The sequence below is a fragment of the Gimesia benthica genome, assembly GCF_009720525.1.
Lineage (GTDB): Bacteria > Planctomycetota > Planctomycetia > Planctomycetales > Planctomycetaceae > Gimesia > Gimesia benthica.
The window spans coordinates 7,548,500-7,606,170 of sequence record NZ_CP043930.1; the positions used below are offsets into that span (position 1 = coordinate 7,548,500).

Annotated in this window: 35 protein-coding genes, 1 tRNA gene and 1 pseudogene (1 of these 37 cut by a window edge); 13 read left to right on the forward strand and 24 right to left on the reverse strand. The window is 54.5% G+C overall.

Features of this window, described 5'->3' with window-relative positions; translation table 11 throughout:
• From F1728_RS29515 to F1728_RS29530, 4 genes are all read right to left on the reverse strand, one after another.
• Window positions 1–1,223, reverse strand: partial view of a hypothetical protein gene (locus tag F1728_RS29515; RefSeq protein WP_155367004.1) — the beginning only. It extends 2,614 nt beyond the left edge of the window; only the first 1,223 of its 3,837 coding nucleotides appear in the window; it begins with the start codon at window positions 1,221–1,223; the stop codon falls past the left edge of the window.
• A 163-nt stretch (window positions 1,224–1,386) separates the two neighbouring features.
• Entirely contained in the window at window positions 1,387–2,874 is a 1,488-nt protein-coding gene (locus tag F1728_RS29520; protein ID WP_155367005.1) for a protein kinase domain-containing protein, read from the reverse strand.
• Between the two features lie 164 nt (window positions 2,875–3,038).
• Window positions 3,039–3,111 (reverse strand) — tRNA-Lys (locus F1728_RS29525).
• Window positions 3,112–3,386: 275 nt separating this feature from the next.
• Entirely contained in the window at window positions 3,387–4,970 is a 1,584-nt protein-coding gene (locus F1728_RS29530; RefSeq protein WP_155367006.1) for an aldehyde dehydrogenase (NADP(+)), read from the reverse strand.
• A 101-nt stretch (window positions 4,971–5,071) separates the two neighbouring features.
• Between F1728_RS29530 and F1728_RS29535 the strand changes: the two genes are divergently transcribed.
• A complete protein-coding gene (locus F1728_RS29535; RefSeq protein ID WP_155367007.1) occupies window positions 5,072–6,544 on the forward strand; it encodes an NAD(P)/FAD-dependent oxidoreductase in 1,473 nt (490 codons plus the stop codon).
• Between the two features lie 12 nt (window positions 6,545–6,556).
• Here F1728_RS29535 and htpG read toward each other — a convergent pair whose 3' ends face one another.
• Window positions 6,557–8,467: a molecular chaperone HtpG gene (gene htpG / locus F1728_RS29540; protein ID WP_155367008.1), complete on the reverse strand. Its 1,911-nt coding sequence runs from the start codon at window positions 8,465–8,467 to the stop codon at window positions 6,557–6,559.
• Between the two features lie 274 nt (window positions 8,468–8,741).
• Here htpG and F1728_RS29545 point away from each other — a divergent pair, with 274 nt between their 5' ends.
• The gene (locus F1728_RS29545; protein ID WP_155367009.1) at window positions 8,742–9,632 is read left to right on the forward strand and encodes a sugar phosphate isomerase/epimerase family protein; all 891 of its coding nucleotides are present in this window, start codon (window positions 8,742–8,744) and stop codon (window positions 9,630–9,632) included.
• Between the two features lie 38 nt (window positions 9,633–9,670).
• Here F1728_RS29545 and csrA read toward each other — a convergent pair whose 3' ends face one another.
• From csrA to F1728_RS29610, 13 genes are all read right to left on the reverse strand, one after another.
• Window positions 9,671–9,868 carry a carbon storage regulator CsrA gene (gene csrA / locus F1728_RS29550; RefSeq protein WP_145041500.1) on the reverse strand — a complete coding sequence of 66 codons (198 nt, stop codon included), beginning with the start codon at window positions 9,866–9,868 and terminating at the stop codon, window positions 9,671–9,673.
• Between the two features lie 244 nt (window positions 9,869–10,112).
• Window positions 10,113–10,907 (reverse strand): MOSC domain-containing protein, encoded by a 795-nt coding sequence (locus F1728_RS29555; protein ID WP_155367010.1) that lies wholly within the window; start codon window positions 10,905–10,907, stop codon window positions 10,113–10,115.
• Window positions 10,908–10,942: 35 nt separating this feature from the next.
• Window positions 10,943–12,658 carry a hypothetical protein gene (locus F1728_RS29560; RefSeq protein ID WP_155367011.1) on the reverse strand — a complete coding sequence of 572 codons (1,716 nt, stop codon included), beginning with the start codon at window positions 12,656–12,658 and terminating at the stop codon, window positions 10,943–10,945.
• 22 nt (window positions 12,659–12,680) lie between these two features.
• A complete protein-coding gene (locus tag F1728_RS29565) occupies window positions 12,681–15,227 on the reverse strand; it encodes an ABC transporter substrate-binding protein (protein ID WP_155367012.1) in 2,547 nt (848 codons plus the stop codon).
• Window positions 15,224–18,907 (reverse strand): outer membrane protein assembly factor BamB family protein, encoded by a 3,684-nt coding sequence (locus tag F1728_RS29570; protein ID WP_155367013.1) that lies wholly within the window; start codon window positions 18,905–18,907, stop codon window positions 15,224–15,226. The genes F1728_RS29565 and F1728_RS29570 overlap by 4 nt, the downstream gene beginning before the upstream one ends.
• Before the next feature lie 59 nt (window positions 18,908–18,966).
• Window positions 18,967–20,187, reverse strand: a complete 1,221-nt coding sequence (locus F1728_RS29575) for an ExbD/TolR family protein (RefSeq protein ID WP_155367014.1) — start codon at window positions 20,185–20,187, stop codon at window positions 18,967–18,969.
• A 100-nt stretch (window positions 20,188–20,287) separates the two neighbouring features.
• Window positions 20,288–20,764, reverse strand: coding sequence for an ExbD/TolR family protein (locus F1728_RS29580; RefSeq protein WP_155367015.1), 477 nt, complete (start codon window positions 20,762–20,764; stop codon window positions 20,288–20,290).
• A gap of 20 nt (window positions 20,765–20,784) precedes the next feature.
• Window positions 20,785–21,441: a MotA/TolQ/ExbB proton channel family protein gene (locus tag F1728_RS29585; RefSeq protein ID WP_145041493.1), complete on the reverse strand. Its 657-nt coding sequence runs from the start codon at window positions 21,439–21,441 to the stop codon at window positions 20,785–20,787.
• 20 nt (window positions 21,442–21,461) lie between these two features.
• A complete protein-coding gene (locus F1728_RS29590; protein WP_155367016.1) occupies window positions 21,462–22,361 on the reverse strand; it encodes a hypothetical protein in 900 nt (299 codons plus the stop codon).
• Window positions 22,362–22,396: 35 nt separating this feature from the next.
• A complete protein-coding gene (locus F1728_RS29595; RefSeq protein ID WP_155367017.1) occupies window positions 22,397–24,175 on the reverse strand; it encodes a HEAT repeat domain-containing protein in 1,779 nt (592 codons plus the stop codon).
• A 146-nt stretch (window positions 24,176–24,321) separates the two neighbouring features.
• Window positions 24,322–24,588: a MazG nucleotide pyrophosphohydrolase domain-containing protein gene (locus F1728_RS29600; RefSeq protein ID WP_155367525.1), complete on the reverse strand. Its 267-nt coding sequence runs from the start codon at window positions 24,586–24,588 to the stop codon at window positions 24,322–24,324.
• Between the two features lie 164 nt (window positions 24,589–24,752).
• A complete protein-coding gene (locus F1728_RS29605) occupies window positions 24,753–27,704 on the reverse strand; it encodes a tetratricopeptide repeat protein (protein WP_155367018.1) in 2,952 nt (983 codons plus the stop codon).
• Window positions 27,705–27,743: 39 nt separating this feature from the next.
• Complete coding sequence (locus F1728_RS29610; RefSeq protein WP_155367019.1) at window positions 27,744–32,315, reverse strand: DEAD/DEAH box helicase; 4,572 nt, start codon at window positions 32,313–32,315, stop codon at window positions 27,744–27,746.
• A gap of 449 nt (window positions 32,316–32,764) precedes the next feature.
• Here F1728_RS29610 and F1728_RS29615 point away from each other — a divergent pair, with 449 nt between their 5' ends.
• The 9 genes and pseudogenes from F1728_RS29615 (at window position 32,765) to F1728_RS29655 (ending at window position 47,255) form a co-directional block, all read left to right on the forward strand.
• Entirely contained in the window at window positions 32,765–35,086 is a 2,322-nt protein-coding gene (locus F1728_RS29615) for an NfeD family protein (RefSeq protein ID WP_155367020.1), read from the forward strand.
• Between the two features lie 310 nt (window positions 35,087–35,396).
• Entirely contained in the window at window positions 35,397–35,666 is a 270-nt protein-coding gene (gene rpsO, locus F1728_RS29620) for a 30S ribosomal protein S15 (protein WP_145041487.1), read from the forward strand.
• Window positions 35,667–35,721: 55 nt separating this feature from the next.
• Entirely contained in the window at window positions 35,722–37,857 is a 2,136-nt protein-coding gene (pnp, locus tag F1728_RS29625) for a polyribonucleotide nucleotidyltransferase (RefSeq protein ID WP_155367021.1), read from the forward strand.
• 260 nt (window positions 37,858–38,117) lie between these two features.
• On the forward strand, window positions 38,118–38,852 hold the full coding sequence (locus tag F1728_RS29630) for a sensor histidine kinase (protein ID WP_149342186.1): 735 nt from the start codon (window positions 38,118–38,120) through the stop codon (window positions 38,850–38,852).
• A gap of 161 nt (window positions 38,853–39,013) precedes the next feature.
• Complete coding sequence (locus tag F1728_RS29635; protein ID WP_155367022.1) at window positions 39,014–40,450, forward strand: sigma-54-dependent transcriptional regulator; 1,437 nt, start codon at window positions 39,014–39,016, stop codon at window positions 40,448–40,450.
• Window positions 40,451–40,740: 290 nt separating this feature from the next.
• Window positions 40,741–41,469, forward strand: coding sequence for a TetR/AcrR family transcriptional regulator (locus F1728_RS29640; protein WP_145440885.1), 729 nt, complete (start codon window positions 40,741–40,743; stop codon window positions 41,467–41,469).
• A gap of 76 nt (window positions 41,470–41,545) precedes the next feature.
• Window positions 41,546–42,802, forward strand: a complete 1,257-nt coding sequence (locus F1728_RS29645) for an efflux RND transporter periplasmic adaptor subunit (RefSeq protein WP_194242592.1) — start codon at window positions 41,546–41,548, stop codon at window positions 42,800–42,802.
• A gap of 82 nt (window positions 42,803–42,884) precedes the next feature.
• Window positions 42,885–46,051: pseudogene (locus F1728_RS32870) on the forward strand (efflux RND transporter permease subunit).
• Window positions 46,052–46,142: 91 nt separating this feature from the next.
• Window positions 46,143–47,255, forward strand: a complete 1,113-nt coding sequence (locus tag F1728_RS29655; protein WP_155367024.1) for a sialidase family protein — start codon at window positions 46,143–46,145, stop codon at window positions 47,253–47,255.
• Window positions 47,256–47,378: 123 nt separating this feature from the next.
• Here the strand turns inward: F1728_RS29655 and F1728_RS29660 are convergent, their stop codons facing one another.
• Window positions 47,379–48,692 carry a PQQ-binding-like beta-propeller repeat protein gene (locus F1728_RS29660; protein WP_155367025.1) on the reverse strand — a complete coding sequence of 438 codons (1,314 nt, stop codon included), beginning with the start codon at window positions 48,690–48,692 and terminating at the stop codon, window positions 47,379–47,381.
• Window positions 48,693–49,378: 686 nt separating this feature from the next.
• Between F1728_RS29660 and F1728_RS29665 the strand changes: the two genes are divergently transcribed.
• On the forward strand, window positions 49,379–50,380 hold the full coding sequence (locus tag F1728_RS29665; RefSeq protein WP_315853509.1) for a DUF1559 domain-containing protein: 1,002 nt from the start codon (window positions 49,379–49,381) through the stop codon (window positions 50,378–50,380).
• 67 nt (window positions 50,381–50,447) lie between these two features.
• Here the strand turns inward: F1728_RS29665 and F1728_RS29670 are convergent, their stop codons facing one another.
• Both F1728_RS29670 and F1728_RS29675 read right to left on the reverse strand, forming a co-directional pair.
• Window positions 50,448–51,794 (reverse strand): DUF1501 domain-containing protein, encoded by a 1,347-nt coding sequence (locus F1728_RS29670; protein ID WP_155367026.1) that lies wholly within the window; start codon window positions 51,792–51,794, stop codon window positions 50,448–50,450.
• Between the two features lie 230 nt (window positions 51,795–52,024).
• Entirely contained in the window at window positions 52,025–52,312 is a 288-nt protein-coding gene (locus F1728_RS29675) for a LexA family protein (RefSeq protein ID WP_194242593.1), read from the reverse strand.
• A gap of 467 nt (window positions 52,313–52,779) precedes the next feature.
• On the opposite strand from F1728_RS29675, the gene F1728_RS29680 reads away from it, so the two are divergent.
• A complete protein-coding gene (locus tag F1728_RS29680; protein ID WP_155367028.1) occupies window positions 52,780–54,225 on the forward strand; it encodes a DUF1501 domain-containing protein in 1,446 nt (481 codons plus the stop codon).
• 21 nt (window positions 54,226–54,246) lie between these two features.
• On the opposite strand, the gene F1728_RS29685 is transcribed toward F1728_RS29680, so the two are convergent.
• From F1728_RS29685 to F1728_RS29695, 3 genes are read right to left on the reverse strand one after another with little or no spacing between them, the layout of a single operon-like run.
• The gene (locus F1728_RS29685) at window positions 54,247–55,386 is read right to left on the reverse strand and encodes an ABC transporter permease (protein WP_155367029.1); all 1,140 of its coding nucleotides are present in this window, start codon (window positions 55,384–55,386) and stop codon (window positions 54,247–54,249) included.
• On the reverse strand, window positions 55,383–56,114 hold the full coding sequence (locus F1728_RS29690) for an ABC transporter ATP-binding protein (protein WP_155367030.1): 732 nt from the start codon (window positions 56,112–56,114) through the stop codon (window positions 55,383–55,385). The genes F1728_RS29685 and F1728_RS29690 overlap by 4 nt, the downstream gene beginning before the upstream one ends.
• Window positions 56,115–56,116: 2 nt before the next feature.
• The gene (locus F1728_RS29695) at window positions 56,117–57,670 is read right to left on the reverse strand and encodes an HlyD family secretion protein (protein WP_155367031.1); all 1,554 of its coding nucleotides are present in this window, start codon (window positions 57,668–57,670) and stop codon (window positions 56,117–56,119) included.
• Between the last annotated feature and the right edge of the window lies 1 nt (window position 57,671).

Below are 57,671 nucleotides of genomic sequence, written 5' to 3' on the forward strand. Positions count from 1 at the left end.
TCACGTGAGATTCCCATAAAATCTTCAATACAAATCAGATCAATGGGATGATTCGTTTTAAAGATATTGTCATTTCTTTCTATTTGATCAGGGTCTAAATCAACCCATCCACCTAGTAGAGCAAATGGAGCTAGTTTGGATCGGTATTTCTCGTTAGCCCATTCTGGGAAATCTGTAAGTGGGTGTTCTGTGATTAAGCGTTTTAGGACATTTGAGCTACCACAACATGCTCGCGAAAGCGACCTTGCCCTAAGGTTCTCAAAGCCACATTCTGCTAATGTCTTGGCGAGAGACGAAGACTCCTGGCGAGGAAGAAATAGTTCACGAGTACCAGATGATGCACTGCGATTTCTGCAAATTCCAACATGATGTCCACGAGACACGGCTTCTGCAACATCTTCAACAGTTAATGAAAGAGACACGGTTGCGATAAGTGTTAAAGAGGTGCCAATATTTGTTAGGTCTCTCCACGCTTTGAGGCTCTCAACAAAAACCATCCTATTCAACTTAGGATGAGCTTCTGCCTGTTCTTCAACTAACGCAGAAAGGAAGTCTAGGACATCTTTTGAGTTGCCACTTCTAAGAAGTAATGAACTGGGTTCTCCCTCAATCCAGTCTAGTAAGTCCTCACAACACTTAATCCTACTAACGAGTATCACTTGGGGGGAAATTGGAGGCGACGAAATTTGTTTGAGTGCATTCCATTGCGTCTTCGGATCGAAAACTCCATCGGGTCTTCGCCCCACTACAGTTGAAAACCATATATCAACAGCAGGGCAACGTTCTATCCAATGTTCTAAATCATTTGCATCGATCGCTATTACATTTTTCCAATTACTTTGTTCCAGAGCTTCCTTGGCCCATGAATCCTTCGCACGCCATTCTCTGGGAGTTACAAATACAAATGTTGTTTGTTTTTGGATATCTACTGAAGTCGTTTTAGTCCTCTTACTGAAGTCTTCATTAGCTTTAGCTTTTTTCTTTTCTTTTGAAGTTCCAATCTCCCACACACTTATACCCTTGGGTACATATTGGGTGTGTTCTGCTGAGTTAACATTGCCATCAAATCCTGGCCGTTGAATCTGTTCGTAAGCGGGAAAGTTTACCACTGAGTCTGGAGGGACTACCTCCCATACAAGCCGACGAAGCAAATGAGGTAGTTGGTGCCTAGCTTCTATAGTGTCTGCCCAAGAGACAATATCAAGAGCTCGAGTCCAGCTCATAGTCGCGCCTTCCTTGTTGAAAGTTAGTATGTATGCAGATGAAGAAGCTTAAGGAAGTAGTGGATGATATCTCGTCTAAATTTAAATTGTGAAATCTAAAACAATGATACGCAAAACTGTACATACACTCAATGGGTGGGTTCGGTCAGAATATCGCTCAACTCTATCCCGACATCCGCCTGCTCACTTCTTTCGCACTGGGACGTTGGTCCGGCTCCATCGCCAGTAGATCAATCAGCTCGCTGCGGAACTCAGGGGGAATCTTCTCGGTCAGCGATTCGACGAAATCAGGTCTCCATAAAGCAGAGATGATTTCCAGTGCCGACATGTCGCGCATTAGTGATGCACCACACAGCATCTCGACGAAAATTAATCCCAGGGAGAAGATGTCGCTGGCGGCACTCAAGCGAGCGCCGCGGGCCTGTTCGGGAGACATATAAGCCGGGGTGCCAGAGATCCCGTTGGAGTCCGCGGCCGAGACGGTGGCATCATCGACGGGATTGGAATTGAGTACCACGGTTTCCTCTAAATCCAGCTCTGCTGCTTCTGGTTCCGTAGCGACGTCTGTTTTCGTCGTGACCGTAAACTGCGGTCCGGTATCGGAACCGGCTCTGGTGACGACCTCCTGATGTCGAAAAGAACGGGCCAGCCCGAAGTCGACAATCACCGGTTCGTCTCCTCCTCGCAGCAGAATATTCGCCGTCTTCAGGTCTCCGTGCACGATTCCTTTTTCGTGAGCGGCAGCCAGTCCCAATGCAATCTGCCGCGCGATCCTGCGGAATTGACTGAGGTCGAATCCGCTGTCAATCAGATCTGCTAGTGAGCCACCATCAATGTACTCCATGACAATTGTCGGTATGGTGTCAATCGTATCCACAGAATAAATCGTGCAGACATTCGGGTGCTGAATACCGGCTGCCGACCGTGCCTCCCTCAGGAGTTGTTTTTCAGTCTGATCATCCTGTTTCACGATCACTTTGAGCGCGACTTGACGTGCGAGACGTAAGTCTTCGGCTGCAAAAACCTGCCCGAAAGCACCCCGGCCCAACTCGCGTTCAATGCGGTAATGGCCGAGAACCCGGCCCGGCTTCAAAAGCGACACGGTATCCAGCACACCATCGGCACGTTTCCAGTTAGCCGGACAGAGTCCTCCGGACTGTAAGGCGTCTAAGATACGCAGGACGTCTTGAACATTCCGCCCCACACTCAAGTCATAACTCGCAGCAAAACGCAGGATCCCTTCCGGGTCAATCAGAAACAATCCGCGATTGGGCAGACCGTCGACCTCCCGCCAGACACCAAAATACTGGCAGAGCGCGCCTTGGGGATCAGAGGCCAGGGGAAAGCGGAGTCCTTCGACACCTCCATCGTTCGCGGGGGTTTTCAGCCACTGCGCGTGAGTCTCGAGGGAGTCGATGCTCACCCCCAAGAGATCGCAGTTGAGTTGCTCAAACTGCGGTTTCTCAGCGCTGAATCCTGTGAGTTCGGTGGGGCAGACAAAGGAGAAGTCATGTGGATAGAAGATCAGCGCCAGCCAGCGTCCCTGGTAATCTGCGGACTGAATCTGCGCGTGTTGCAGGTCAGGGGTAACTGCGCTCAATTGAAATGGTCGAAGCCGTGAACCAACGACACAGTTTTGTACGGAGTTCATTCAATCTCCCCTGACACTTCAGACTCAAAGACGCGATTCGAACGCAGGCATTCCAGTTTAACAGGAATGCCTTAAACTCTCGTCATAACCAGCGAGGTCAAATGAAACAAGCAGGCCATAAAACAAAAAAGCCTTAAGCTATAAAAGCTTAAGGCTTTAAAAAATGAGGGCGCAGGGATTCGAACCCTGGACCTACGGATTAAAAGTCCGTTGCTCTACCAACTGAGCTACGCCCTCATTTGTTCTCACTGTATTTTGATCGGCCGGAGCATTTATTGCGGCATGGTTGGTGTCCGCTGCTCGACAGGCCGTTTGATGACTGAGTCAGGATAATAGCAACAACCACAATCACTTCACAACGTTACGGGCAAAAAAAATCTCTGTAAATTCATATTTTCTCAACCCTTAGTCGTTCAGACGCCTCTGCTCCCTGACAGGTTCGCTTATTCCTGCCCCTGAACGTTTTTTAAGTGACTGCAGGGCCGCAGTTCACAGCCCTTTTCGTCTCCTGACTACGCTCCGTAATCGCCCTGTGTGTACATTCCATCAATATAACGCCACTGGGCCGGGTTAGAATTCTTTGGTTGTAGAGCCGCCGGCAGACGTCCGGGGCGGACATTATCGTAGCACTGCAGCATCGAGAACCGGTGGATTGCCGCCGGAATTCCCACCGAAGTGAAGACCGGATGTCCCGTCGAAGGGAAAGGGCCGCCATGATTCATCGCCGGGCTGACGGCCACGCCTGTCGGCATCTTGTCGTTCAGCAGTCGGCCCACCTTCTGACGCAGGGCCGGGGCGACCAGATCATACAGCAAGTCATCCTCACCAGTGGTCTGGCTGTAAATGCAGCCGGTCAGGTTCCCCTCCAAACACTCGGCGATCTGGGCCAGTTCCTCATCGCTCTCCGCGACGACAAACAGCGAACTGTTGCCGAACGCCTCGGCCTGTAAAGCTTCGGGATCTTTCAGGAAGGCACTCCCCGAGACCCGCAGCAGTGTGTTCGCACAGGAGAACCCGTCGCCTTCGGTGGAAGTCCCACCGGTGACGAGTGTCGCCCCTGCTTCCTGAATCGCGGTAATACCGGACAGGAAGCCACGCTGTACTCCTTCGCTCAGCAGCACGCCGGCCGGGGCCGCTTCGAACTGCTGTTTGACCTGGTCGATGAAGGTCTCCGCAGCGTCCCCGGCTTTGAGGACCACCAGCCCCGGATTCGTACAGAACTGACCGGTTCCCATCAGGCAGCTCCCCTTGAATTCCTCCGCGATCTCCGCACTTCGCTCGGCCAGAGCTCCCGGCAGAACGAAGACCGGGTTGATACTGGAGAGCTCCAGGTAGACCGGCTTGCCTGCTTTGTCGGCCGCTTCCTTGATTGTCAGTCCCGCACTCCGTCCGCCGGTATAACCGATGGCACCCATCAGCGGGTGAGATACGAGCCGGCAGCCGTCCGAATGGCTCGTTCTGTAGATCAACTGCACGAAACCAGCGGGCATATCGGTCGCTTTCGCGGCTGCGTCGGCGGCTTCACCGAAGATGCGTGTGGTTTCCGGGTGCGACGAATGTCCCTTGGCGATCACCGGGTTCCCCGCGGCAACCGCGGCGGCGAAATCACCCCCAGCGATGCTGTTGAACGCAAACGGGAAGTTGTTCGGACCAAACACGGTCACGGGACCAATCGGACCGAACATTGAACTGATGCCGGTCGCGGTGTCGATGGTCGGCTGTGCCCAGGAACCTTCGCGGGCATGATTGGCGGCCTGACGCAGCTGATTCGTCGTTCGCGGCAGCTCGCCGTCACGCAGCCGCGGTGATTCGGGATAGCCGGTCTCCGCATGAGCGGCGTCCACCAGGGCGTCGGCGCGGGCTTCGATCTCGTTCGCGTACGCTTCCAGGAAGGCGGCAAACCGTTCGCCCGGCCAGCCCCGCATTGCTTTGGACGCCTCAGCGGCCGCGATGATGGCAGATTCGATTTCGTCCCAGGGGCTGACGGGGAACAGCGGGGCCAGCGTTTCGCCGGTCGCGGGGTTCACTCCCTGAAACGTCTGAGTCCCTGATGAGGTCGTCCATTCTCCGTTAATCAGAACCGGTTGTGTTTCCATGATCTATCCTTTTTCAACCTGCTTTTTTGCGGGGCAATCAGTTAGTATGTGAAGCGTGTATTTCGTTTGTCTTTCGATTCGAGCAGAGGCAGTCCGCTCTGATGCAGCAATTTGATGTGGTGATCCTGGGAGCCGGTTTCGGCGGCAGTCTGACGGCACTGTTGCTCGATCGCATCGGCCTCTCCGTCGCCCTGGTCGACCGCGGCACCCATCCCCGTTTCGCGATTGGGGAATCCTCCACGCCCGCCGCCGGCTATCTACTCCAGTCACTGGCTGCACAGTACGATCTTCCACAATTTGAGGCATTTTGCAAGTATGGGAGCTGGCAGCAGTCCCATCCCGACATCGGCTGCGGCGTCAAGCGGGGCTTCAGTTACTTTGCCCACACGCCGCATCAGCCCTTTCAGGCGCAGCCCGCGCACGGCAGCGAACTGCTGGTGACCGCCAATCTCAGTGACACCCTCGCCGATACACATTGGTACCGGGCCGACGTCGATCACTGGTTCGCCCGGCAGGTAGCTGCGTCCGGCATTCTCTATCAAGATCAGACCGAAGTTGAATTACAGCACAACCACCCGGGCTGGCAGATCCAGGGGACCCGATTCGGCGAACGCATTGACCTCCAGGCGAACTTTCTGATCGACGCCACCGGGGCCGCGGGTATCGTTGCCCGCACGCTGGGAATTGAAGCAGAAACCGAATTCAAAACCCACTCGTCCGCGATCTTCGGGCATTTTCGCAATGTCGCTCCCTGGCAGACCATCCTGGACGGGCAGGGCATCTCGCGGGAAGATTATCCGTTCAACTCCGATCACAGCGCCCTGCATCATGTCCTCGATGAAGGCTGGATGTGGCAGCTGCGATTCAATAACGGCATCACCAGCACCGGCTTCGTTCTCGACGGTGAAACAGGGCAGCACAGCTGGGAAACAATGCTGGATCGTTATCCCTCGATTAAAGCACAGTTCGCTGAAGCCGAATGCGTCGCCCCGGTAGACGGACTGCAGACCACCGGCCGCCTGCAGCGGGGCTGGAAAGAGTGTGCCGGGCCGGACTGGGCTCTGTTGCCTCACACCGCCGGTTTCATCGACCCGCTGCACAGCACGGGCATCGCCCATACGCTGTGCGGCATCGAACGGCTCGTTACCATCCTGGAACAGCATACAGGGCAGGGGACGCTGACCGAAGCACTAGCCAACTATTCAGACTCGCTTCAAGTAGAACGCACGCTGATCGATACACTGGTTGCTTGCTGTTATCGCAGTCGGCACGATTTTGAACGATTCCGGCTGAGCACGCTCTTCTATTTCGCCGCTGCAACGAGCTATGAGCACCTCCGCTTTCACGAACAGCAGCGGCCCTGGCTCCTCTGTGCCGACGATGAACGTTTTCGACAGGCGGTCACCGACTGGTATGAGCTCGTTTCCCGCGAAGATCATCGCGCAGACCAAAAAACTGACTGGCTGCAGACAGCGCGTGAACTGCTCGCGCCCTGGGATCGGGTGGGGCTGTTTGAACCAGCGGTGCCCCACATGTATTACTACACCGCGGCCCCGGAAGCGGAACCGCGGTGAGCAATAATACTTCTAGGTAATGATGGGCGAGCGTTTCTGTGCCAGCTCTTCCATCATGCTCTGGATATTGGACGTGATCTCTTCCGGGCTGGTTGCGATCCCCGTCATCAGTGATGCGTTCCAGAACAGCTGCCGGCCGCACTGCTTAATGAATGCATGCTGATCCGCGTTCGACGAGAGCGTGCAGAGCCGCTTGATCAGCTCGGCGTCCGGGTTGATTTCCAGAATCCGCTTGCTGGTCGGGAAGTCCTTGTTATTCATGCTCAGGACTTTCTGCAACTGCGAACTGATGGCCCCTTCCGGCATCACCAGACAGCAGGGACTGTCGGTCAGGCGATCCGATTTGGTCACCGATTCCACGTCGTCCTTAAGTTCTTCCTGGAACAGCGAGAGGACCTTTTCGAATTCAGGTGTGAGAGCTTCCTGTTCTTCCTTCTTCTCGTCCTCTTTTTCTTCGCTGTCCGTTTCGGCTTTCTCGTCGCCCGGCAGTTTTACCTCGGCAGAGTCGATCGAGACGATATCAAAGTCTTCGAACTTCGCCAGGTTGGAGAGGACGATCTCATCCATCGGGTCAGGCAGGTAGAAGACTTCGATCCCCTTCTTGCGGAAGATTTCCAGGTTTGGATTGCGGGAAATCGTATGGAAATCGTTACCACCCAGGTAATAGATCTGCTTCTGGTTTTCGTCGGCCTTTTCGAGATAGGCTTCCAGCGAAACGAGCTCGTTTTCAGAGGTCCCTCGCGATGAGGGGAACCGCAGCAGTTTGGCAAGGGTGTCGCGGTTCTCGAAATCGGTGCCGATGCCTTCCCGCAGGGAACTGCCGAACTGGCGATAGAACTCGAGATACTTTTCTTCGTCGTCCTTGGCCATCGACGCCAGGTGAGAGAGCACTCGTTTGGTGAGTACCTTTTTAATTTTGCGAAATACGGTATTGTCCTGCAGTGATTCGCGTGAAATATTCAACGGCAGGTCGGCTGAGTCGACCAGACCATACAGGAACCGCAGGTATTCGGGGAGCAGGTCCCGGTTATCGTTCTGTACGAGGATCCGTTTCGCACACAGGCTGATGCCGTGCTCGGTCCGGCCAAAGCCCATCAGTTCCAGGTTGGTCTGCGGGCAATAAAGAATGGCGTGGAACTGGAATGGTGAATCGCTGCTGAGATGCAGGTGCCAACGGGCCGATTCTTCCCCGTTGTGAGCCAGGTACTGGTAGAATCCGTCGTACTGCTCCTGTGTGAGCTGTGTTTTCGGCTCGATCCAGATCGGCTTCTGATCGTTGACCAGTTCGTCTCCCAGCTTGATCGGGTAGGGAACGAAGGTCGAATATTTATTGAGGATGTATTTGAGCCGCGTGTCCTGGGTGTATTCATCCAGATCTTTGCGGAGATGCAGGCGAATCGAGGTTCCCCGGCCGATGTCTTCCTGCGGTTCGATGGTGAAGTCGCCGGAACCGTCCGATTCCCATTTCCAGCCTTTTTCTTCCCGGCAGCTGCGTGTCAGGACTTCGACCTTGTCGGCCAGCATGAAGGCGGAGTAGAAGCCCACGCCGAATTTACCGATCAGCGAAACTTCTTCTTTTTCATTCCCCTGGGCGTTTTTCAGAAAGTCGAGCGAACCACTGTGAGCGATGGTTCCGATATTCTCGATCAACTCATCGTGAGTCATCCCGACGCCGTTGTCACAGATGGCCAGTACGCGGTTTTCCTTGTCCGGCTCGAGACGAATCTCAAGAGGCTGCTCATCTTTGAGGGATTCATCCGTCAACGAAAGGAACCGGTACTTGTCCAGGGCATCCGAGGCGTTTGAGATCAGCTCCCGGATGGCGATTTCCCGATTCTGGTACAGGGAGTGGGAAAGCAGATCGAGAAGTTTTTTGATTTCTGCCTGAAACGTGAATTTTTCTGGTGCGGTTTTTTCGTTCATGATCTTTCTCTGAATCGAAAACAGACAAATAGAGTAACGAATCAATCAACATTGATGTCCCGCTGGTCAACGGACGACAGCCGGACAGATCGTGCTCCGTTTATAAAGAGAACGGAATGACTTGTAAAGTTGCCCCAATCGGCTGCAGGCTGACTTAACTCAGAAAACCGCTCAAAAGACATTTGTAATCTGTGAGCGACCTGCGTAATAATAGAGGCAGCCCGCGACAGTGAGGCAATTGACACAGCATTCCTACACAACGGAGATCACTGATATGGTATTTTACTCCCGCCGCGACTTTTTGAAAACAAGTGCACTGGGGGGAATGCTGGTAATGGGGGGAGGCCTGCCTGCCCTCGCTCGTGCCGAAGAAAAGAAAGCCCAGGCACAATACGGCTTGGTGACTTATCAGTGGGCCAAAGACTGGGATCTGCCTACACTACTGAAAAACTGTGAAACCGCCAACGTCCTCGGCGTCGAACTGCGGACCACACACAAGCACGGCGTCGAACGCGATCTGAACAAAAACGAACGCCGCGAAGTCGCGAAGAAATTCATGGACAGCCCCGTCACCCTGGTGGGTATCGGCAGCAACGAGCGTTACGACAACCCGGATGCCGACGTGCTGAAACAGGCCAAAGAAGCGACGAAAGAGTTCATCAAACTCAGCCACGATGTCGGGGGAACCGGCGTTAAGGTTAAACCCGATTCATTTCACAAGAACGTTCCCGAAGAAGTGACCATCGAACAGATCGGAAAATCACTGAATGAAATGGGAGCCTTCGGTGCCGACTATGGACAGCAGATTCGTCTGGAAGTCCACGGCAAATGTGCTCATCTGCCTACGATCCGAAAAATTCTGGATGTAGCCGATCATCCCAATGTGGCAATCTGCTGGAACTGCAACAAGCAGGATCTGGAAGGGGCAGGCCTGGATGCGAACTTCGCGATGGTGAAAGATCGTCTGGGCGATACAACACACATTCACGATCTGATTCATAATCCCTATCCGCACAAACGGTTCTTCGAACTGATGGCGGGAGCGAATTACACCGGCTGGCTGATGCTGGAAGAGGGCAAGTTACCCAAAGGTGATCCCGTGGCGGCCCTGGCAGAACAGAGCAAACTGTTCGACAAAATGTGGGCGCAGGCACAAGACAGCTGATTCCTGCGGGCGGCTGGTAGAAAGACGGTCAGAAACGACTAGTGAGATGTAAAGTCTTTACTGTCGTGTGCAGACTGTTCCTTGATCGCAGCATAGACTTCTTCCCGGTGGACGGTAACGTCTTTCGGTGCTTCGATTCCAAGGCGGACTTTGTCGTTCTTGATTTCAATCACCATCAGTGTGATTGAATCACCAATCATAATTTTTTCGTCTTTTTTACGGCTGAGAACAAGCATCGCGATTCCCTGCGAATAAGTTGGGAGGTTTTTCAAAGCTTTCTTTGGGAAACAGCGCGTGTTTTTTTCGCAGCTGTTTCTGAAAAGCGACACTTGAAACTTAGCGTACTGTTTTTGAACAGTCTGCCTGGATCTTCAAAAAAAGCAGGGGAATCCTCTAACCGCCTGTCTCCAACAAAGGGATATAACGGTTAGCGCGATTCTGCACCTGGACATTTTTGTTGACTTTTCGCTGCAGCCCGTACTATCGGGAAAGAATTTCCAGTGTGTCACCGCACTGAATTCGCGGCGGTTGACCCTCGGGCAGCTCATGCAGGCGCGTGTTGACCGCCAGCCGATACATGTTCTGGAACAGTGACAGCACGCCCCAGGAGGGGAATGTTTCCTCCCGTTTCCGAATGAACGTCTTCATGAACTGGGCATCCGTCTGGCCTGTCGTCGGAACACGTGAGGGAACCACGCACCGCTTGCAGGGGTTCGAACCGGCGAACGTCACTGCTCCTGCCCGGAACAGCACCGGCGGATCCAGGGGATTGTAAAGCCGGTCTTCACAGAAGGGGAGGTCCCCCGCGAATTCCAGGTTGGCCCGGAACCGCAGCCGCAGTTCATCAACTGTGATGCCGGGGAACCAGCGGGCGACTTCTTCATACGTCTGTGTGCTGATGATCGTCGGGCCCGAGGCTTCGAGATCGTCGGGAAAGCCGGTGGTGCGGTTCTCTTTAAGCGTTACGCGCTGATCAAAATAATCGCTGAACCACGCTTCAAGCCCGGGCTGGTTTTCGGAGAGCGCAAACTGCGCCGCGGCGAGATCGCGGTCAGGCGCGGAAACAGTGATCGTCTGCCCGGCGAGATCGAAACTGGTCCGGATCTGTTGAATGCGAGCCTGCTTTTTCGCATTGATGACCTCTCCGTTCGCATCAAACAGAGCAAACTGACGATCCCAGGCCAGGCCTCCTCCGGGGAGTACTTCGGCCTGTTCAACAAACACCGGATCAAGAGATTTCACCGGATACAAGGCGATACGGGAGAGAGTCCACATGGGGTGAGTTTATCCTGAGCGGGGACAGGGAGATTTCATCTGCGACGTTTCGGACGTTCCTGTTCCTGGAGATCACGCAGGTCTTTAATCTCGGCTTTGAAATCAATGATCCCCGTGGGATCCAGAAAACGGTTGATGCGGGATTCTGCTTCCCGACAGAGAGTGGCAATCCGGGATTCGGCGGCCCGGTTACGTTGTTCCTGGGCAGCTTCCGTCGCGGTTACGCGGATCACAGTCAATTTATCCTGGAAGATTTGTCTTGGGGAAATGCCGCTCTCCAGTTCGCGGATTCCGCCATCCACTTTCTTCCAGTCATTCTTTTTCGCCCAACTGCGGATGCGGGACATCTGCATCGAGAGGGAGGCGACCTCTTCGATTAATTCCCCGTTGAGTACTGCCAGTTCCCCTTCGACGCCCAGACGAATCCGGTCATCGGGAACCTGGATCGCAGTCCGCGGTGCGATACCGGGAATATAAGGCACATTCGCCACCAGTGCTTTACCACTGCGGACATAGAGCCAGATTAACGGATCGGACGGATCGGCTTTGACGGTGATCGTTCCCTCCCGGTTGGTCAGCAGTTCCTCAGTGATGTATTCCTTCTCGAAAGAAACTTTTTTGCCTGTCTCTTCGCTCTCTTTCTGCGCTGCAACCTGCAACTGACGGACTTCCTGCGGATTCAGCGGAGAAATCTGGACTCGCATCCCGGCGTAAGACTGAGTTGAAGTCCCCCGTGGAACCAGGGCGAGTTCCGTCTCGGGAAAACGTGGGACGACCCGGATGGCCTGAATTTCGACCCGCCGACGACTGCTGCTCAGAATCCCCCTCAGTCCGGAAGAAATCGAACAGCGGGCATGCTTGCGGTCGACCTCTTCCAGAATAAGATAGGTCCAGGGAATCATCTGAATGTCTTTGACTTCACGATCCCGATTCAGATAGCGGAAGAACGGCACAAAAAAGTCGCGTTTCCGCAGTGTGCCGATCGCGGGGTCAGGTGTCAGGTACTGACTCCCCTGTTCGCTGACGATCGCCTGGTCACCTTCGACCGCTTCGATTGTGACAACCGCGGAAAACAGGTCGCGGAGAATCTGAAAACTGGTCTCTGCCAGAAACGGTCGTGCGTAGGTCGTCTGTTCGACCAGTGGTCCTAACTGCTGGGAATCGACATCGAACTCCCGACCCGCGATTTGGTATCCGATCCCCGCAGATTCCACTGTTAATAGAAACAGCTTGTCAAAAGCCTGTGTGGGATACTGCTGCAGAACCTGCGCTGAGGACAAGCGGTTCAGACCGGCACTGGTGGGGAGTGTCAGCCAGGCATTCTCAAAGATACCAGCTGTGTTGTCACCCGGTTTGAGGGGCCTTAAATCCCACTTCTCACCAGCGGAACGTTCAATAATCTGGGGCAAGCGTGTGAATATCTGCCGGCGGTCGAAATCGGTTAGACGGCAGCCAGACGCAAAGGCCAGTTCGATGCGGACGCGGTAGGGTCGTAAGCTGATATGCCGCGTATCAGGCTGGGCAGTTGGCTTTGGTTCGGGCTTAGATTCTGGCTCGGCTTTCTGTTCAGATTCCGGCTGGGACTCTGGTTCAGACGCTGGTTCAGAATTCGGCTCTGACCCTAGTTCGGTTTCTGATTGCTCCGTAGTCGTAGTCTCTGCCTGCGCACCGTAGGCGTTCTCTGTCTGCAGGCAGAACATCCCGATCAATGACAGGCAGCAACCAAATATAAAAGCATCAAACCAACGCATGGAGTAATTCTGATTCCTGAGTCTATGGTGAGGTCGTCTGTGTCGACGTCAGTGTTTCAAACCGCGGGTAGACGGGGGTCGTAACCCACTGTTCGACATTATCATAAAAATTCAGGGGCCGGTCGGCGTACCCTTTGATATTCGTACGGAACACATGAAACTGGTCGATTTCCCAAAGCGGAACGATATGCGCCATGGAATACAACTGCTGTTGCAGCTTCTTCAAGAGCGCAGTTGCGGTTTCCCAGTCGGTCGCTTCATCGAGCTCAATCAGTTTCTGTCGCATCCAGTCCGGAAAGATTTCCAGTGATTTAATCTCAGCGCCTCTCCCCACGGTCAGGAAAGGCCAGAGTTCCATAATCGGTTCGGTCATCGCGGTCGTGCGATAGACGATGTCCCATTCCAGTTTCTCTTTTTTCGCTTCCTCGGGCGTATTGGGAATCAGCGTGACGTTGACGCCAATCCGTTGCCAGGCCCTGATCAGCTCCTGGGCGGCATCCTGTGCTTCGGGATTAGGATCACACAGCATATGCAGAGGCGGGAATTTTCCTCCCAGTTTCTTCTGAGACGCTACCGCGAGGGCCACCGCCAGCGGAAAATTGTATTCGCGTTGAGGCACCTGCTGATTGTAAACCTGGAGCCCCGTGTAATACGGAGCCGTCACCAGACGACCGTTTAACAGGTTGTTTTCATGCAGCAGTTTCTCGTTGAGAATCTTCTGGCGATCGATGGCATAGGCCAGTGCCCGGCGAAGTTCGAGAATCTGCAGTGGTTTACTTTCCGGGTTGAACTGCAGCACATGAGTCAGCGGAATCGCACTTTGGACGACATTGAACTCATCCTGCTCTTTGAAATAGGAGACCAGACCGGCCGGCAGGAATGGAAGCACCGCGACTTCACCACGCAGCAGGGCCTGAAACGATTTTTCAAAGTTGGAATAATGAACCTCGTTGATCTGGGCTACATTATAGTCACGCAGTCCCTTTGGTTCGGGGACGGCCCGCACATAACTGACCTGGTCAGAGTCCTTTGATTCCTGTTCATCCACAACGAAGCGGCTGGTCGCACCGATTTTCTGTTCTGTCTCCAGGCGTACGTCTTCAGGATTAGCAACGACGGCGCTGAATGCGGGTGGGGAAGTGATCGGGAATGAGAGCAGCCATTCGGTGCTCAGGGGGACCCGGTCAAAATGAATGCGAAATTCAAACGGGGCTGTGGATGTGACCGAATGCACGTAGCTGTCGAAACGTTCGTCGTAGGTACTCGAGCCGGGAGTCAGTCTGGCCCGGACCGCCTGCGCGATGTCGGCAGCCAGCAGCATCGGATGCGACTCCCAGGTGGCATACGACTGACGCAGGACGAAGTCGGCCCGTCGGCCCAGGTCGGTCGGTTCCCATTGTTCAAAGAAACGACTCTGGTACTGAGGGGTCTGGTCTACTTTTCCGACTTCAAACAGGGGGATCTGCGTCAGCTTTTTATGACGGCGGGTCGCATTGTGTTCGAGGAAAAAGGGGCTCTGATCGAGAGCTGTTCCCAGCACTCCGACATTGATGACCGGATATCGCGCCTGATACCGCCGCAGGTCATCCCGTAAACGGGGATTAGCGGGCCAGACAGTTGAGGCTTCCATCACCAGGTCGAACGCCTGCTGATACTGATCAGCTTTCGCACTCTGATTCGCTTTCTGCAGGATCTCATTGGACTGTTTCAGAAACGTCTCTCGCCACTTCGCGACGGTTTCCTGTCGGGGGTAGATCGCTGCCAGTCGATTCAGGTAGTGATGGGCCTCGCGATAATCCTCCACTTTTACGGCCCGGGTGATCATGCTGTTGATGATTTCACCGGCAAGTTTACTCAGTCCCGGATAATCGGGGACACGACTTTGCAGGTCCTCGACGAATGCCAGCGCATTCACGTACTGTTCTGCCTTCTGTTTGTCCAGGGCTTCGAGAAACAGCAGTCGCTGCTGTCGCTGATCAAAGCCGGGCCAGTCCCGGTGTCTGCGGTCGAGGAACAGCAGCATTTCAAACGCCGTTTTCAGATCACCGTCTTTCAGCAGTAGATCGATTCGCTGCAGGATCTGATCTTCGTAATGCACGATCTGTTTGATGTTCTGTCGTTGGACCCGGTACTCAGGATCTTCTTTTTCGCCGACCAGTGTCAGGTTGATGAAATTGAATGTCGCCCGTTTCTGACGCTGCTCATCAGCCTCTTTTTTATTCTTGGGACGCGGCCAGCTGAAACTCTCTTTCATGGATGCTTCGAGTTGTCCCAGCGTATCGGGGCGGGGATAGACGGGATCGACGATCAGCACATTATCATTTTCCAGGACGATCCAGTCAACGGGACGTTTCTTCAGCAGGTCTTCCACGGACGGGAGTTGCATCTCCTCGATTTTGGGCAGTGATGACTCCGCCGTTTCTTCTTCGGTTTCGGTTTTTCCATCCTGCTTCGCTTTCGGGGGATCTGTCTTATTCTCATTTTGCGCAAAACTGTCGGACAGCCCCACGGAACAGGTGAGGCCAATGACGCTCATCAGCAGGATCAGGAATTTGCCGCACTTCATCATAGCGAAGCCTGTCCTTTCTGCTGCAGACCTTGGTCGATGCGATACAGACTGCCATCCACGCTTGGCACCAGTAACAGTTTCTCAAGGGTGACGACGGAACCACTGCTGGGAAGCGGTGCCGTGGTTTCGGACTGGACCTGGCCCGTTTGGGGATCGACAGCCAGGACGCTGCCATTCTGCAGTGACAGGAACAAGCGGCTGCCATCTTTCGAAGGAGAACCAGCCAGGGAGTGGCCTGGCAGTTTCAGTTGCCATAACTGCTGCAGGCTGTCTTTGAGTTCGTAGCAGGTCAGCGTCTGTCGAGATTCGACAAACAGCAGGTTGTCTGTAATCCAGAGGTCATTGGAGGCAGGGGCTGGGAGTTGCAGCTTGGTTTTCAACTGCCCCGTTTTTGCATCCAAAACCTGCAGTTGACCTGAGGCATCCGTGACTGCTATGTCCGTCTGGCTGATACCGGCGTCCACATCGACTGGCTGTTTCAGGTCGATGGTCGAGAGTGCCGCCAGATGACGAACCGGGTTGTTGCGATACTGGAGTGTAATAATCTGCCCAGCAGTGGTGATGGCCAGGCACTGATCTTTGCCAGTCGGGATCAGTTGACGCCAACGAACATCCTTGCCGACATTTCCGGGCAGGGCAAATTCCTGAACCGTATTCAAACCGCGCCCTTTCCGGAAGACAGCCACCTTGCGTTTTAACGGTAACGCAATGCCATCGCCGATTTGAATGGGCAGTGCCTCGAGAGGCTCTGACAGCTCGATAGTCTGTTCCAGCTGACCAAATCTGTTCAGAATCCACAATGTCGGTTGTGGTGCGCCACAGCTCACAGCGATTTTACCATCGGTCAGACGAGTTGTCTGCAGCGGTGCTTTCAGGTTCTCCGGCAGCTTGAGCTGCGTCAGTGATCGTTCCATGAAACCAGCGGGAGAGGATTCGAAGTCATTGGCCCGCAATCGAAATACATCGCCATCAGAAGTAAGACAGAGCAGACCAGGTTGCGGCTCCTTGTCATCACCATAAGGGTAAACGGCCAGAATGTCGGTTCCCAGAATCGATTTCCAGGTGCTGGTCATCTCATTCCGGTTCGCGATCGTGAAAATGACCGAATTAGAAGAGAGCAACCGCCGTCCGAGGTACAGGTTGTTTCCAATCAGCTGCATCGGCTGTGATCCCAGTCCGTCGGCGATTTTCTGGTCATCCATTTTGATGCCGGTACTCAGCAGAGTGAATTTTCGGAGGGCTGAACTGCTCATCCAGAGCTGACCACCAGAACCAGCGGACAGATAGATCTGACAGGAGAGAGGATCCTGCAACTGGTAAGAACCGATCTCCGTGAGTTTTCGTTTTCCTTCCTCGTCCGTAACAGTGAAGGCAGTGATTCGTTCGGGAACGGTTGGGAAAAACAGTTGCTTCCCGCGCATGATCGGCTGACTGTGAACTTGTCCTTTAATGCGGAACTGTTCCAACTCATTCAAAGTTGCGTTCTGGCCATCCCCGTCCAGTACGTGGAGCAGGGCGGCGTCGGCCTGGTCATTTTCGCAGACCATCAATAGCTTACCCATGGGAATAATCGGAATCTGAATGGTGCCGGGGCGATGTCCTAGAGCTGCGACCTTTGTGCATTCAAAGGGACGCAGTGAGACAAGGTACAGCATCCCCTCATAGCCGGCGACCGCGACGGATTGTTCGCCGTAAACCAGACCGGGAGCCCCCACCAGGGGCTGGGCAAACTTGAGCTGGGCAGCAATGGATCCCGTCAGCAGATCCAGGTTCAGCAATTCGCCACCCTGGCAGGAAACGACGATCGTGCCCTGGTTGACCAGGGGAGGCCCCGTGGGGCGGGAAGGCATCTGTTGTCGCCAGACCAGTTCGCCACTTTTCTGAGTGACGCAGAGCAAGTCGTTGTGGCGCGTGTCATACAGGAGCAGTGATGGCTCTTTCACGGTGACCGTCTCGGGGGGAAACGGCGAATCCAGGCCGATGGGGCGTTTCCAGATGGGATCGCCGGTCACAGAGTCAATGCCGAAACAGCTGCCGTTGGCCAGCGCGAAGACATTACGTCCGTCCGAAACTTCATTCGATCGCGAGCGGGTGTGCAGCGACAGGGTGACCGCCTGCGGAAAGGCATCCGGATAATCTTTCGTCGAACCGGCAACCGCTTCATTGCTGGACTGGATCAGCGCCTGTTCCGCCTCCAGGATGCGGGTCAGCACCGTCGACATCTTGCGATCATTCTGATAATAGGGATAGCGGTCGAGCAGGTGTCTGCGCTGTTCGAGTGCCTTCAATGTCTGCTTCTGTTTAATTGCTTCATCGATCTCTTTGACGGCCACATCGAAGACCTCTTTACGTAGAATCTCCGCTTCTGCTTTTTCGTAACCGGCTTTGATTTTCGCCAGTGCTTCGGTCGGCGGTGCATCGGGTGGACTGTAGCGGGTGAGAATCTTTTCGGCTTCCGTGGAGACGTCCAGCAGTTCACGCTCTTTGGTGCGACTCGCGGTTTCAACGGCTCCCAGCGCGATCCGCTGTCCGTAATCGGTCAGTGTCGGGTAGAGCTCTTTGAAGTCGGAATCATCGCGGTGTTTCTTGATAAAGCCCTGGGTGGCTTCCAGGCCGGCCTGCCAGGCGGGTGTTGAACCGGAGATCTCTTTTTCGACGAACGATTTGCTGAGTAATATCCGGGCTTCCTCGGCGTAGTCACTCTTGTTGTAATTCTCGAGGAAGTACTCGAAGAGCTGGATGGCCTGTGAATACTTGCCCGCTTCCATTTCCTGGACGGCAGCATCATAGTGCCGTTTGGCCGTATCGCGGCCGATGATAAACCAGAAGACCAGCGCGGTCAGCGCAAGCAGAACGCTACCGCCGACCAGGGAGAGAATCATAGGCGAACGCACAATCTGACGCTCGCCGGGACGGACGGCGTTCCGTGAGGATCGATGGCGGATCCGATCTTTCAGTGAGAGCGAATCCGCTTTCTCTTTATCGGGGGAGTCCTCTTCCTCGCTGGTCGCTGCGGAATTCTCGTTGGTACGGGATAAAAAGTGTTTCGGGGCTGGTGAACTGTCAGCCTCGGGTTCGGCGTCCGTCAGCAACTCTGCGGCAGAGGCGAGATCCAGGTCATCATCTTCCAGAAATTCATCCTCTGGTTTCTCTTCGGGAGCTGGTGTGGATGCTTTTGAAGACCTGGACGATTTCTGCTTGCTGGATTTGGAACCGTTTTTCTTTTTCGAACCTGATTTGGAAGACGCCTTTTCCGGCTCTGATTTATCTGGAATTACGGGCTCCGGTTGGGGACGGTTGAAATCCAGTTGTTCCGAACTGACCGGCTTGAGGTCGTACATCGAACTTTCTTCACCACCCGTCACATCGGGCAGGGGGGCGTCCAGATCGAGCAGGTCGACTTCGTCGGTAAACAGAATGTCGGCTTCACCGATTCGGAGCAGGTCCCCGTCGTTCAACTGAGAACGACCCGACATCACGCCGTTAATCTCCACGCCATCACTGGTCGCAGCGATTACTTCGTACCCTTTTTTATTCCAGCTGATCCGGCACTGCATGGAAGCCACATCGTCTACCTGCAGGTCATTGGACGAATGGCTGCCAATTGATACCGGCTGCTGCTTGGAAAGCTCAATGTTTTGAGTTTTTCCGGATAAGAATGAGATTTCTAATCTGGCCATGAAGCTTACTTATCTTTTCAGGACTGTAGAACGCGGTGAAGACAAAATCACAGACGCCGTCAGTCATCAGGTCCTTTGTACGATGCGAGTCTGATTTTCTGCATGCCAACTTCGTTCGCCGCATCCACAACGGCAACGACCGTCTCATGCCGCGCCGCTTTGTGTGCACTGAGAACGAGTTCTGATTTGGGTCTACCCCCCTCATCACGTCGATCCAGGATCGCCTGTACGATCTCCGAAGGGTTGGACAGCTTGGTGTCATCGACATAAATGCCGTTATTACTGTCGATCTCAACGATAATGGATTCCTCCCGGAAATCATCCAGCGTCTGCAACGACTGTGAAACGCCGTCTTCATCCGGATTGGGCGGCGGAACCTGAATACTTTTCTGCAGACTGAAGGAAGCGGTAATCATGAAGAAGATCAGTAGCAGAAAGGTCACGTCGACCATCGGCGTCAGATCCATCTCCTCAAACTCCGACTCGGCCGAGCGAATAGAAAACCCTTCGTCGTCGTCATCATCTTCGTCGTCTGCTTCCTCTTCCACAACAAAGCGGGGGCTGGGGGCAGATGCTACTACCGGCTCCGGAGCTGTTTCTGTTTCCGGTTCTGTCTCTGTGGTCGCAACTTCCTCAAGTTCCGCTGAGTCGTCTTGCACAGACTCGGCTGGTCGCTCTGAAACAGGTTCTGTCGCGAGGTCTTCATCAGCTTCGGGCGATTCAATCTCTTCGAGCCACTCCGAGGCCGCCAGCAGGTCGTCATCTTCAGAAGTCTCGGGCTCAGGGGCCGTTTCAGATGTGACTTCGGTTTCTGCAGCTGGTGCCACAGGAGAAGAGGGCTCTGGCTCAGGTTCGGGTTCGGGAGCAGGTTCAATCGCCGGTTTCGGTGGGGGCGAGCTCTTCGCTTTTGTCGGTTGTTTCTCCGGCTGGGGCGCTGGTTCAGGGGCCGATTCGTCCTCTTCGATCGCTGGCTCTTCTGTTTCTGCGGATGCGGCGGCGTCCCAGTCCCCATCCAGCAGTTCATCCCAGCTCTCGCCCAGCGGACCTATATCGTCCAGGTCTTCCAGGAACTGGTTCTGGTCTGCATCCAGCATGGCTTCTGTGGGAGGGGCGGCTTTGGCTGGTTTTTGCTTCTTAGTCGATGAGGATGATTTCTGGCGAGGTGTTTCGCTCGGCTCTGTAGGTTTCTCTGTACGCCGGGCTTCACTCTCCACTGGGATCGTAATACGACCCTTGCAGGCCGGGCAGGCAACTTTCTTCCCGGCTTTCTTGCTGGCCACGCTCAATCTCTGGCCACAGTGTTTACAGTAAAACTTGATCGGCATAATTCAGTATTCAGTCTTAAATATCAGCTGGCGGCAATGCACCACCTGAAAATAATTACCTGTCTTTCTTCTCTTCAATCCCAATATAGAACTTCACACCATCCACATCGGTGACGGCCCGGGTGACTTCCTGGACGAACCCGTGCGGCACATTCCGGTCTGCTTTAATAATGACATCCATCACACCTCCCTGAACCCGTTCGCGGACACGTGCGGTCAGTTCATCCAGGGTGACTTCAGTGGAGCCGCCCGATTCTTTAATCTCGACAACACTCTGGCCGTTCAGACCATTGCCGTCATTATGGACGAGTACAATCGTAGATGTGCGGGTATCCACACCAACGCCGTGACGAGCGATCGGAACATCAGAGTCCTGAGTCGCCTGCATCGTCGATGTGACCATGAAGAAGATGAGCAACAGGAAGGTCACGTCGATCATGGGAGTGATGTCCAGATCGTCGCCTCCACCGGAGGCGGGACGTTTCTTCCAGCCGCTATCGTCAGAATTGAATAATGATTTTTTACGTGCCATGCGCCCGTCACCTTCTCGATTCAGGACTTACGTGAGGCTTCCAGAATATCCAGAAACTCACCCGTGTGTTCCTGCACCGAGTCTTGCAGTTTACCGATGCGAACATGGATTAAAGCGCCGGCCATCACCAGCGGAATCGCGACCGACAGACCCGCGGCGGTTGTGAACAGCGCGAAGCTGATCTCGCCTGCCAACTGGCTCGGGTCACCCCCCGATTCCTGCATATTGCCGATCTTGTCGAAGGCGTTGATCATCCCGATCACGGTTCCCAGCAGCCCGAGCATCGGGGCACTCTTGACGATCGTGCTGATCCAGGACATGCGGTATTCGAGGTCGGCCAGAATGTCCCGTTCGAATTTCTCCGCGAGCAGCTGTCGCAGCTTTTTGGCCGGGCGTTCCATATTCGCCATGGCAACCAGAATCAGCTGGGGTACCGCTTTGCTCCAGTAAGGAGGCGAATCGCAGAGATTCACGACGGCTTCGTAATCTTTCCGTTCGATGTCTTCATGGACTTGGTCGAGGAATTCATTGGCCGCGTTCTGGGTCAGGAATCGCTTCTGAGCGATCTGGCGGACGAGTAGAATCACACAGAAGACGCCATACAGGGCCGTCAGCCCCAGGGCGACATAGATGGCGATCCCGGCTGCGTTTAAAATCGGAGCTAGTGAGTAGTTCATGGATGCCTGCTTTGCACTCGTTATCGGAAATAAGTTTGACGGGTCACTTCAAAATCGTAGCTGCCACGATTACCGCGTACTGTAAAATAGGTACGCCGGATTTCGTCGAATTTTTTATCTCGGTATTTTTTCTCCAGGAGCAGGAGTCGGTTTTCGGCCTCTTTGGGGTAGAAGTGGAACAGGATTGCCCCGGTCACATCGTAACCCGCTTTTTTGAACAGGCTCAGGTCACTGGTGCGACGCTCGCCTCCCTGCCAGGTCATATACAGTCGCTTCTCATCCTCACCCGAAGTGGCCGTTCGGCTGGTCGGTTTTTCGGAGGAAACATTTGAGAGATAGACCATCTTGCCGTTACGCAGCAATGCGCCAAGCTCGATTTTGAAATAGTCCAGCTGGCTGGCGTAATCGATTATGGACCCTCGGTCGGAAAACTTGATGAACCAGCGCTGTTCGCGGGGCAGTCCCTTCTTGCCCGGACCAAAACCCAGGGCCCGCTTTCCCGTACCCGCGGCACTACCGACTTTCCCGGAGTTGGTCAGATCGGTCTGCATCTGTTGCTGTACCTGCTGAGTCGCCTTGTCAGACAGTTCGACTACACTGTCCAGCATTTCCTCGACCTGGTTCTCTTCGGTCGGCGTGTCGATCTGTGAGGGATCATCCACGGGGTCTTCCGGGGATTCCACCAGCAGCTCTTCATCCGGCGATCCATCCTCGGCTCCACCCGCCAGGTCCACCATTTCCAAAGCGACCTCGTTTTCTGTCTGGGGGAGGCGATTCGTAAACCAGACAATCGAGAGCCAGAGGACCGCCACGATCAACGCCAGCACAACTGCGATCAACGATGAACTCACCTGGTCATACTGGGTGACCCGCATGACCGGCGATTTACGGTGATCGGTTTGTGATGTGCTCTGGGCCATCGTACTAAAGTATCCTCTGAGTTTTCTATTGGTGGTTATTTGGACTTTGACTTGGGGAGCTGGTCGAGAACTTCGTAGAGGTTGAATTTTTCATCAAAGGGTTTCACGCTGTTGTACCATTTCTGCCAGCGTCGGGTGGCTTCATCGGCCCATTGATCGGCGATGATCACGCGTTCTTCTTTGGTCAGGTCTTCCGGCACATCAGCCAGGGGATCTTCGGGCATCCCCAGTCCCCGGATTTTACGGCTGAGGGTGCAGAGACCGTTCCGCGCCTCGATTCGCACGCTCAGATCCGGATCTTTCAATGATCGAATCAGGTAGGGGGCCATGCGAAAATCATTGGTTCGTGCCAGTGCCCAGACAGCAGTCCGCCTGACATCAGGGGAGCGGGCATCGATCAGTTTCAGGACCCGGTCTTTCTGTTTGATTAGATCTTCCCGGTTCCCGAGGGTAATTGTTTCGACCAGTGTTTCCTGGGTTGTGTCCAGATCCGCAGTTGCCGGATCTTCGAGCTGGGCCAGCAGTTCGCTGAGATCTCCCGATAATGTCTTGCTTTCCACCTTACCATTCCGCATCTGAACCTCAGCCAGGTTCTTGGGCAGTCCCCGTCCCCCGGCCAGCAGACCGGAGCCTACCGGATCGGGCTTATACTTGCGGTCAATGGTTTTCACGGTTGCCTTGGCCAGGAAGATGATTGCCAGGCAGGTTGCAGCATCGATATTTCCCGAGCCTTTCCAGCTCCCATCTTCCAACTGCATCATCAACAGGTGTCGTGCACCGTCGGCGTACCAGTCGTGAGGCCCCAGTTTTTTCGCATCGGCCAGGGCGGCCAGACGTTCGATCCCGTACAGGTAGTAATTAGGCCAGCCGGTCGGGTTACGATAATTGTAATTGTTGACGACCCAGTTTGCGCCCCGGGTCTTGCCGGTCTCAAGCGCTGACAGGGCAATGGTCGGTTTAGTGAACAGGTTCTCCTCACCCTCTTTATCTTTTTCGGTGAGGTTCACTTTTTCCAGGAAACCGAATTTCTTTTTAGGCTCGCCTTCCTTACCGGTGGTCGACGCGCTGCGGGGCTGTCCGTTGGGATACAGCTGGCGGGAAATTACATACATACTGCCGGTCCCCGCCACACCCATCGTGTGTTTGGCACCCCGGTCTGTCTTGCCCCCGGGATGATATCCAAATCCGCCATTAGGCAGTTGGGTTGTCAGATGCCAGCGGGCGGCATTGTCCCAGACGCGGGTGGGAATCATTACCCCGGCCCGTTCCGCAGCCCAGAGCCCCAGAATCGCATACTGCGTGATACTGGTGTCGCCATTGTTGGGTTCCTGCTGTGGATAATACCAGCTGCCGGCTGGCTGCTGGGTCCTGATCAGAAAATCAACCGTGGTCTTGATTTCATTATGATACTTTTCCGGGCTGATCGCTTCGAACACCATCAGCTGTACACCGGCAGTGTAATTGTAATCTCCGCCCGGAGTATAAACGATTTCGCCGTCGGAATTCTTCTGGTTATGATCTGCCATGATGTTTTTCAGGCAGTTCTGGATGTAAGGGGAGTCGGGGGATTCACCCGTTTTCAGCAGCGTGTATGCCACAAAGGCATTCATGCCGCTACGGCCATAGTCGGGCTTCTTTTTGAGGAACGCTACTCCGCGTTTGATGGCGGCGTCAATCTCCGCCTGGGGAGGCTGCGCTGCTGCCCGATCGGCCAAGCAGGAGAGCAGAAGGAGAGCACACAGGCACCAGGTACCAGTCAGGCTGGTACGGTGCGGGCTCGCATTCCGTCTGATTAAGGCGCAATGATTTTCCATGTTGATGCGTTAGCAATCTGAGATGAGAGAATATTGCTGACAGGAGAAAGAAGCCGAAACTTCTCCGCATCTCTCCAGTCTAAATTCAGATATAAAGCAGTGTCAATCTTTATGCCCCAAATCATTACGATATTCACATTTACGATTCAGGGCTTCCAGGAGAGATCACAAGTACACACTGCCTCATTGCACCGTGGACATCCCTGGACATATTTGCGACTGACGGCCTGTTCCAGATCGACGCCCGCCACATTCGCCATGGTCGCCAGCCAGGCCAGAACATCAGCAAATTCTTCTTCCAGGTTCTGTGGATCGTTGTTTTCACGCAGCGCAGAAGAGAGTTCGCCGACCTCTTCCATGAACCACATAAACGTGCCTTCGATCCCCCGTGACTGGTCCTTCTCGAAAAACATTTTATGTATCACCGCCTGGAACTGGGAGACCGTTAAGCCGGGTTTCCGCGGGTTTGCGTCTGTCGAGGAAGTTTCCGAAGCGGGGGGGAGGTCGTTGGTCACAATGGTTCCTTGTCTGCGTCAGTTCAAATGATGATCATCAAACGCCATGCGTGTCGGGCGTGTTACAGTTTCTGTTTCAGTTTGAGCCCCTCGGCGTGGGAGGGATTCTGTTTTAGGAGCAGATCCAGCTCAGTCCGGGCTGCCCCTCGTTGTCCTGCATCCAGCAGTGTTTTAGCAAGCAGGTAACGCTGTTCAGCGTTGTCCTCCTGCAGGTGCAGCAGCATCTTGAGTTCGCGAATGGCAACCGGTTTTAGGTCCAGCTTCAAAGCGATTTCGGAAAGCTGCTGATGCGTTTCCGGATCCAGTACATCCACCTGTAAAGCTGCCTGTCCCCAGCGCAGCGCCTGTTCCAGGTCACCCTGTTTTCGGTAACCCTCCATCAGCAGCTTCATACTGGTTTCATCGTTGGGATCCAGATGCACCAGTTTCAGCAGTGTTTCCTGCAGCTGTTTCTCTTTCTTCTGTTGCTGATAAATAATCGACAGCCCCTGTAACCATTCGGTCTGGTAAGGATAGGTTTGATGAGCCTGTTCGTAAACAGGCAGCGCTTCGTCGAACTTTGTCTGTTTCAGCAGGATCTTACCGGCCAGACTCAGCACATCAACGTCTGGGGCTTTGACAGAGAGCGGTTTCTGGAGAACGTCGAGTGCCGAGTCCAGGTCTTCGGATAGCAGTTCCAGCTGCGCGATCGTCAGTGCCGCCTGGGCCTGAGTCGGATGCGTTTCCAGTACTTTCCTGGCAATGCTGCGGGCTTCCCCTTTCTTACGCAGGCGGAGCAGGCGATATGCGTATTTCCCCGCAAGATCCGGATCACTCTGATTGGCTTCGTACTGCTTCTTAAGCTCACGAAAGCTCAGATCTGCTTCCTCTGACTGATACCCCTTCAGCGAGGCGGTAATCTTCTTGAGGTAAGCATGGTAACGTTTTTCAAACTCATCCTGACTGATCCCGAAGCAATCCTGAATGGCGGTCGCCGTCGATCCCTGCTCCTGATAGGAGAGCAGCAGCTTTTTCAGCGCGTCGTTTCCGAACTCGGCCACCATGAAGTCAGCACAGAGCAGGCTCTGGCAGTAGGCGAAGTTCCAGTTTGAGGACGATTTAGGACGGACGAAGACGCCGTCCAGTTCATCCAGACTGTAGATTTCATTTTTAGGAACCCGTTCAACCAGCAGTTGATTGAACTTCTGAGGTCGAGCTGAATTCTCACTGCGAACAGCCAGGGCTTCGGTAAACCAGTGCGGGATTTTGTACTTCGTCTGCTGTAACGTGAAGACATGCACCAGTTCGTGTTTCAGAACGCTGGCCCAGTTGAACGGCTCCTGCATGGCCGTTGGAGAAGTCAGCGCGACGACAGCGCCGGTTGATGCTCCAATCGTCTGAATCCAGGGCAGGCCGATCATCCGCGCACTGAACCACTGATGGGCCGAGAGCCCTTTGGCGTCATGGTAGATCTCAAACTGCGTTTTGCCCGGCGGTTCGTATCCAAACTGCGCTACCATCTCCGGGTAGATCTCTTCCAGATAGTCGGCCATGTACTGTCCGAGAATGTAATCGGCTTTCGAATCATAGCGGATTACAAAATGATCGGTCACGATCGAGCCGTAAGACTCCAGCACGCCCAGAACCTTGCGCATGTTGCTGACCCGCACATGATAGGGGTCGGCCTGGAAGGCAGCATTGAGGGTTTCCTGAGCAAGATCTGTCCGGCCCATCTGCATGTAGAGCATTCCCAGGGATGTCTGAGGACCGGAAAGTTGCGGCATCAGTTCCCTGGTTTTCAGGTAAGCAAACTCTGCAAACGCGAACTGCCGTTTGAATTCGAGCAGATTCCCCAGCTCAAACAGAAAGTAGCCCGGTTTGGGATTCTCAGCCAGCAGGTCAGTCAATAGCTGAGTAAACCGGGATGATTTTTCCGCTGGTTTTGTTTTCGTTTCTGAATTGTCGAAGAAGGGCTTGAGTGCGTCGGTCGTGGGAACGCCATCCAGCAGCAGAAAGCAGGCCGCCTTCCGTGCCAGCACCAGCTGACTGCGGGGGTTGACCTTTTCCGCTTCTGCAACGGTTTTCAGTGCCTGTGCGTACTGTCCGTTGATCAACTCGAGATCGCATTTCAGCAACAGGGCGGAGAGCAGTCGCGGGTTGATCTTGAGAGCCTTTTCCAGCAGTTCGCTGCTGGTATCGAACTCGCGAATTTCAACCGCGGTCTCTGCCAGTGCGACGTAAACCGGCGCGGCCTGGGAATTCGTTGTCAGTGCCGCCTGGAATTCTTCGGCTGACTGTGGTCGATTGTACTTTTCCTGCAGGATGGAACCGCTCAGGAAAGACGCCTCCCAGACCAGCGGATCGTCTTTGAGGGCATCCGGACAGAGCGTGTTGACCACGAAATTGAAGATCTGTGAAACGCTGTTCCAGCGTGCGTACTGCGTTGCGCCGTCCGCGATGACCAGCAGCGTCTCCGCATCTTCCGGCTGAGCACGATTATAATAGCGGACAAACCAGCGGAAGGCTTCGTTGGCTTCTTCAATCTTACCCGCCTCGGTGAGCAGGTGTGCCTGAATCAGATGCGCCCGCGGTTGATCTGCATCCAGAGTCAACGCCATCGCGACATGCTTTTCGGCCTTTTCATATTGGCCCGCCTCATAATAAAGCTTCGCGGCCCAGGCTTGCAGTTCCGCACGACGCGGATCCTGTTTCAGTGCGGTTTCCAGGCGACGGAATGCAGCCGGCGTGTCACCGGTCTCCAGGTCGATCCGCATCAGGCCCTGCATCAGCTTCCAGTGCGCATCGCTGGTTGGGGGAGAGACGTCAGCCAGCTTCTTCTCAACCCCTGCATAAACTTCACGCGCCTCTGCGTACCGCCCATGCTGCAGGTGCTCGTATGCTGTTTGTAACTGTTCGTCGACCGCAGATGGTTTCTCTGTTTCCGCAGCACGCACAAGGCTGACAGGCAGGGAAGCAGGGAGCAGCAGCCCTGTGATCAGGTAAATCAGGGCAAAGTAGATGACATATTTCCGCATGCGCTCTTCCGTATTTAAATCCCCGGGACATTCCTGCGTTTAGAGAAATGAGGGGCGAGGTGATTTTCGTGGCATCGACTCTTCAACCGGGCTCTCGGTTTCTGTTGCTTCGACTGTCTGCAACTCGTCTGAGGAGTCCGTTTCGTCTTCGACCGTGTTCTGTTCCGGACTGGATCCTGCGGGCAGGGGGAGCCCGAAGCCGAGCACGAGTTCCCGTTTAATTTTGTCGTTGACTTTGGTTACCAGGAACAGTTCTTCGCTCTTCGAGTAGGCGATCAGGTTTCCGTTCCAGTAAGCAAGGCGATTGTGAGCCGTGCTGGGAACGCGTGCGTCTTTGGTCAGAATGCCCACCAGGTTCAGCGGGTCGGCTGCGGACAGGATCGTGAGTTCGTCGCTGCCCGAATCGTCCCGTAACTTTCTCAGTTCCTGAATCGTACCCGACATGGCAAACTGCTCGCCGGCAACGCCCGTCACAAAGCGACCCCCGCGGATTTCACCGCGGGCTTCCAGCCGACGAAAGATCTGCAGCAGTTCAAACCACCGCGGCGCACCGGGCTCCCTAATCAGCAGGTCGCGGAATACCACGCCCCACCGCCTGAGCAGCTGCCACGCCCACTGTTCGACATTTTCGTAATGCTTAAGTCCCCGTTCTTCAATTGGTTCCTCGGGCTCGCGTCGCCAACTGGACCAGCGTCCGGTGTTGTTGGGAGTCGAACGTTTGCGGACCAGACCGATCCGCGATTTCCGTGAGGAACGCCGCTTCTGTGTAGAGCGGTCCTGTGTAAACTGTCGCATACCGGAAAAACTGTCTGAAGTGACCAGTCCGCGGGCAATCAGTTCGCCTAATGAATCAGCAATCTGCGAGGGGAGTGACTCGGTCGCTGTCATCAGATCGGTGGCAAACAGGGCGCCCCGCTGAGTCAACAGTTCCTGTACTTCCTGTGCCGGGCTGCTCAGGCAGGATTCTTCTGATTCGCTCTCTGACTGCACCGGGTTGAAACAGGTTAGCCAGGGAATATCCTCGCGGAGAAAGAACGACACCGGCGCATTGCGGGTGATGCCGGTCATCGGTTTCCCCTGATCCGGGTTGCGCTTGGGAGGATAGAGTCGCCCCCAGCCAATCTCACCGGTGAAACAGAGTTCGTCCAACTGACTGCTCTGATAATTCGAAAGACGTGCCGGCAGGATATCCCGTTCCCAGCAGATCGCCGGGATGTCGATCCCCTGCAGCATCGAGAGTACTTCGAACAGACCATTCGTGCCGGTCCGTTTCTCGCCGCCAGCCAGTCCATGATGATGCGTGAGATAACGAATAAACACACTGGGATCAACAGGCTGTACCTGGGCCCTTAGTCCCTGCAGCGTCAGACGATGAATGCGGGACAGCAGCCGGCGATGACACCATTCTTTGGGCGGGACGACGTTGTCTGACTCTTTAACTTCCGCTTGCTCCTGACCCTCATCTACACTCTGATCCCAGTTTGGATCTTTCACGCGAAAGTAACCCTGCATGGCAGAGCCTTCGCCTTCGAGTGCATACAGGGCCGCTTCGGTTTGCGATTCGGTCATGCCAGCCAGGTCCGCAAGCTCCGCCACCGACAGGGGACCGCAGGTATCCAGCAGTCCTCGAATGATGGCCGTGCGGGCCTCGGTCGACTCCCATTCCTGCTGCACGCCTGCAGGAACTTCGACTGCCGGTGCATGTGTGGAATCGGGGAAAGCAGCCAGGGCCGCGGGCAGTCGTTCGGTCGCTACCCAACTTGGAATTGTATCGTCAGTCGCACGTGTGAGAGTCGTCGCGCGTCCTGTGGCTTCGAGTTCCCGATACCAGTCGGCCCAGTCGGGACACTGGTGGATGGGGAGATGAATCCGCCCCAGCAGGACATCGTGGAATTCGTCTGCATTGCGAACCAGGGGCTGCGCTTCCTGGCAGACCTGCGCGATTGCCTCGGGCGACAATCTTCCCAGGTCTTCCACACTTTCCACAGACAGTGTGTGCCGCGTTGCCACGGCTCGGGCGCGTCGTTCCTGGGCTTCGCCCCCGTCCAGGAAGGTGTACGGGCTGGAATCCAATAGCTCATAACAAAAGGGGGACGGCTCCCGGGTATCCCGGGGGATCAGCTTGATCTGGTCCTGCTCAATTTCCAGTAAGACCTGTTTGAGTCCGTCGATATCGAGTTGTTCGTTAAGGCAGTCGTAGAGTGTCTGGTCGACGAGAATATGATCAGGGCGGACAATCTCGCCGATCTCGTTTTCCGGACAGCCGGTCAGTCGGGGGAAGACGGCGGTCAGCAGGTCTTCGGCGCGAAACCGTTGCAGCGGAGGCGGAACTTTTTTTCCGTTCTGCATGCGGGAGACGAGCAGGGAGCGCGTCACATTCCACCGCCAGCGGACATGGAACATGGGATGATCCAGAATCGCCTGTTCGGACAGCTGTTGCACGTTGCTGGTATTGAGCATCGAAAACAGACTTTCCAGCGGAAAGCTATGCTGCGGCCCGAGCGAGAGAATGATGCCGTTATCGTCGGCGGTCGCCTGCAGCTCAAAGTTGTAGGAGCGGCAGAACCGCTTGCGCATCGTATAACCCCAGGCCCGGTTGATGTCGCCACCAAAAGGGGCGTGAATCACCAGCTGCATACCCCCGGATTCATCAAAGAACCGCTCGAAGACAATTCGTTTCTGCGTGGGCACCATTCCCAGGGCCGCTTTCTGAGCCTGAATGTATTCCACCGTCTGCTTGGCCGCCCATTCATCAACATTGCATTCGGTCGTCAGCCATAAAATCGCCTGTTCGGGATCTTCAATCCGCTGCGAAAGTTCTTCCCGCAGATGCGAGATCTCGGTCGATAGCTCCAGCGAACGTCCCGGTGCTTCACCAAACCAGAAGGGAATTGACGGCGGCGCACCGTGGGCATCCACCACAGTCACATCGCCGCCACGTACATAGCGGATCTGCCAGGACGTGTTGCCCAGCAGGAAGACGTCCCCGGCCATGCTTTCCACGGCGAATTCTTCGTCCACCGATCCGACCACCGTCTGATCGTCTTCGGTGACGACACGGTACGAGGCAATTTCCGGAATCGCACCGCCGTTCATGGTGGAGACGAGCCGCGCATTCTTACGACTGCGGACCCGCTTCTGTACCTGATCGTGGTGCAAGTAGACGCGACTGCGGCCGGCTGTGCTGCTGATGCCTTCACTCAGAAACTGAATCGTGCTGTCGAAGTCGTTCCGCTTCAGATTGCGATAGGAATACGAACGTGTAACTGCCGCAAACAGCTCCTCGATGTTCCATTCCTGGCTGGAGACTTCCGCCACGATCTGCTGGGCCAGAATATCGATCGGGGCTTCCGGCATACGGACCGTATCCAGGATTCCCTGCTTGATCGACCGAACCAGGGCCATGCTTTCCATTAATTCATCGCGGGAGAGCGCGAAGATCCGTCCTTTGGGCACCAGTCCCAGCGAGTGCCCCGAGCGACCGATCCGCTGCAGGAAGGTCGCGATGCCCCGTGGCGAACCAATCTGTACCACCAGGTCGATGTAGCCGACGTCGATCCCCAGCTCCAGTGAAGCGGTGGCGATGACCGCCTTCAGTTCCCCCGTTTTCAGCTTCTGTTCGGTACGATGCCGGATTTTGGCGGACAACGAGCCGTGATGGCTGCCGACGACTTCTTCTCCCAGTCGCTCGGTCAGCTGATGGGTAATCCGTTCGGCCAGACGCCGTGTGTTGACAAAGATCAGCGTGCTGTGATGAGATTCAATCAACGCGACGATCTGGTCCAGCACTTCCGCCCATTGTTCGTGAGTGCAGATCGCACTCAGTTCCGAAGGGGGGACCTGGATCGCCACATCCAGTGTGCGGGAGTGGCCGATATTCACAATCCGGCAGGTCTGCTCGGGGTGAGCACTCTCCTGTGCCGGGGGAGCAGAACTCGTGATCTCAATCTCGGGACGGTTTCCTACCAGATATTGCGCCACCCGTTCCAGTGGCTTCTGCGTCGCTGACAGCCCAATCCGCTGCAACGGATGCTCGACCAGTGTTTCGAGTCGTTCGAGGGTCAACGACCAGTGCGATCCCCGCTTGTCGCGGAGCAGGGCATGGATTTCGTCGACGATTACAGTTTCGACGGTTTTCAAAGTCTCCCGGCTTTTAGTGCCGGTCAGCATCAGGTACAGCGATTCAGGAGTCGTCACCAGAATATGGGGCGGACGCCGGACTAGCGCAGACCGCTGTGAGGAAGGGGTGTCGCCGGTGCGCAGTCCGATGCGAATCGGCGTGAACAGGTAGCCTTCTTCTTCGAGCAGTGCGGAAATTTCTTCCAGCGGCTCGGTCAGGTTGCGATGCATGTCATTGGAGAGCGCCCGTAACGGGGAGACGTAAACGACCACGGTCTCATCATCCAGGTCGCCTTCCAGTGAGCGTTTCACGATGCGATCGATCACTGAAAGAAACGCCGTCAATGTCTTGCCACTCCCGGTGGGGGCGGAAATCAGTGTGTGCTCACCCCGGTTGATGCAGGGCCAGCCCTGCTGCTGCGGTTCGGTAGGGCCCGCAAAGCGTTTGCGAAACCACTTTTCGATGATGGGGTGATAGCCGTAGAATGACATGGTTGCCCTTTAGGGTGCTGATACGATTCGTCCCTGTATTGTAAGGAGTGGCCGCTGAAAATTTAACCTGTTTTCTCCGAAATTCTTACGGTTTCACAGGTCAGGATTGTTGAGACACGCGCGTCTCTCAACAGTGAACGTAATCGAGGCTTTTACGATGAACATGAAGTGTCTCCCATCTGTCTATAGAGAAACGCCACGATTTGTGAAGATTCATTCTGTTCGGGCTGGAATGAAAAGCAGGGCCTTATTTCGAATGTGAAAATCATCTATAATTTTTGTGCAGGAAATGATCCCTGTGGGATAAAATACCGTTAAATGAGTACACCCCCTCTTCCGAAACTCATTATAGTAGTAGAGCCGGGGCGCTGTCCCATCTTGAGGCCGACAACTGAGAACGCGATTTTGTTTTCAGCCTTTGCAGTTCAGACCTGATTGAAAGTCACATCATGAAACACGTCAACCAGATGTTCCTGGCCTTGATTCTGGGACTTTTAGTGCTTAACGGAAATTCTGCGCTCCAGGCTGATCCTGCCAAACAGGCTCCCAAATCCGATAAACCAGCGGATCCACCTGCGAAGAAAGCAGAGCCCGACGGGCCTCCATCGATACCCGCGCAGTTCATGTCAATCGAAAGTCCCGTGGGTGAGGTCACCTACGGACGCGTGACCAATGCCGCCCTGGCACTGCAGAACGAAGCTGCTCAAGCCGGAGAGACCGGCTATCTGGTGCTTAAAATCACACCCGGTTCGAGCCCCTTTCACCAGGTGCAGGGACTGGCGAAATTTCTGGCCTCGTCTAAATTATCCAGCTTGAAAACAATTGCCTGGATCCCGGAGACGGTCATAGGTAATAACGTGGTTCTGGCACTTGCCTGTGATGAAATCGTGATGCACCCCGATGCAGAACTGGGCGACATCGGATACGGTAAAGCACTGGATCGGGACGAACAGCAGTTTGTGCTCTCGATCGTGGAAAAACGTCACAATCCCAAGCTGAGCCGGGCACTGGCTCTGGGCATGATGGATCCGCAGCAGGCCGTCCTGAAAGTGAAAATCCAGCAGGGCGAAGGTAAGAATAAGCAGGTCGAATCGCGGGTGGTCACTCCCGAGGAACTGAAGCGATTGCGGGACAATCAGGCCGTGATCACCGATGTGGAAACCATCAAAGAAGTCGGTTCGCTGGGCGTTTTTTCGGGCAGCAAAGCCCGGGCCGTCGATGTGCTGGTCCAGCAACTGGCCCATTCCCGGGGAGATCTTTCCGAATTCTACGGCATTCCGCGGGAAAAGCTGCGCGACGATCCGACGGTGGGAGAAGCGCCAAAAGTAATGTTGATCAAGGTCGACGGGATGATTTCACCTATTCTGGAAACGTTCATCGAACGGCAGATCAATCGGGCTGTCAACTCCGGGGCCAATATGCTGGTGTTTGAAATCGATTCTGGCGGTGGATACCTGCTTTCCGGGATGAATCTGGCAAACCGCATTGCCGATCTCGAATCCAGTAAGGTTCGTACTGTCGCCTATATCCCCGATCGTGCCATGAGCAGTGCCGCGATTATTGCCCTGGGCTGTGATGAGATTTTTCTCAAACCCAACGGGCAGATTGGCGATGCGGGGGTCATGCATGAGAATAAAAATGGGCAGTTCGAATTCGTACCGGAAAAAATTCTGAGCCCGATTCGAGTGACGATTCGGGATCTCGCAGAAAAGAAAGGCCGGCCGCCGGCGGTTTGTGAAGCGATGATGGATAAAGACCTGGAAGTCTTTGAAGTCACCAACAGCAAAACCGGTCAGCTCTGGTTCATGTCCGATACCGAAATTCATGAATCGAACGGGGAATGGATCAAAGGCCCGATGATTCCCGAGTCGAAAAAGGGCAACCTGTTGACCGTCAACGGCGTTCGGGCTCACGAACTCAAACTCGCAGAGCCTCCCGTACGTGAAATGGATGAACTCAAGCAGCGCCTGGGAATCGCCGCTGGTGTCAACTTGAAAGCGGTCGGGCGCACCTGGGTCGACACCCTCGTTTTTTACCTTAACACGGGAGCGGTGACCTTTCTGCTATTCTTTATGGGAGCCCTGTTCATCTACCTCGAACTCTACACGCTGACTGGGATGTTCGGAATTATGTCAGCCGTCTGTTTCGGCTTGTTTTTCTGGAGCAAATTCCTGGGAGGGACTGCTGGATACCTCGAGATCGTCCTGTTCGTGATCGGCATGATCTGCATTCTGATGGAGATCTTCGTCATTCCCGGTTTCGGGATCTTCGGCGTTTCCGGAGGGTTGCTGATCGTCTCTTCGATCATTTTAGCCAGCCAGACCTTCGGGGATTTCAATACACTGCGTCCCGGTTCTGATTTCACCAACATGACCAACACCGTCGGCACCATGAGTGCCTCCCTGGTGACGGTTATTGTGCTGGCGTTGATTCTGAATCGGTTTCTGCCCGAGTCACGGCTGATGAGTTCGATTATTCTCGCACCGCCGGGCGACAATCAGCGTCCAGGCGGTCACGAGATCCGCCTGGACCCCGAACTGCTCGGCAACTTTGACAGTGTCCAGCGCCACGGACTGGAGTTAAAAGTGGGCATGCAGGGGGTGACCACATCCGTTTTACGACCCGCAGGACGGGTCGAAATTGATGGAGTCTGGATCGATGTGATCAGCGAAGGCCCCTATATCCAGGTCGGGATACCGGTCGAAATTGCCCAGATTCAAGGGAATGAAATTGTGGTGCGTGAAGTAAGTTCCGATGAGGAAACCGCTTAGGGTGATGCGGACTCTTGTGTGGGGCAGTGGGCTTATGTGTATGCTTTTCCGGTTGTCAGGGTATGCTGACGGTTTAAATTGATTCAGAAACGTTTTTATAAACCGTCTAGCGTATCCATTGAATAATCTATTCAAATTGCTACATTAAGTACCTTAAATACCCTGAAAGCTAGCGTAATAGCTTTGTTTTCTCTCGCCATTACCCGTCTCAGAAAGTCCAGACAAGGATCGTAGTGGCTGTCTTTGCATGGGGAAGTCCCCGATCTTCTCTGTTTGTCAAGTTGTTAGTTGTAAAGGTTTAAGTGAAAGAATGTCAGTCACTCAGGAACGAAGAGCAGAATTGATTCAAGAGTATCAGTCGAAACAAGGGGATACCGGATCTGCTGAAGTGCAGATTGCTGTGCTTACCGAACGGATTGTAAATTTAACCGAGCACCTCCGGTCCAACGTGAAAGATCACGCGAGTCGTCGTGGCCTGCTGCAGATGGTCAGCCGCCGCCGTGGTCTGCTGGATTATTTGCACAAAAAGAATGCAGAAAGCTATAGGGAAATTCTCGATCGGCTGAATATCCGAAAGTAATTTCGGTTGTTCGCTGATCTTTGTCGGTTTGTCGGAAAAGAATTAGGAAATTATTGTGAAAGTAGTTGTTGAATGTGAGGTTGGCGGACAGAAACTTAGTCTTACAACTGGTCAGTTAGCGAAGCAGGCCGCAGGGTCTGTTCTTATTCAGTATGGTGAAACTGTCGTCTTTGTCGCAACGGCGACGGGCCCTGCAAGAGAGGGAACTGACTTTTTCCCTCTGACAGTTGATTATCGGGAACGGGCTGCTGCTGCAGGCAAGTTCCCCGGTGGATTTTTGAAACGGGAAGGACGTCCTACCACCAAGGAAATCCTGACGGCACGCTTGACCGATCGTCCGATTCGTCCCCTGTTTCCCAAAGAATTTAAAGATGAACTGCAGGTCATGTCTAACGTCATGTCCTGCGATGGATTTAACGATCCTGACGTGCTGTCAATCAACGCGGCCAGTGCGGCACTGTGCCTCTCTCCGGTTCCCTTCCAGGGACCAATCGCCGCCGTTCGCCTGGGACGCATCAATGGCGAACTGATTACCTTGCCGACTCGGGAACAGATCGCTGAAAGCGACCTGGATCTGATCGTTGCCGGCTCAAGCAAATCGGTTCTGATGATCGAAGGTTTCGGAAGCCAGATTCCTGAAGACGAGATGTCTGCAGCAATCATGCACGCTCATTCCGAGCTGAAGAAGATCATTGATCTGCAACTGGAACTGCGTGAAAAGGCCGGTGTTGAGCCCTTCGAATACGAAGCACCTCCGGAAAATCCCTTCATCGCGAAACTGGATGATCCCATCTACCAGAAACTGGCCGCTGCCATGCAGAGCACGGTCAAAGCAGAACGTCGTGAAGGCACCAAAGTCATTCACAACGAACTGGTAGAAAAGTTCTTCCCCGAAGAAGCAAAAGAAACCGCAGACGGCGCAACTCGCGCTCAGTTCGAAGAAGCCTTCCATGATCTGGAACAACGGGCCGTTCGCGAACTGGCAATGAGCGGTCGTCGTCTTGACGGTCGTACTCCCGATCAGCTGCGGGATGTCGCCTGTGAGACATCGACACTCCCTCGCGTGCATGGTTCTGCCGTCTTCACTCGTGGCGAAACTCAGTCCATGGCAACCGTTACCCTGGGTACATCGCGTGACCAGCAGCGGGTTGATGGTCTGTTTGAAGAAGAACTGCAGCGGTTCATGCTGCACTACTACTTCCCTTCGTTCTCCGTGGGTGAATGTCGCCCGATTCGTGGACCAGGACGTCGTGAAATTGGTCACGGCTGTCTGGCAGAACGTTCCGTTGCACCAGTACTGCCCAGCGAAGAAGACTTCCCTTACACCATCCGCGTGATCTCCGATATTCTGGAATCCAACGGTAGTAGCTCGATGGCCTCTGTCTGTTCGGCGACTCTCTCGCTGATGGACGCTGGTGTCCCGCTGCGTCAGCCTGTTGCCGGGATCTCAATCGGCCTGGTGACTCAGGGAGACGACTTCAAAGTTCTGACCGACATCATCGGCGATGAAGACCACTTCTGCGATATGGACTTCAAAGTCGCCGGTACCCAGAAAGGGATTACCGGGATTCAGCTCGACCTGAAAAATGATGGTATTGGTGAAGATATTATCAAAGCAACTCTGGAAGCCGCCAAAAAGGCCCGTCTGGAACTGCTGCGAACCATGCTTACCGCCATTCGTCGTCCTCGGGCAGAAATCTCTGCCTACGCACCACGTCTGCACCAGACCAAGATCAATCCTGAAAAGATTGGTCTGCTCATCGGTCCGGGTGGTAAGACAATCCGTGCGATCCAGGAAGACACTGGTGCGACCATCGACATTCAGGACGACGGAACCGTTACCATCTCTGGTGGCAATGTAGAAATCGTTGAGAAAGCTCTGGCTCACATCGAAGCTTTGACCGAAGAGATTCGCGTCGGACGGATTTACGATGGTGTGGTCAGTTCGATCAAAGAATTCGGTGCATTCATTGAGATTGCTCCTGGTAAAGATGGTCTCTGCCACATCAGCGAACTGTCGGATGGGTTCGTGAAATCGGTCAGTGACATCTGTAAAATGGGCGACCGTCTGCAGGTGAAGGTCATCGCCGTTGATGATCAGAACCGCGTCAAACTCTCCCGCAAAGCCGTTCTGGCTGAACAGGCTGCTGCGGAAGGAAATGGCGACGCTGTTGCAGCGGAAGAAGAGTAAGGGCCATCGATCACCTGAATTGACCGGGGTTCAAAGCAAACTCACACCAGCGAGTGTTGAACTGCTGAAAACCCCGTCATTCCAGGTCTGACAGACAATGGCTCAGTCACTCTTTTGATCTGAGATAAATATAAAACGATGAAGGAGCTCGATTTGAGATGACTTCATCGTTTTATTTTTGAAACAGCAGTTTCTGATACAAGAGTGGAACAGCAGACCATCGTGCTCCACTATTTTGTCCGTCCGGTTGGGAAGTAACCATGCAGAGACCATCCGCAGTCAACGAGAGTCCGCTGAGTGTTGCAGAACGGGAAAAGCTGGAAGCCCAGTATTCCGAAATCGCAACGCTGGCCGGCGGCCTGGCGCATGAAATCAAAAACCCGCTCTCCACGATGAGCATGAACCTTGAACTGCTCACTGAAGATCTGGAGACTCTGGATGTTCCCTCCCGTCATCGCATGCTGAAAAAAGTCGAAAGCGTGCAGCGGGAATGTAAACACCTGCAGGAGATCCTGGATGCCTTCCTGCAGTTCGCCCGGGTAGGCAAGCTGGCACTGACTACCGCCAACCTGAATTCCCTGGTAAGCGACTTCATCGACTTCTTCCGCCCTCAGGCCAATGAAGCCGGCATCGAAATCAGCCCGCACTTCGACGCGGACCTGCCTGCGGTCCAGATTGATCCCGCTTTGTTTCGGCAGGTGTTGATGAACCTGGCGCTGAACGTGGTTCAGGCAATGCCCGATGGCGGTCTGATCGAATTACAGACTTCGCATCGGGATGGCACCGTCTACCTCGATATCATCGATAACGGTAAAGGCATCGATGAAAAGGTTAAGTCGCGGATGTTCGACGCCTTCTTTTCCACGAAAGCGGGAGGCAGTGGCCTGGGACTGCCCACGGTCAAAAAGATCGTCGATGCCCATCACGGCACGATTGAATGTGACAGTGAACCCGGTCGCGGGACGCGGTTTACCATTTCCTTCCCCGTTTGCTGAAGAATGATTCCCTGCACAATTTCATTACATTTTCGACTTGAATAAGATGTGTTCTGTCCGTCCGGCTGTGCTCTTTCCTGCAGGAAAACATGGCTACGGCGGTCAGACCCTGATAACAATATTATACGTTCGTAACTGATAGAAGGCAGAAAGTCTGCTCGATGAGCGCGAAAGACGCCCCGGAAACTGATCTTGAATCAATCGTGATTCGTGTCCTGATCATTGATGACGATGAAGCACATGCCCAGGCGGTGGCAGAAAGCCTGGAGCGGGTTGGCTGTGAGTGTAAAATCGCCACCTCAGGGGAGCAGGGCGCCAAGCTGATTGAACGCGAAACGGCAGACATCGTGATCACCGATCTGCGCATGGATGGCGTCGATGGTCTCTCAATCCTCCGCACTGCCAAGGAAGAACTTCCCGACGCCGAAGTCATCGTGTTGACCGGGCACGGTTCGATCAACTCTGCTGTGACTGCGATGCAGCTCGGGGCCTACACCTATCTCACCAAGCCGCTGGACATCAGCGAACTCCGCAACGCGGTCGAAAAGGCGTCCACACGCGTCCGTCTCATGCGACGCAATGCAGAACTGCATCGCCGACTGGACGAAAAATTCGGCTTCGAAGGCGTGATCGGCAACACGCCCCAGATGCATAAGATTGTCGAAAAGCTGAAGAATGTCGCTTCCACGAACAGCACCGTGCTGATTGAAGGCGAGAGCGGAACCGGGAAAGAACTCGTTGCCCGGGCCATTCATCAGAACAGCGAGCGTAAGAGCAAGCCTTTCGTTCCCCTCAACATCTCGGCATTGCCGGACAGTATTCTGGAGAGTGAACTCTTCGGGCACGAACAGGGGGCCTTTACCGGTGCCGTCGGTAAGCGGATTGGAAAGTTCGAGCATGCCAACGGGGGAACCCTCTTTCTGGATGAAGTCGGCGAAATGCCGATGCAGACCCAGATCAAACTGCTGCGTGTTCTCGAAGACCGTAAGATCGCCCGCCTGGGAACCAATGAAGAGATCAGTCTCAACGTTCGTCTGGTGGCTGCAACGAATGCGGATCTGCTCGAAATGGTGAAGAAGGGAACCTTCCGACAGGATCTGTACTATCGGCTGTCAGTGGTAAAAATCGAACTGCCCCCACTGCGGGAGCGGCGGGGGGACATACCGCTGCTGACCGATCATTTCCTGAAAGAGCTTTCCGCCCAGTACGACAAGCCTTACGAGGGTGTTTCGCGGGCCGCCCGTCGCGCGCTGATGTCATACGACTGGCCTGGCAATATCCGTCAATTGCGCAATGCCGCCGAGCGAATGCTGGTGCTGGACACCGATGGCATTTTGGATCTGGACGACCTGCCTGAAGAGATCGTACCTGTCGCGGGACCGGATGGAGACAGCAGCTATACCTCGGATCGTTCCGGTGCCGATTTTCTCATTGGCCGTCCTTTCTCTGAGGTAGAACGCTACTACATTGAGCGGGCCCTCGATCTGGCGGATGGCAAGCGGGAAGAAGCAGCCAAGATGCTGGGCATCGGTGAGCGGACCCTCTACCGGAAGCTCAAAGAGTACCAAAAGCAGAAAGAGGAGCAGGGGGGCGTCTGACCCTCGCTGCCAGCCTCTCCAACAGCTCCATTTCGCTCTCGATTTGACGCAGTGAACAGAGCTTGTTGCTGTCTTCTCATTCTAAAGTCCCTCAATTCTTCTCCATCTGTCTTTCGAGTGCCTTCTTGGGGTCTTGTTCTGTAAGTCCTTAATTAGTAATGGTATCGGTGTGATAGATGTTCGCGTGAACTGCAGCAGGTAAACCTTTTTCTGCCCAGGTACGCCGGGAAAATGAATAATTTCCTGCGACATCTTGACAAATATTGACGATCCGTCAAAATAAGGACGCTATGAGTACACGAGAACGCAAACAACGTGAAATTCAGGAACGCGAGGCCAAAATCCTCGAATGCGCCCGTCCCATGTTCATTGAGGGGGGCTATAACGGTCTGAATATGGACCGCCTGACCAGCATGCTCGAGTACTCCAAGGGGACGATCTACAATCACTTCTCCTGCAAAGAAGAGATCATTATCACCCTCGCGATCCAGACGCTGGAAAAGCGACTGGCGATGTTTGAAAAGGCGTCCCTCTTCCAGGGGACCTCGCGCGAGCGTATTGCCGCCATCGGAACCGCTGCTGAACTGTTTGTGAAACTCTACCCCGATCACTTTCGAGTCGAACAGACGATTCGGCTTGATTCCATCTGGGAAAAGACCTCAGAGGAACGGCGGAAGATTATGGCCAATTGTGAACATCGCTGCATGGGGGTTGTGGGAGGCATCGTTCGTGATGCCATCGCCCGGGACGATCTTGTTTTGGATAACCACGCAACACCCGAAGAAATCGTCTTCGGTCTCTGGTCGCTCTCTTTCGGGGGCTACTCGATCATCGCCACCAGTAATTCGCTGGATGAAATCGGAATTTCTGCACCCTTCGAAATGCTGCGTCGTAATTTCAATCGTTTTCTGGATGGAATTGATTGGCAGCCGCTCAGTTCTACCGTCGACTACGATGCGGTCTTTGATCGTGTCAGCGAGGAGGTGTTTGGAAATGAACTCCAGCAGATCTCTGTCTGAAACGCTTTTTTTTCTCCCAAAGTTGACGAATCGTCAATTCGCCTCATACCTGTTCAGGCGACTGAGGCTTCCTTTGATGCTCGCGCTGATGGTCTGTCTGACCGGCGGTTACTGGTTGTTTCATAAGCAGGCCTTCTCCACAGAAGTCACCGCGAAACAGCAGTCTCAGGAGCAGGGGGTTCCCGTTGAAGTCGTAGAGCTGAAGCCCGTCGATTCATTTGCGCGGAAACGTACCTATACCGGTAAAGTTGAAGCTGCACGCACCAGCGAACTCTCACTGGAACGTAGTGGCAAGTTGATTGAGATCAATGTGGACGAGGGAGATCCGGTCAAAGCCGACATGATCCTGGCCCGTCTTGATACCCGTCACCTGAAGATTGTCCGCCAGAAGCTCCAGGCAGAGCGGGATGCGGCTCAGGCCAAGCTGGATGAACTCCTCGCCGGTCCCCGTCCCCAGACCATTGCCGCCGCGGAGGCCACCGTCAGACAGCTGATAGCCAAGCTGAAAAATCTGCAGTCGGATCATGCACGCAATGAACAACTGCTGGAACGCAACGCGATCTCCAAGGCTGTGTATGAAGCTTCGCAGTATGATGTCCAGCAGCAGCAGGCACAGCTCGATGCGGCGCAGAGCCAGCTCTCGGAATTGAAGGAAGGGACACGCAAGGAGCAGCTGGCTGCTCAGAAAGCGGTCGTCGCTAACCTGGATGCTCAACTGGCAGATAACCAGATCGATCTGGAAGACACGGTACTCAAAGCACCATTCTCAGGACGCATCTCGAAACGTTATGCGGATGAAGGGACCGTGATCTCCCCCGAGACGCCGCTGCTGCGACTGGTAGAAGATCAACAGCTTGAAGCCCACATCGGGGTGCCGGTCGAAATGACACCCGGGCTGAAGCGTGGTGCCCGTCAGCAGGTACAACTCAATGGCAAAACATACCAGTCAACTCTGAAAGCGGTCCTGCCCGAACTCGATCCGGTGACGCGGACTCGTGAAGTCGTGCTGGCACTCGATAAACAGGCAGCCGAGCAGTTGATTCCCGGGCAGGTGATTCGTCTTGCGATGGAAGAGCCTGTGGAAATGCGGGGCTTCTGGCTGCCACTCAGTGCCCTGGCACGGGGAGAACGCGGCCTCTGGTCGGCGTATGCTGTCGTACCGGGGAAAGTGGAAGGGGAATTGATTCTGGAGAAACGGCAGATCGAAGTTCTGCACACGGAAGGCGACCGGGTCCTCGTCCGGGGGACATTGAAATCAGGAGACCGGATGGTCGTAGATGGAATTCATAAACTGGCGAATAACCAACGGGTGGTGATCAAGTCCGATTCCTGATTTACGGAATCACTGATCCAGTTCCATAGCGCACGTTGAGCCGTAGCCTGCAACCTTTCAGGACAGAATGGGAAAATCAGAAATGCTGGAAGGCTTATTCTATCGTAACCGCCGCTTACTGATTCTGTTGATGGCCCTGATTGCCGTCGCCGGACTGTCGAGCTTCTATATCCTGCCCCGTATGGAAGATCCTGTGCTCACCAAACGCTCGGCTCTGGTGCAGACCCGCTTCCCCGGTGCCGATGCCACGCGCGTCGAATCGCTGGTCTCTGAAAGAATCGAAGAAGAACTCCGTGAGATTGACGAAATCAAAGAACTGCGGTCCATCTCCCGCTCGGGAATGTCCACGATTACCATCGAACTCCGCGACGATGTCTACGAGGTAGACGAAGTCTGGTCGCGGATTCGCGATAAAATCGATGATGCCCGCGTCGAGTTCCCCTCGGGAGCGAAAGAACCCGACTTCGAAGAGATGGACGTCAAAGCTTATGCCCTGATCGTAGCGCTGGTCTGGGATAATCCAAATCCGGTTAACTACGCCGTACTCCGTCGATCGGCGAAACAGCTGGAAGACCGACTGCGGGCCGTTTCCGGCACCGAAGATATCGACACCTTTGGCGACCCCGACGAAGAAATTCTGGTCGAGATTCAACCCGACCGGGTGGCGACGCTTGGATTGAGTGTTGAGCAAATCGCCCGGCAGGTGGAAGCCTCCGACGCTAAGCTCACAGCAGGCTTGCTACGGGGACAGAAAAGCGATCTGCTGATCGACGTCGATTCGGAACTCGATTCCCTGGCGCGAATCGCCCGGACTCCGGTGCAGTTCGGCTCGGAAGGACATTCGGTTCAGCTGGGAGATATCGCCACGATCCACAAAGGGGTAGCACAGCCCTTGAGCAGCCTGGTGGTCGCTGATGGGAAACCCGCGGTGACCCTGGGGATGTTCGTTCGGGACAGCATGCGCATCGATCACTGGAGCCAGGAGGCGAAAAACGTCATTCGCGAGTTTGAACAGTCTCTTGCCGATGATGTGCAGGTGCAGATGCTGTTCGACCAGAACCGCTACGTTGAGGCCCGTTTGAGCGGTCTGATCTGGAACCTGCTGTTTGGCGGACTGGCTGTAATTGTGGTGATCGTCTTCATGATGGGCTGGCGGAATGCCCTGGTGATTGGAACCGCATTGCCCCTGTCAGCCTTCATGGTTCTCGCAGGGCTGCGGATGCTTGATATTCCCATTCATCAGATGTCGGTAACCGGGCTGATTATCGCACTGGGGCTATTGATCGACAACGCGATTGTGGTGGTCGATGAAGTCCGTTCCAAGCTACATGCCCGCATGGCTCCCGAGGATGCTGTGATTTCGACGGTCCGGCATCTGGCGGTTCCCCTGCTGGGATCTACCCTGACCACCGCTCTGGCTTTTGCGCCAATCGCACTCATGCCCGGACCGGCGGGGGAATTTGTGGGTTCGATTGCGATCAGCGTGATTCTGGCGATCTGCAGTTCGTTCTTCCTTGCGATGACGGTCATCCCCGCGATTGCAGCCCTGTTTGCTGATCCTGAAGAAGATCCGGAGACCGGTCACTGGTGGCAGGTGGGCTTCAGTCATGCGGGATTGCGGAACGCGTATTCGAAATCACTCGATTTTCTGTTTTCCAAACCGATACTCGGCGTGGGGCTGGGGTGTATCCTGCCGGTGAGTGGCTTCATTGTGGCTGGTTCTTTGCCCGAACAGTTCTTTCCCCCCGCTGACAGAGATCAGATCAACATTGAACTGGAACTCAGCGCCCATGCTTCTCTTGCAGAGACGCGGGAGACCATCGCGGCCATCCGTGAGGTCGTGCTCGAACATCCCCAGGTCAGAGGGATCGAATGGTTTCTGGGTGAGAGTGCCCCTCAGTTCTATTACAACATCATCGCCAAGCGGGAGAACAGTTCCAATTTCGCCCAGGCACTGGTGCAGCTCAACTCAGCGCATGGCGGACGACAGCTGATTCACGAACTGCAGCAGGAACTGGATCGAAAAGTACCGCATTCGCGGGTTCTCGTTCGCCAACTCGAGCAGGGGCCCCCTTTGATGCGCCGATTGAAGTCCGGCTGTTCGGCCCCGACCTGCATCAACTCAGCCAGAGTGGCGATGAACTTCGCACCATACTCAGTCAGACACCTGATGTCCTGCATCACAAAGCGGAGTTGGCCGACCCGCTTCCCAAACTCACACTCAAGATTGATGAAGAACAGGCACGGCTCGCGGGCCTGGACCATGCTGAGATTTCCCGGCAGCTCAATGCGGCCCTCGAAGGGACTTTGGGGGGCAGCATCCTGGAAGAGACCGAAGAGCTGCCTGTGCGAATTCGCGTGCCCCACGACCGCCGGGGTTCGCTTGAGAATATCGCATCACTGCAGCTGATCTCCAGTAAGAAAACCCCTGACGGCCAGGCACAGTATGTTCCCCTGACTGCAATTGCCGATGTCAGAATGTCGTCAGAGATCGCAGCGATTTCCCATTTCAACGGCGAACGCATGAACGAAGTGCAGGCTTATATCAAAGCCGGTGTGCTACCCGCAAAAGTGCTGGCTGATTTTCAGGAACGACTGCAGCAGGCCGGCTATGAGCTCCCGCCAGGCTATCGCCTGGAATGGGGCGGAGAAGCTTCCAAGCGAGATGACGCTGTCGGCAATCTGATGGCCAACGTCGGCGTGCTGATGGTGTTGATGGTTGCCACACTGGTGCTCTCGTTTTCCTCGTTTCGGGTCGCAGGACTGGTGGGGGCCGTGGGGATCCTTTCGATCGGTCTGGGACTGGGTATGCTCTGGTTGTTCGGCTTCCCCTTCGGTTTTATGGCGATCGTCGGCTCGATGGGCCTGGCAGGGGTTGCGATTAACGATGCCATCGTGGTGCTCGCGGAACTCCGGGCGAATCCACAGGCCAGAAAAGGGGATCGGGTTGTCGTCCGCGATGTCGTTCTACGTTCAACACGGCACGTCGTCGCGACCTCACTGACAACGGTCGCCGGATTCATTCCGCTGGTGCTGGCGGGAGGCGGCTTCTGGCCTCCTCTGGCGATTACGATCGCGGGGGGCGTCGGCGGAGCGACCTTACTGGCACTCTATTTCATCCCCTCGGCTTATATTCTGGTGATGTGTCGCAACTGTCCCTTACGGGCAGGCGCAGAGGATCCGGTTCCCGAAGGAGAGGGATCGACACTCCTCTCGAAGCTCAAAGATCGATTACCCGCTTTACGATAATTCGTTCAGAGTTTTCGTGCATCCCGGTGTGTGATTGATTACGATCGAGGCTGGTAAAGCCTTTCTTCAATCAACTGAAATCCCGGGAGAGATGATGCGTCACCGCCTGCTATTTACTCTGATCGTTCTGACATTCTGGTTCAGTACCAACATTTCTAAATCAGCAGAACCGGCAGCAGAACCGGAAATCGTCAAACAGGTCGTCGCCGTCAAGAACGTTTGCGCCTGGCCCAATCTGACGTTGCTCCCCGATGGAACGATCATTGTGATTTTCCATAATCAACCCAGTCACGGACAGCAGGAAGGGGACATTGACTGCTGGGCCAGTCCCGATGGCATCTCATGGGAGAAGCGTAGTACCATTACCCGGCACGAACCGGGGACGGTGCGGATGAATCACGCAGCGGGAGTCGCCCACAACGGCGATCTGGTTGTGCTCTGTTCCGGCTGGACCAATCACAAACAACCCGAACGACCCAAGCAGGCCCCGTTTCGCGATGACATTATGCTTAACTGGGTATTGCGTTCCCAGGATGGGGGACGTACCTGGGAGCAGCGGGATGCCTTTCCAGCTGCCGAGCCCGGCTGGTCGGAATATATTCCCTTTGGTGATATCTGGGCGGGCAGTGATGGTGCCTTACACGTCTCCTGCTATCAGGGAAAATTCAAGGATCCCACCCAGTCCACGCGTACCAGTGGCTGGCGTTCATGGCATTTTCGCAGTGAAGACGACGGCTGGACCTGGCAGCCGGTTTCCATCATCGGAGATCGACATAATGAGACCGACCTGTTTCGATTGGGAGATAACAAATGGCTGGCCGCAGCCCGTGTGGACAAGATGGAGTTGATTCGCAGCGACGATAATGGAACGACATGGCAGAAACCGCTGCCGGTGACCGAACGCAACGAAATCAACGGGCACCTGCTGCGGCTGAAGGACGGGCGATTATTGCTCAGTTACGGTGTCCGGGTAAACGGCAAGCGTGGTGTCTGTGCCAAACTCAGCAGCGATGAGGGTCAGACCTGGAGCAGTCCCCTGCGCCTGGCCCACACTGCCGATGGTGGGGACTGTGGCTATCCCTCCAGCGTTCAGAAAGAGAACGGCGACATTGTGACCGCCTGGTATTCGAATAATTCGCCCCTGCATCAAGGTTATCACCTGGGAGTGACGGTCTGGAAGGTACCAGCGGGACAGGTGAAGTAATCAGGTTTATGGACAGTGAATGTAACCAGTTTCACTATAAGCCAATAAAAAAGCCGCCTGCTGAATTCCGTTCGAGGAAACAGCAGACGGCGAATACGTCTAAACAAAATAGTTCGGAGAGGGTTACTTCTTCAGACTCACGCGAACCAGTTCCTTATCATTGCGGGCGAACAGCGACTGATTTGCAAACGCAGGATGGCTCCAGACGACGGGACGCCCGAAGGCTTCATTTGTTGGCTCCAGAACGTGGAAGCGGCTGATTTCCTTGTATCCGCTGGGCGACAGGTCAGCGAGCACCAGGTCTCCCTTCTCGGTAAACAGAAAGAAATGATCGTCGTGTTTGACGATAAAGGCGGTCGCGTGACGATCCCGACGACCAGCCTGAGTCACTTCCTTAGAGGCCCACAGGCGTTTGCCATCTTTAAGGCTGACTGCGACAAAGTCGCCCGACTGAATGTCACTGCCGTAAATTGTGTCTCCCACAATGAACGGTGTGCTGTTGCAGCAGAACAGTGCTTCGCGGGTCTTACCCTTCCAGGCAATTTTAGGCTTGGCTTTTCCCTTCAGTTCGATCCATGCCGCTTCGTCGCCAATTCCGGAGACATACAGAAAATCTTCCTGTTTTCGGGGAACCGTCACCGACATGTTGTACTGCGGTTTAAGAGGAAGTGACCAGAAGACCTGACCCGTTTCAGGATTCAGTGAATTCAGAGACTTCGGATGCCAGATCAACAGTTGTTTGACACCTTCATGAGTGATCATGGTCGGCGGACAGTAACCGATGTCGTCGTTGTCCAGGGCACGCCAGAGTTCTTTGCCGGTGTTTTTATCAAATGCTACAGCGACCGAACCCGGACCACCAACCAGGCAGTAAACCACATCACCATCGACAAGCGGGCTGGCAGCGTGTCCCCAGAACGGTGTTTTGGACTGGTATTCCTTTTTGAAATCTTTGCTCCAGACTACTTTACCGGTGGCGGCGTCCAGGCAGGTGAAATTCCCTTCTGCTCCGAGAGCATAGACTTTGCCGTCCGCTACTGTGGGAGTACAACGGGGGCCAGCTGCATAGGAAATATCGTAGGGGCAACTGTAGTCATATTCCCAGATCGTTTTGCCATTCTCAGCAGAAACGCAAAGTACGCGTTCCTTACCTTCAATCTTGGAAGTCCCCCCGGGGTTGTTGACCACCTCGCCTGAATCTTTGACATAGTCCAGCACAAAGACTTTGTCGTCGACGACAGCTGGGCCACTATAGCCCAGGCCGACAGGCACACGCCATTCGACTTTCAGACCTGATTGCGGAAACGAGTCAACGATATCCTCAGCTTCCCAGATACTGGAGCGGTCCGATCCCAGCCATTGAGACCAGTCTTCCGCGGAAGCGAGCGCGGTGCTGAATAGGACGATGGCGGCACAGGAGAAAAATCGCAAAAGCATGTGTGAGTATTCCTTATTGCTGGCGGCAGCTGTTGAGAGACTTTTGTGAAGACACAAAAGTCCCACCGTGTTGAATTTCCATGTCCTGATTATACCCGTCTGCGCGTTGCAGATCATCCTGGTAGGCATTTCAGTCTGAATTCCAGCAGACTCGGGTGAAATGGACAGTTTAGAAATCAGAGACCTCAGTTTCTGATCGAGACTTTGAATCTGTGGAATTCAGCAGAGAGATGCAAGTATAAGGCGAGATATTCCAGCGGGTTATGCAGTGTAAGAATCTGTTTGATGGCCGGGATTTTCTATCGCAGACTCCTCTATTAAAAATTATGGATAGTGAACAATATCTGCGGCCTAAGTAGTTGGTAAGCGTGACCTTAACTAAATCTTAAGAAACCATTAATAAACAACGCTGTGGCGAAGGGTAGGTAAGTCATTGTAGATTAATGTTTTACGGAGAATTTCGTGTAAATATTTTGATTGTTCGAAATTATTTGTTTAAATAAAAACACTACTGTTCAACTAATAGTGTTCTATTAGAAGTAGTGTACTTGGTCGGTAAAGGATTGCCTGATGTTAGACCCTTTCAGCTTTCATTTCTTAATTCAAAAATCCAACTGCTTTTCTTAACTCACCAGATGTGGTGTGGTTCTATTTTCCTTTTTCTATTCCTTGGTGCGGGAGGCGTTATGTTGATGACAAACAAGCGGAAATTCCAAAAGGGCTTTACTCTGATTGAACTACTGGTTGTGATCGCGATTATTGCAATCCTGATTGCCCTGTTACTGCCGGCGGTGCAGCCAGCGCGGGAAGCGGCCCGCCGCAGTACCTGTAAAAACAATATGAAGCAGCTGGCGCTCGCGCTGCACAATTATCACGAAACGCATGGTCTGTTTCCGCCGGGAGCAATCGCCACAACGACGACCTCCAGTGCTTACAATGTCTGGGGGGATGCTGGAAAAACTCCCGGCACGGGTTTACACGGGACAAGCTGGATGGTCCAGATTCTCCCGTATGTCGATCAGGCAGCGCTCTACAATAAATGGAACTTCAACACCAACGTAATGGGGAATCGCAGTCTGGCAGAGAACGACATTCCTTTGTTCTATTGCCCAACACGCCGCAGTAAGGTTCGCAAGGTAGACGACAGAATCATGCTCGGAGAAAATCCGGTAGCGGGTTCGACACTACCCTCCAACCGGTTTGTCAAAGGAGGCTCCGATTACGGAACCTGCATCGGCGGTGGAAATGGCTGGGCCGATGGTGATTACTTTCACCTGACGCACCGCACCGATTCACTGATCGGCACGTTCGGGGGAGGCAGCGGTGCCTTTCTGGGTATGTTCTCCGTGAATAGTGATACCGCGATTCGCGATGTCGACGATGGCACTTCTAATACCATCATGGCCGGAGAGTTGCAGAAGCTGCACAGTTCCAGTGCTCCCAAATCGAGCCAGGACTGTTGGGCGGCAGGTGGAGTGGCCACCATGTTTGATACCGGAATTTCCGGGGGCACTGCGGGGGGCTTTAACAATAATTTCTACCAGTCAGCCGGTTCCGACCATGAAGGAGGCGCTCATTTCGGTTTCGCGGATGGCTCCGTTCATTTTCTCAGCGAAAACATGAGCTCCCGCGTCTACCTGGAACTCGGAACCGCGGACGGTCAGGAATCGACGAACTTTAGTCCTTGAGTTGACGGAGGATTATACCAATGCTTAACAATCAGAAATGCAGTGTCATTCGGAACGACTCAATGTGTCACACGAGTTCCCGGATCGGAGTCTGCTGATCGATCAGGTACTGAGGACGTCCGTTGTTGTCTTCGATTGTCGTGGACGCGACATCGATTCCCAGATTGTGATACAGCGTCGCGAAGACTTCCTGCATATGCACGGGGCGATCAACGGCTTCTTCACCCAGTCGGTTTGTTGAACCGATTACCTGGCCGGTCTGCATGCCTCCACCGGCCATCAGGGCGGCGTGCACGCGGGGCCAGTGATCACGGCCGGCGTTTTTATTGATCTTGGGCGTGCGACCAAATTCGCCCCAGACTAATACGGTTACATCTTTATCCATGCCGCGATCATGCAGATCCTGAACCAGGGCTGCGACTCCCTGGTCGAGCAGGGGAACGACCTTGCGGGCATGACCAAAGTTATTACCGTGCCAGTCGAAGTGAGCGAAGCTGCAGGTGACGCAGCGTGCGCCTGCTTCCACTGCCCGGCGCGCCAGTAGAAAGCGGGACATGATCGCCTGGTATCCCATGTCCAGTTTGTAGCTGAGAACCTTGGGATCATCTTTACCATAGCGGGCGCGGACTTTGGGATCTTCGCGTTCCAGATCCAGTGCCTCAACCAGACGCGAGGAAGAGAGGACATCCAGTGCCTGCTGCGTATAGCCATCGTAGGTGCCGTCGGTCAGACCGGTTTCGGAGGTCCTGCGAAAACGGTCCAGGTCTTCCAGCAGTCGCGTTCGTTCGGACAGCCGTCCCTTATTGATTGAATTCAACGTCATGTTCTCCATCACGCGTCCATCGGGACGGAATGGAGCGTGCGTCAGTCCCAGATAGCCGGGACCTTTGATGTTCCAGGGATCGTGGGCCATCGTATGTGACAAATCAATGTAGGGAGGGACCGTTGGGTGTACGGGGCCTGCCACACGGGAGAGAGCCGATCCTAGAGAGGGCCAGCCTCCCTGAGGTTGAGAGCTACGGAAGTGATGACCGGTGCAGCACTCAAACGAATCGTGGCGACCTTCTGCGCCAACCAGTGAGCGGATGATCGAAAACTTATCCATCATACCGGCGACGCGGGGCATCAGTTCGCTGATCTGTATCCCGGGGACGTTGGTGTCGATCGGTTTGAATTCTCCGCGGACTTCATCCGGTGCGTCTGGCTTCAGGTCGAACATATCCTGATGTGGTGGACCACCGGCGAGGAAGATCATGATGACGGCTTTGTGTGAAGAACGCTTCCCCGACTGTTCCTGTGCTTTCAGAATCTGGGGCAGTGAGAGCCCCCCCATTGCCAGGCCACCAATCTGCATGAAAGAGCGGCGGGGCATACGGTCACATAAACGAATTGACTGATCTTCTAGCCTGAGCATCAATGCTCCCTTTCAGTGAATCCAAACCATCTACTAACTAACGCTTGCACCTGTAACAGGTTACCTCACATATAAGCGTAAACCAATACAAGACGTTTGAATAGAAGAATCGGCTGAAAACAAAAGAAAATTAAGAAATTCGCTGGTTCGTACCCGTATTCTAATGGAGAAACGGGAAGAGCCCCTAAAGATGCCCGTTTGTGACAGCAATACCTGCGTGCTGAGCGGCTTTAAAAGCGTTTTTTAAAGTCGATCCGGCCTTCTTCTACATCGCCACAGAGGGAGAGGCGGTAGTTCCGATCATTCTCGATCAACGAGATTCCGCCGTCGATATTGCCATGACTGCTGATCCAGCCTTTTCCTTCCAGCGCATTCAGATAACGGGTTACCCGGTTGGGAGAGGGAATGGCGAATTCAGAAGCGATTTGCTGGACCGAGGGAGAGATTCCGGTCCGGTCAATTTCACGAGTTATATAGTCCAGAATATTCTGTTCACGATCGGTGAGATACTGGTTCATTGATTTCTCCTTGCGCATCACATGCGCAGCTGAGGGCGCAGAAAGAGCCCACAATCATCCTTGAGAATCAGACCCGGATTCCTATACAGGTCTTGAAGAAGAAAAACGCAATGATTCTTAAAAGTGACTTCCTTCAGCGAGTCACACGCGGCCACCACCAGGTGAATGGGGAGGGAATCAACACGGGCAAAGCATATAAGGCTTATCGTCGATCGTCAATCAAAATTTGAGGCAAGTTCGGTTTATTCATCGTCGATCAGCCGAATCTGCTGGTATTCAGGGTCGAAAAATTTTTGACCTCAGAGACGGTGCTCCAGGATACGAAAACATAAATATAAACGTTGATGATTTTGTTGCAATTGGACTTTAACTGCCTGTCACATTGAATTATATTGATGTGATATAAGGTACACCGGAATATCAGCTTGCGCTTGTCGAGTCAATCTCTTGGATTCAGGAGAGTTACCATGCCTGCCCACAGTCCCACCCGCCATCCTCTGATCTCTCGTCGGACCGCACTCGAAGTCGGTTCGGTGAGTCTGCTGGGGATGGGAATCAATCACCTGGATGCACTCCGGGCACAAGCAGCCGGCGGAACGAAACACCGTACTGCAAAGTCCTGTATCTTCATCTTCCTCTCCGGCGGTCTCTCACAGCACGAGAGTTTTGATATGAAGCCGAATGCGAGCGCGGAGATCCGCGGTGAGTTCGATCCAATCGCCACCCGCACTCCGGGCGTGCAGATTTCAGAACATCTGCCGATGCTCGCCCAACGCAGTCACCTCTGGTCCGTCTGTCGTACGTTGTCGCATGGGACGAACGAACATTCGATGGGGCACCATATCATGCTCACCGGTCGATCGGATATCCCCACTGGATTCAATCCCGGGCGTCCCATGACTACCGATCATCCTTCGATTGCCGCCATCGCTGGCGATGTACTCCGTTCGCGAACCAATCTGCCCCCCGCCATCGTATTGCCGGATAAAATCGTTCATCGCAGCGGTCGCGTCATTCCCGGACAGTTCGCTGGACGCATGGGTTCCAATCGTGATCCCTGGATCATAGAAGCTTCTCCGTTCCACGCGCAGTCCTACGGTGCTTTTCCGGATTACGCATTCGACCATCAGCAGCGAGGCGGAACAGACAAGCGGGTCTTCAAAACTCCGCACCTCAAACTCTCGCAGGGGATGACGCACAGCCGGATGAGTAATCGCATTCAACTGCTGAAGGAACTCGGCGCACAGCGTCAGATGCTGGACAATGCAGGGCAGGTTGAAAGTTTCGACCGCTACCGCACCGCAGCGATCTCTCTGCTGAACGACGACAAAGTACATTATGCGATGGATGTCACCAGTGCAGACGATAAGATTCAGGAACGCTACGGCAAAAACTCGTTTGGCTGGTCTCTGCTCATGGCGCGACGCCTGGTTGAGACGGGCGTGAATCTGGTGCAGGTCAATCTGGGCAATAACGAATCCTGGGATACGCACGGAAATATCTTCCCGCATCTCAAGGATAAACTTCTGCCTCCCACCGACCGTGCCGTTTCCGCACTCCTGGATGATCTGCACGAAAGTGGACAGCTTAAAGACACCCTGGTTGTCATGTGCAGTGAATTTGGACGTACCCCTAAGATTTCTCAGTTGGCCAAAGTTTATGCCAATCCGGGCCGGGATCACTGGGGGGCGACCCAGTCCATCCTCCTTGCGGGAGGCGGAGTCAAAGGGGGCCGCGTTGTTGGGAAGACCGACAAGATCGGTGGCTTCCCCATCGATCAGCCGCAGAAACCGGAAAACTTCGCAGCGACCATCTACAAGGCACTGGGGCTGCCCCAGACCGCTTTCTGGCAGGACGATGTCGACCGTCCGCACTATATCTACGAAGGCGAACCCATTCCGGGACTTACCTGATACGTTCAGAGAACAGGCAGGTTAAACGCTTCGCAGGGCCGGAACAATCTCGGTTCGTGAGGCATACCAGGCAGGGACAACCCCCGCGCCCATTCCCGTGACCAGTGCGAGCAGCAGGCCGATGCCCGCCAGCCGAAATGAGGGGATGAACGCGACGGTCACTGCCTCCGCGCCCACCGAAAGGCTGCTGAGTTTGAGAGTGATCAAAGCGATCCCGACTCCCAGAATCCCGCCTGCCAAACTCAAAAGTGTACTTTCCGCCAGCACCACGCCGAAGACCTTACTGCCCGAAAAACCGAGTGTCCGCAGGACCGCATGTTCCTGAATTCGATCTTCGACCGACATCAGCGTTGTCGTCGCCACAAGTGCCAGTACCAGTCCCACACAAGCCAGACCCAGGTAGTGCGCCATTTCAATTAACTGCGACAGATCCCCCAAGCTCTTCGCCTGGAACACCCCTTTGGAGCGGGTATTGGTTTCCACGGGCCCGGCCCGGTAGAGGTCATCAATCCGTGTACTGACCGCTTCCAGATCCGCATCCGGTTGCAGGAGGACTTCCAGTTGTGTCACGGTCCCCACCAGGTACGCCCCCTGTCGCCGCTGCAGGAATTCCAGGTGACTGTAGATGTAATTCTCTTCAGCTGGGTTGTTAGAGCGATAGATGCCCGCCACATTAACGGAGAGATCGCCGATAGAAAATTTATCTCCGACTTCAATTCCCCGTCGCGCCGCGACCGCCTGACCCACAACGGCGGCATCCTGATGTGTCTCAAATTCGTTCCAGTCTCCCTGGATGAATTCAAAGTCCCGTGCGGTCCGCAGTTTGTGCGGAGGGACGCCGTAAAATACAACCACGTCCAGACTGGCCCGACAGTTGTTGGTAAAGACCTGAATCGGAATGACGTCTTTGACTCCGTTAAATTTACGAATCTGCTGATCGTAATCCTGTGGCAGGTGACTCGTGGCAGGGCAGAATTTATTGGCCTGGAATACGATCAATGAGCCATTTGCTTCCTGCCGTGATCTGAGATCGCGCATGCCTTCCTGGATGGACTGAATGAAGCAGAACACGAACAGTGCCACCGCGGAGCCAGCCACCGTCAGCATGGTCCGGGAACGATGCCCCCACAATGATTTCACGATATAGCCCAATAGTTTCATGGGGTCTCCTCAATACTCACGCCTGATCCGGCCAGCGCCGTCTCTGGCTCGTTGTTTCGCTGTACCAGTTTGCCGTGATCCAGATAGAACTGTCGGTCTGCGATGGTCGCTGCTTCCGCATCGTGAGTGACCATCAGCATGGTGATATCCAGTTCCCGGTTCAGACGTTTGAGCAGATTCAGAATCTGTTCTGAGGACTCGGGATCCAGGTCCCCCGTTGGTTCGTCAGCCACGACAATCAGGGGATGCTTGACGATCGCCCGGGCAATCCCGACCCGCTGTTCCTGTCCGCCTGACATCTGTCGCTGATAATGATCGGCCCGGTCCAGCAGGTCGACGGCTTCCAGTGCGACTTCCACACGTTTGCGTCGCTCGTTCCGCGAGAGCGGAAGCAGCAGCAGCGGGAGTTCGACATTTTCGTAAGCGGTCAAAACGGGAACCAGATTATGCGTCTGGAAAATGTAACCCAGGTGGGCGGCTCTCCAGTGAGCCAGGCGGCTCCGCGATAATGATGTAATCTCAACACCATCCACGATGATCGTACCCGAGTCGGGGCGGTCGATGCTGGCGATCAGATTTAGCAGTGTCGATTTTCCGGTACCACTCGATCCCATCAGCGAAAGAAATTCGCCCTGTTCAATGTTGAGAGAGACCTGGTCCAGCGGGGTGATGGTCTCGCCCCCCTTGTGATATTGTTTGGTCAGATTGTGAATTTCAACCAGTGGCATTTTCAGTTTCCTTCATGATTGGTTTCGCCGGTGATGCTAATCCGCTCGTCTGGCTGCAAATCGGATGTCGGGGAGGCAATCAGTCGACTCGATACATTCAGCCCCTGAGTGACCTCCAGTAGCGGGCCATTTGCATGCGGGCTGGTTTCAATGACCTGCTGGCGGGCAATCTGGCGACTTTGATCTGCAACCCAGACATAGGACTGACCGGCGGCGTTCTGTTGTACCATCTTTCTGGGGACATAAATTCGGGATTCCCGGTCCTGATCTTTCTCTGTCTGCTCATGTTTCGGAGCGAGAAAGGTCACATCCACCAGCATTTCCGGCTTCAGCAGCGGCGTCGGTTCATCAATTTTGACTTTGACCTGCAGCGTATTTTTCTGAATATCCGCTTCCGAACTGATAAACAGGACGCTACCACTCACTGGTTCGCTGAGTGCTGGATTGTCGATCTGAACCGGTTGATTCAACGAAACCTTGGGAATGTCTTCAAAACGCACATCGACACGAATCTGCAGCCATTCCGGACGATACATGGTGACGACCGTACTGCCATCGAATTTAGTCATCTGAGTCAGCATGTTTCCGACACTGGATCCGGGATGTGCTACAAGCTGATACACGCGTCCCGCGACAGGGGCGCGGATCGTCATCCGCTCCAAAGCAAGTCGCGCCTGGTCGACGGCGACCTGGGACTGTTCCAGACGCGCGGCTGCTGCAGCCACCTGCGCCTGGGCTTCATCCCGGGCTTTCTGTTCCGCTGTGAGCAGTTTCAACTCCGTCTGCAGTGCCTGGCACCGCGCCTGCAGCGCCTTCTGTTCCGCGATCAGGGATTCCTTACGGCCCATCAACTCTTCATACGCCGCAGTCGTCGATTCAACCTCGGTCTTCGATTCGTCAATACTTCGCTGTGTGACTGCGCCGCGGGCTGATTTCTTGCGCTCAAAATCCAGCCGCGCGAATTCCAGATCTGCTTTGGCTCTACGGGTCATGAAAGGCAGATTCTTTAACTGAGTCTGGATCTTAGCCAGTTCTGCCTGCGCCGAACTGAGTACCGCTTCCAGATGCACGGGCTGTGACAGGCGGACTTCAGCAGCTTTCAACGTGGCGCGGGCCTGCTGCAGTTCAGCTTCCCGCAGCTTCTCCGTGGCAATGGTGTTCTTCAATACCAGCTCGGCGTCCACTCTTACCAGCCGCGCGATCGGTTCCCCCTGTTTGACTTTCTGATCTTCGACAACCAGTAACTCTTCCACCACACCGGGAGCCAGTGCAGCGACCCGAATAGGGGTCGGCCGCGGTTCCACCCAGCCAGCTGCCTGGAACAGAGGCGTGCCGGCGCTGCGGACCTGGGCCTGCGAGACGATCACCGGCATCACCGTGACCGGTTGGGGAGGAAAGATCAAATCACGGGAGGCGTAGGCGATCAGCGCAGCAAATCCGATCAGCAGGGTGCCGGGCAGCAGATAGCGCGTGAGTAACCGGAATCGCGTGTGCCCCCGCAATTGAGGGGGGGCACTGCGATCCAGGGCCAGTTGGGATAAATCAACCTGAGACATG

What these genes read in the sequence shown, in the direction of transcription:
- F1728_RS29520 (WP_155367005.1), bottom strand. Translation starts at nt 2,874, where the DNA reads ATGAACTCCGTACAAAACTGTGTCGTTGGTTCACGGCTTCGACCATTT.
- F1728_RS29530 (WP_155367006.1), bottom strand. Translation starts at nt 4,970, where the DNA reads ATGGAAACACAACCGGTTCTGATTAACGGAGAATGGACGACCTCATCA.
- F1728_RS29535 (WP_155367007.1), top strand. Translation starts at nt 5,072, where the DNA reads ATGCAGCAATTTGATGTGGTGATCCTGGGAGCCGGTTTCGGCGGCAGT.
- htpG (WP_155367008.1), bottom strand. Translation starts at nt 8,467, where the DNA reads ATGAACGAAAAAACCGCACCAGAAAAATTCACGTTTCAGGCAGAAATC.
- F1728_RS29545 (WP_155367009.1), top strand. Translation starts at nt 8,742, where the DNA reads ATGGTATTTTACTCCCGCCGCGACTTTTTGAAAACAAGTGCACTGGGG.
- csrA (WP_145041500.1), bottom strand. Translation starts at nt 9,868, where the DNA reads ATGCTTGTTCTCAGCCGTAAAAAAGACGAAAAAATTATGATTGGTGAT.
- F1728_RS29555 (WP_155367010.1), bottom strand. Translation starts at nt 10,907, where the DNA reads ATGTGGACTCTCTCCCGTATCGCCTTGTATCCGGTGAAATCTCTTGAT.
- F1728_RS29560 (WP_155367011.1), bottom strand. Translation starts at nt 12,658, where the DNA reads ATGCGTTGGTTTGATGCTTTTATATTTGGTTGCTGCCTGTCATTGATC.
- F1728_RS29565 (WP_155367012.1), bottom strand. Translation starts at nt 15,227, where the DNA reads ATGATGAAGTGCGGCAAATTCCTGATCCTGCTGATGAGCGTCATTGGC.
- F1728_RS29570 (WP_155367013.1), bottom strand. Translation starts at nt 18,907, where the DNA reads ATGGCCAGATTAGAAATCTCATTCTTATCCGGAAAAACTCAAAACATT.
- F1728_RS29580 (WP_155367015.1), bottom strand. Translation starts at nt 20,764, where the DNA reads ATGGCACGTAAAAAATCATTATTCAATTCTGACGATAGCGGCTGGAAG.
- F1728_RS29585 (WP_145041493.1), bottom strand. Translation starts at nt 21,441, where the DNA reads ATGAACTACTCACTAGCTCCGATTTTAAACGCAGCCGGGATCGCCATC.
- F1728_RS29590 (WP_155367016.1), bottom strand. Translation starts at nt 22,361, where the DNA reads ATGGCCCAGAGCACATCACAAACCGATCACCGTAAATCGCCGGTCATG.
- F1728_RS29595 (WP_155367017.1), bottom strand. Translation starts at nt 24,175, where the DNA reads ATGGAAAATCATTGCGCCTTAATCAGACGGAATGCGAGCCCGCACCGT.
- F1728_RS29600 (WP_155367525.1), bottom strand. Translation starts at nt 24,588, where the DNA reads ATGTTTTTCGAGAAGGACCAGTCACGGGGGATCGAAGGCACGTTTATG.
- F1728_RS29605 (WP_155367018.1), bottom strand. Translation starts at nt 27,704, where the DNA reads ATGCGGAAATATGTCATCTACTTTGCCCTGATTTACCTGATCACAGGG.
- F1728_RS29610 (WP_155367019.1), bottom strand. Translation starts at nt 32,315, where the DNA reads ATGTCATTCTACGGCTATCACCCCATCATCGAAAAGTGGTTTCGCAAA.
- F1728_RS29615 (WP_155367020.1), top strand. Translation starts at nt 32,765, where the DNA reads ATGAAACACGTCAACCAGATGTTCCTGGCCTTGATTCTGGGACTTTTA.
- rpsO (WP_145041487.1), top strand. Translation starts at nt 35,397, where the DNA reads ATGTCAGTCACTCAGGAACGAAGAGCAGAATTGATTCAAGAGTATCAG.
- F1728_RS29630 (WP_149342186.1), top strand. Translation starts at nt 38,118, where the DNA reads ATGCAGAGACCATCCGCAGTCAACGAGAGTCCGCTGAGTGTTGCAGAA.
- F1728_RS29635 (WP_155367022.1), top strand. Translation starts at nt 39,014, where the DNA reads ATGAGCGCGAAAGACGCCCCGGAAACTGATCTTGAATCAATCGTGATT.
- F1728_RS29640 (WP_145440885.1), top strand. Translation starts at nt 40,741, where the DNA reads ATGAGTACACGAGAACGCAAACAACGTGAAATTCAGGAACGCGAGGCC.
- F1728_RS29645 (WP_194242592.1), top strand. Translation starts at nt 41,546, where the DNA reads ATGCTCGCGCTGATGGTCTGTCTGACCGGCGGTTACTGGTTGTTTCAT.
- F1728_RS29655 (WP_155367024.1), top strand. Translation starts at nt 46,143, where the DNA reads ATGATGCGTCACCGCCTGCTATTTACTCTGATCGTTCTGACATTCTGG.
- F1728_RS29660 (WP_155367025.1), bottom strand. Translation starts at nt 48,692, where the DNA reads ATGCTTTTGCGATTTTTCTCCTGTGCCGCCATCGTCCTATTCAGCACC.
- F1728_RS29665 (WP_315853509.1), top strand. Translation starts at nt 49,379, where the DNA reads ATGTTGATGACAAACAAGCGGAAATTCCAAAAGGGCTTTACTCTGATT.
- F1728_RS29670 (WP_155367026.1), bottom strand. Translation starts at nt 51,794, where the DNA reads ATGCTCAGGCTAGAAGATCAGTCAATTCGTTTATGTGACCGTATGCCC.
- F1728_RS29675 (WP_194242593.1), bottom strand. Translation starts at nt 52,312, where the DNA reads ATGAACCAGTATCTCACCGATCGTGAACAGAATATTCTGGACTATATA.
- F1728_RS29680 (WP_155367028.1), top strand. Translation starts at nt 52,780, where the DNA reads ATGCCTGCCCACAGTCCCACCCGCCATCCTCTGATCTCTCGTCGGACC.
- F1728_RS29685 (WP_155367029.1), bottom strand. Translation starts at nt 55,386, where the DNA reads ATGAAACTATTGGGCTATATCGTGAAATCATTGTGGGGGCATCGTTCC.
- F1728_RS29690 (WP_155367030.1), bottom strand. Translation starts at nt 56,114, where the DNA reads ATGCCACTGGTTGAAATTCACAATCTGACCAAACAATATCACAAGGGG.
- F1728_RS29695 (WP_155367031.1), bottom strand. Translation starts at nt 57,670, where the DNA reads ATGTCTCAGGTTGATTTATCCCAACTGGCCCTGGATCGCAGTGCCCCC.